This is a genomic window from Streptomyces flavochromogenes (assembly GCF_000717595.1).
GTDB classification, from domain to species: Bacteria; Actinomycetota; Actinomycetes; order Streptomycetales; family Streptomycetaceae; genus Streptomyces; species Streptomyces flavochromogenes.
Genome location: NZ_JNZO01000045.1, coordinates 1 through 55,884 on the forward strand (window position 1 = coordinate 1; position 55,884 = coordinate 55,884).

At 72.5% G+C, this 55,884-nt stretch carries 56 protein-coding genes and 1 pseudogene (1 of these 57 only partly in view); 35 read left to right on the plus strand and 22 right to left on the minus strand.

Features of this window, described 5'->3' with window-relative positions; translation table 11 throughout:
• Window positions 1-42 precede the first annotated feature (42 nt).
• The 7 genes from cseB (at window position 43) to IF00_RS0137215 (ending at window position 9,910) form a co-directional block, all read left to right on the plus strand.
• Window positions 43-783, plus strand: a complete 741-nt coding sequence (gene cseB / locus IF00_RS0137185) for a two-component system response regulator CseB (protein WP_030325976.1) — start codon at window positions 43-45, stop codon at window positions 781-783.
• Window positions 784-788: 5 nt separating this feature from the next.
• Window positions 789-2,099: a sensor histidine kinase gene (locus IF00_RS0137190; RefSeq protein WP_051820816.1), complete on the plus strand. Its 1,311-nt coding sequence runs from the start codon at window positions 789-791 to the stop codon at window positions 2,097-2,099.
• Window positions 2,100-2,244: 145 nt separating this feature from the next.
• Window positions 2,245-3,033 carry an ABC transporter ATP-binding protein gene (locus IF00_RS0137195; protein WP_030325980.1) on the plus strand — a complete coding sequence of 263 codons (789 nt, stop codon included), beginning with the start codon at window positions 2,245-2,247 and terminating at the stop codon, window positions 3,031-3,033.
• A gap of 121 nt (window positions 3,034-3,154) precedes the next feature.
• On the plus strand, window positions 3,155-5,719 hold the full coding sequence (locus tag IF00_RS0137200; RefSeq protein ID WP_030325982.1) for an ABC transporter permease: 2,565 nt from the start codon (window positions 3,155-3,157) through the stop codon (window positions 5,717-5,719).
• 158 nt (window positions 5,720-5,877) lie between these two features.
• Window positions 5,878-6,945, plus strand: a complete 1,068-nt coding sequence (locus tag IF00_RS42975) for a hypothetical protein (protein ID WP_158710563.1) — start codon at window positions 5,878-5,880, stop codon at window positions 6,943-6,945.
• 187 nt (window positions 6,946-7,132) lie between these two features.
• Window positions 7,133-8,635 (plus strand): FUSC family protein, encoded by a 1,503-nt coding sequence (locus tag IF00_RS0137210; protein WP_030325986.1) that lies wholly within the window; start codon window positions 7,133-7,135, stop codon window positions 8,633-8,635.
• Window positions 8,636-8,854: 219 nt separating this feature from the next.
• On the plus strand, window positions 8,855-9,910 hold the full coding sequence (locus IF00_RS0137215; RefSeq protein WP_030325987.1) for a lactonase family protein: 1,056 nt from the start codon (window positions 8,855-8,857) through the stop codon (window positions 9,908-9,910).
• A gap of 110 nt (window positions 9,911-10,020) precedes the next feature.
• Here IF00_RS0137215 and IF00_RS0137220 read toward each other — a convergent pair whose 3' ends face one another.
• Both IF00_RS0137220 and IF00_RS0137225 read right to left on the minus strand, forming a co-directional pair.
• Entirely contained in the window at window positions 10,021-10,944 is a 924-nt protein-coding gene (locus tag IF00_RS0137220; RefSeq protein ID WP_037640037.1) for a sirohydrochlorin chelatase, read from the minus strand.
• A 122-nt stretch (window positions 10,945-11,066) separates the two neighbouring features.
• Window positions 11,067-12,098 carry an N-acetylglucosamine kinase gene (locus tag IF00_RS0137225; protein WP_030325991.1) on the minus strand — a complete coding sequence of 344 codons (1,032 nt, stop codon included), beginning with the start codon at window positions 12,096-12,098 and terminating at the stop codon, window positions 11,067-11,069.
• A 128-nt stretch (window positions 12,099-12,226) separates the two neighbouring features.
• On the opposite strand from IF00_RS0137225, the gene IF00_RS0137230 reads away from it, so the two are divergent.
• Window positions 12,227-12,904 carry a uracil-DNA glycosylase gene (locus tag IF00_RS0137230; RefSeq protein WP_030325994.1) on the plus strand — a complete coding sequence of 226 codons (678 nt, stop codon included), beginning with the start codon at window positions 12,227-12,229 and terminating at the stop codon, window positions 12,902-12,904.
• Between the two features lie 76 nt (window positions 12,905-12,980).
• Here IF00_RS0137230 and IF00_RS0137235 read toward each other — a convergent pair whose 3' ends face one another.
• Complete coding sequence (locus IF00_RS0137235; RefSeq protein ID WP_030325996.1) at window positions 12,981-14,063, minus strand: WD40/YVTN/BNR-like repeat-containing protein; 1,083 nt, start codon at window positions 14,061-14,063, stop codon at window positions 12,981-12,983.
• A gap of 143 nt (window positions 14,064-14,206) precedes the next feature.
• Complete coding sequence (locus IF00_RS0137240) at window positions 14,207-15,292, minus strand: NADH:flavin oxidoreductase/NADH oxidase (RefSeq protein WP_030325998.1); 1,086 nt, start codon at window positions 15,290-15,292, stop codon at window positions 14,207-14,209.
• Between the two features lie 124 nt (window positions 15,293-15,416).
• Between IF00_RS0137240 and IF00_RS0137245 the strand changes: the two genes are divergently transcribed.
• Window positions 15,417-15,770: an ArsR/SmtB family transcription factor gene (locus IF00_RS0137245; protein WP_030325999.1), complete on the plus strand. Its 354-nt coding sequence runs from the start codon at window positions 15,417-15,419 to the stop codon at window positions 15,768-15,770.
• Between the two features lie 106 nt (window positions 15,771-15,876).
• Here IF00_RS0137245 and IF00_RS0137250 read toward each other — a convergent pair whose 3' ends face one another.
• Window positions 15,877-16,524, minus strand: a complete 648-nt coding sequence (locus IF00_RS0137250) for a DUF305 domain-containing protein (RefSeq protein ID WP_051820819.1) — start codon at window positions 16,522-16,524, stop codon at window positions 15,877-15,879.
• A gap of 281 nt (window positions 16,525-16,805) precedes the next feature.
• Here IF00_RS0137250 and IF00_RS0137255 point away from each other — a divergent pair, with 281 nt between their 5' ends.
• Window positions 16,806-18,236, plus strand: coding sequence for an LVIVD repeat-containing protein (locus IF00_RS0137255; protein ID WP_078945012.1), 1,431 nt, complete (start codon window positions 16,806-16,808; stop codon window positions 18,234-18,236).
• Here the strand turns inward: IF00_RS0137255 and IF00_RS0137260 are convergent.
• The 4 genes from IF00_RS0137260 to IF00_RS0137275 all read right to left on the minus strand — a co-directional run bounded on the left by IF00_RS0137260 (window position 18,230) and on the right by IF00_RS0137275 (window position 21,449).
• Window positions 18,230-18,907 (minus strand): TetR/AcrR family transcriptional regulator, encoded by a 678-nt coding sequence (locus IF00_RS0137260; RefSeq protein ID WP_030326008.1) that lies wholly within the window; start codon window positions 18,905-18,907, stop codon window positions 18,230-18,232. The two genes, IF00_RS0137255 and IF00_RS0137260, sit on opposite strands and share 7 nt — an antisense overlap.
• A 129-nt stretch (window positions 18,908-19,036) precedes the next feature.
• Complete coding sequence (locus IF00_RS41845; protein WP_245234735.1) at window positions 19,037-19,720, minus strand: phosphatase PAP2 family protein; 684 nt, start codon at window positions 19,718-19,720, stop codon at window positions 19,037-19,039.
• 86 nt (window positions 19,721-19,806) lie between these two features.
• Window positions 19,807-20,748, minus strand: a complete 942-nt coding sequence (locus tag IF00_RS0137270; protein ID WP_030326012.1) for a M56 family metallopeptidase — start codon at window positions 20,746-20,748, stop codon at window positions 19,807-19,809.
• A 119-nt stretch (window positions 20,749-20,867) separates the two neighbouring features.
• Window positions 20,868-21,449 carry a DUF5134 domain-containing protein gene (locus IF00_RS0137275; protein ID WP_030326013.1) on the minus strand — a complete coding sequence of 194 codons (582 nt, stop codon included), beginning with the start codon at window positions 21,447-21,449 and terminating at the stop codon, window positions 20,868-20,870.
• A 171-nt stretch (window positions 21,450-21,620) separates the two neighbouring features.
• On the opposite strand from IF00_RS0137275, the gene IF00_RS0137280 reads away from it, so the two are divergent.
• The 6 genes from IF00_RS0137280 (at window position 21,621) to IF00_RS0137305 (ending at window position 27,021) form a co-directional block, all read left to right on the plus strand.
• The gene (locus tag IF00_RS0137280) at window positions 21,621-22,172 is read left to right on the plus strand and encodes a GNAT family N-acetyltransferase (protein ID WP_030326016.1); all 552 of its coding nucleotides are present in this window, start codon (window positions 21,621-21,623) and stop codon (window positions 22,170-22,172) included.
• A gap of 157 nt (window positions 22,173-22,329) precedes the next feature.
• The gene (locus IF00_RS0137285) at window positions 22,330-23,745 is read left to right on the plus strand and encodes a DUF6421 family protein (protein WP_030326018.1); all 1,416 of its coding nucleotides are present in this window, start codon (window positions 22,330-22,332) and stop codon (window positions 23,743-23,745) included.
• Window positions 23,746-23,780: 35 nt separating this feature from the next.
• Entirely contained in the window at window positions 23,781-24,542 is a 762-nt protein-coding gene (locus IF00_RS0137290; protein ID WP_030326020.1) for an SDR family oxidoreductase, read from the plus strand.
• Entirely contained in the window at window positions 24,539-25,618 is a 1,080-nt protein-coding gene (locus tag IF00_RS0137295; protein ID WP_030326022.1) for a threonine aldolase family protein, read from the plus strand. The genes IF00_RS0137290 and IF00_RS0137295 overlap by 4 nt, the downstream gene beginning before the upstream one ends.
• A 75-nt stretch (window positions 25,619-25,693) precedes the next feature.
• Entirely contained in the window at window positions 25,694-26,302 is a 609-nt protein-coding gene (locus tag IF00_RS0137300; RefSeq protein WP_030326024.1) for a transglutaminase-like domain-containing protein, read from the plus strand.
• Between the two features lie 26 nt (window positions 26,303-26,328).
• Entirely contained in the window at window positions 26,329-27,021 is a 693-nt protein-coding gene (locus tag IF00_RS0137305) for a B3/B4 domain-containing protein (protein ID WP_030326026.1), read from the plus strand.
• Between the two features lie 36 nt (window positions 27,022-27,057).
• Here the strand turns inward: IF00_RS0137305 and IF00_RS0137310 are convergent, their stop codons facing one another.
• Entirely contained in the window at window positions 27,058-27,780 is a 723-nt protein-coding gene (locus IF00_RS0137310) for a lysophospholipid acyltransferase family protein (RefSeq protein ID WP_030326028.1), read from the minus strand.
• Between the two features lie 224 nt (window positions 27,781-28,004).
• Here IF00_RS0137310 and IF00_RS0137315 point away from each other — a divergent pair, with 224 nt between their 5' ends.
• The 5 genes from IF00_RS0137315 (at window position 28,005) to IF00_RS0137335 (ending at window position 32,554) form a co-directional block, all read left to right on the plus strand.
• Complete coding sequence (locus tag IF00_RS0137315) at window positions 28,005-28,331, plus strand: TlpA family protein disulfide reductase (protein WP_051820822.1); 327 nt, start codon at window positions 28,005-28,007, stop codon at window positions 28,329-28,331.
• Between the two features lie 197 nt (window positions 28,332-28,528).
• Entirely contained in the window at window positions 28,529-29,059 is a 531-nt protein-coding gene (locus IF00_RS0137320; RefSeq protein WP_030326031.1) for a flavin reductase family protein, read from the plus strand.
• Window positions 29,060-29,258: 199 nt separating this feature from the next.
• On the plus strand, window positions 29,259-30,044 hold the full coding sequence (locus tag IF00_RS0137325; protein ID WP_030326033.1) for an electron transfer flavoprotein subunit beta/FixA family protein: 786 nt from the start codon (window positions 29,259-29,261) through the stop codon (window positions 30,042-30,044).
• 86 nt (window positions 30,045-30,130) lie between these two features.
• Entirely contained in the window at window positions 30,131-31,093 is a 963-nt protein-coding gene (locus tag IF00_RS0137330) for an electron transfer flavoprotein subunit alpha/FixB family protein (protein ID WP_030326035.1), read from the plus strand.
• Between the two features lie 171 nt (window positions 31,094-31,264).
• Window positions 31,265-32,554, plus strand: coding sequence for a DUF6986 family protein (locus IF00_RS0137335; protein ID WP_030326037.1), 1,290 nt, complete (start codon window positions 31,265-31,267; stop codon window positions 32,552-32,554).
• Between the two features lie 175 nt (window positions 32,555-32,729).
• Here the strand turns inward: IF00_RS0137335 and IF00_RS0137340 are convergent, their stop codons facing one another.
• Entirely contained in the window at window positions 32,730-33,764 is a 1,035-nt protein-coding gene (locus IF00_RS0137340; RefSeq protein WP_030326039.1) for a LacI family DNA-binding transcriptional regulator, read from the minus strand.
• 195 nt (window positions 33,765-33,959) lie between these two features.
• On the opposite strand from IF00_RS0137340, the gene IF00_RS0137345 reads away from it, so the two are divergent.
• Complete coding sequence (locus IF00_RS0137345) at window positions 33,960-34,907, plus strand: ROK family protein (RefSeq protein WP_051820823.1); 948 nt, start codon at window positions 33,960-33,962, stop codon at window positions 34,905-34,907.
• A gap of 29 nt (window positions 34,908-34,936) precedes the next feature.
• Here the strand turns inward: IF00_RS0137345 and IF00_RS0137350 are convergent, their stop codons facing one another.
• Window positions 34,937-35,119, minus strand: a complete 183-nt coding sequence (locus tag IF00_RS0137350) for a hypothetical protein (protein ID WP_030326043.1) — start codon at window positions 35,117-35,119, stop codon at window positions 34,937-34,939.
• Between the two features lie 156 nt (window positions 35,120-35,275).
• On the opposite strand from IF00_RS0137350, the gene IF00_RS0137355 reads away from it, so the two are divergent.
• Entirely contained in the window at window positions 35,276-36,310 is a 1,035-nt protein-coding gene (locus tag IF00_RS0137355; protein ID WP_030326044.1) for an NUDIX hydrolase, read from the plus strand.
• Window positions 36,311-36,462: 152 nt separating this feature from the next.
• On the opposite strand, the gene IF00_RS0137360 is transcribed toward IF00_RS0137355, so the two are convergent.
• Both IF00_RS0137360 and IF00_RS0137365 read right to left on the minus strand, forming a co-directional pair.
• Complete coding sequence (locus IF00_RS0137360) at window positions 36,463-37,164, minus strand: MBL fold metallo-hydrolase (protein WP_030326046.1); 702 nt, start codon at window positions 37,162-37,164, stop codon at window positions 36,463-36,465.
• Window positions 37,165-37,249: 85 nt separating this feature from the next.
• The gene (locus tag IF00_RS0137365; RefSeq protein WP_030326048.1) at window positions 37,250-38,614 is read right to left on the minus strand and encodes a dipeptidase; all 1,365 of its coding nucleotides are present in this window, start codon (window positions 38,612-38,614) and stop codon (window positions 37,250-37,252) included.
• Window positions 38,615-38,779: 165 nt separating this feature from the next.
• Between IF00_RS0137365 and IF00_RS41850 the strand changes: the two genes are divergently transcribed.
• A complete protein-coding gene (locus IF00_RS41850) occupies window positions 38,780-40,387 on the plus strand; it encodes a geranylgeranyl reductase family protein (RefSeq protein WP_425338356.1) in 1,608 nt (535 codons plus the stop codon).
• Between the two features lie 70 nt (window positions 40,388-40,457).
• On the opposite strand, the gene IF00_RS0137375 is transcribed toward IF00_RS41850, so the two are convergent.
• Complete coding sequence (locus IF00_RS0137375) at window positions 40,458-40,952, minus strand: nitroreductase family deazaflavin-dependent oxidoreductase (protein WP_030326052.1); 495 nt, start codon at window positions 40,950-40,952, stop codon at window positions 40,458-40,460.
• A 176-nt stretch (window positions 40,953-41,128) separates the two neighbouring features.
• On the opposite strand from IF00_RS0137375, the gene IF00_RS0137380 reads away from it, so the two are divergent.
• The 3 genes from IF00_RS0137380 to IF00_RS0137390 all read left to right on the plus strand — a co-directional run bounded on the left by IF00_RS0137380 (window position 41,129) and on the right by IF00_RS0137390 (window position 44,063).
• Window positions 41,129-41,824, plus strand: a complete 696-nt coding sequence (locus tag IF00_RS0137380; protein WP_030326054.1) for a TetR/AcrR family transcriptional regulator — start codon at window positions 41,129-41,131, stop codon at window positions 41,822-41,824.
• A 182-nt stretch (window positions 41,825-42,006) separates the two neighbouring features.
• A complete protein-coding gene (locus tag IF00_RS0137385) occupies window positions 42,007-43,401 on the plus strand; it encodes a sensor histidine kinase (protein ID WP_425338357.1) in 1,395 nt (464 codons plus the stop codon).
• Entirely contained in the window at window positions 43,398-44,063 is a 666-nt protein-coding gene (locus IF00_RS0137390) for a response regulator transcription factor (protein ID WP_030326057.1), read from the plus strand. Before IF00_RS0137385 ends, IF00_RS0137390 begins: the two co-directional genes overlap by 4 nt.
• 182 nt (window positions 44,064-44,245) lie before the next feature.
• Here the strand turns inward: IF00_RS0137390 and IF00_RS0137395 are convergent, their stop codons facing one another.
• Both IF00_RS0137395 and IF00_RS0137400 read right to left on the minus strand, forming a co-directional pair.
• Window positions 44,246-44,998 carry a maleylpyruvate isomerase family mycothiol-dependent enzyme gene (locus tag IF00_RS0137395; protein ID WP_030326059.1) on the minus strand — a complete coding sequence of 251 codons (753 nt, stop codon included), beginning with the start codon at window positions 44,996-44,998 and terminating at the stop codon, window positions 44,246-44,248.
• A gap of 59 nt (window positions 44,999-45,057) precedes the next feature.
• The gene (locus IF00_RS0137400) at window positions 45,058-46,287 is read right to left on the minus strand and encodes an MFS transporter (RefSeq protein WP_030326061.1); all 1,230 of its coding nucleotides are present in this window, start codon (window positions 46,285-46,287) and stop codon (window positions 45,058-45,060) included.
• Window positions 46,288-46,572: 285 nt separating this feature from the next.
• Between IF00_RS0137400 and IF00_RS0137405 the strand changes: the two genes are divergently transcribed.
• Window positions 46,573-46,806 carry a hypothetical protein gene (locus tag IF00_RS0137405; RefSeq protein ID WP_051820824.1) on the plus strand — a complete coding sequence of 78 codons (234 nt, stop codon included), beginning with the start codon at window positions 46,573-46,575 and terminating at the stop codon, window positions 46,804-46,806.
• A gap of 347 nt (window positions 46,807-47,153) precedes the next feature.
• Window positions 47,154-48,380 (plus strand): ROK family protein, encoded by a 1,227-nt coding sequence (locus IF00_RS0137410; protein ID WP_030326068.1) that lies wholly within the window; start codon window positions 47,154-47,156, stop codon window positions 48,378-48,380.
• 22 nt (window positions 48,381-48,402) lie between these two features.
• On the opposite strand, the gene IF00_RS0137415 is transcribed toward IF00_RS0137410, so the two are convergent.
• Both IF00_RS0137415 and IF00_RS0137420 read right to left on the minus strand, forming a co-directional pair.
• A complete protein-coding gene (locus tag IF00_RS0137415; protein ID WP_030326069.1) occupies window positions 48,403-48,876 on the minus strand; it encodes an SRPBCC family protein in 474 nt (157 codons plus the stop codon).
• A 9-nt stretch (window positions 48,877-48,885) separates the two neighbouring features.
• On the minus strand, window positions 48,886-49,551 hold the full coding sequence (locus tag IF00_RS0137420) for a DUF4232 domain-containing protein (RefSeq protein WP_030326070.1): 666 nt from the start codon (window positions 49,549-49,551) through the stop codon (window positions 48,886-48,888).
• A gap of 327 nt (window positions 49,552-49,878) precedes the next feature.
• Here IF00_RS0137420 and IF00_RS0137425 point away from each other — a divergent pair, with 327 nt between their 5' ends.
• Window positions 49,879-50,649, plus strand: a complete 771-nt coding sequence (locus IF00_RS0137425) for an SAM-dependent methyltransferase (RefSeq protein WP_030326072.1) — start codon at window positions 49,879-49,881, stop codon at window positions 50,647-50,649.
• A gap of 114 nt (window positions 50,650-50,763) precedes the next feature.
• Here the strand turns inward: IF00_RS0137425 and IF00_RS48145 are convergent.
• Window positions 50,764-51,273 (minus strand): annotated as a pseudogene (locus tag IF00_RS48145) (DUF4865 family protein); the annotation flags it as partial.
• 296 nt (window positions 51,274-51,569) lie between these two features.
• Here IF00_RS48145 and IF00_RS42980 point away from each other — a divergent pair.
• Window positions 51,570-51,995, plus strand: coding sequence for a hypothetical protein (locus IF00_RS42980; protein WP_030326074.1), 426 nt, complete (start codon window positions 51,570-51,572; stop codon window positions 51,993-51,995).
• 52 nt (window positions 51,996-52,047) lie between these two features.
• Here the strand turns inward: IF00_RS42980 and IF00_RS0137445 are convergent, their stop codons facing one another.
• Window positions 52,048-52,257, minus strand: a complete 210-nt coding sequence (locus tag IF00_RS0137445) for a hypothetical protein (protein WP_030224074.1) — start codon at window positions 52,255-52,257, stop codon at window positions 52,048-52,050.
• Window positions 52,258-53,710: 1,453 nt separating this feature from the next.
• Here IF00_RS0137445 and IF00_RS0137455 point away from each other — a divergent pair.
• Both IF00_RS0137455 and IF00_RS0137460 read left to right on the plus strand, forming a co-directional pair.
• Entirely contained in the window at window positions 53,711-53,932 is a 222-nt protein-coding gene (locus IF00_RS0137455; protein ID WP_030326076.1) for a hypothetical protein, read from the plus strand.
• Complete coding sequence (locus IF00_RS0137460; protein ID WP_030326078.1) at window positions 53,932-54,216, plus strand: hypothetical protein; 285 nt, start codon at window positions 53,932-53,934, stop codon at window positions 54,214-54,216. Before IF00_RS0137455 ends, IF00_RS0137460 begins: the two co-directional genes overlap by 1 nt.
• 286 nt (window positions 54,217-54,502) lie before the next feature.
• On the opposite strand, the gene IF00_RS45880 is transcribed toward IF00_RS0137460, so the two are convergent.
• Window positions 54,503-54,886 (minus strand): hypothetical protein, encoded by a 384-nt coding sequence (locus IF00_RS45880; RefSeq protein WP_158710564.1) that lies wholly within the window; start codon window positions 54,884-54,886, stop codon window positions 54,503-54,505.
• 52 nt (window positions 54,887-54,938) lie between these two features.
• Here IF00_RS45880 and IF00_RS0137475 point away from each other — a divergent pair, with 52 nt between their 5' ends.
• Window positions 54,939-55,238, plus strand: coding sequence for an SHOCT domain-containing protein (locus tag IF00_RS0137475; protein ID WP_030326083.1), 300 nt, complete (start codon window positions 54,939-54,941; stop codon window positions 55,236-55,238).
• A protein-coding gene (locus IF00_RS0137480; RefSeq protein ID WP_245234736.1) for an ABC transporter ATP-binding protein crosses the window boundary here: on the plus strand, window positions 55,235-55,884 show its 5' portion. 214 nt of this gene lie beyond the right edge of the window; 650 of the gene's 864 nt are visible here — the first part of the coding sequence; the start codon lies at window positions 55,235-55,237; the stop codon falls past the right edge of the window. Before IF00_RS0137475 ends, IF00_RS0137480 begins: the two co-directional genes overlap by 4 nt.

Consider the following 55,884-nt stretch of genomic DNA (forward strand, 5'->3'; position numbering starts at 1 on the left):
TCCCACCCCCCGCCGCGTCACGCCTCGAACAGGAGCCGCCCCGTGTCCACACCCCCTGCGGCCCCCGTCTCTCCGCGTCCCGTGCGCGTGCTCCTGGTGGAGGACGACGAGCTGATGCGCAGGGCCTTCTCCGTGGCCCTGGAGCGTTACGGATACGAGGTGAAGGCCGCGGCCGACGGGCTCACCGGGCTCGAATGCTTCCGGGACGACAGCTTCGACCTGCTGATTCTGGACGTGATGCTGCCCGGCCTCGACGGGATCGGGCTGTGCCGCCGGGTGCGGGAGACCAGCCTGGTGCCCGTCCTGATGATGTCCGCGCGCGGCGACGGGCTCGATGTCGTCGCCGGTCTGGAGGCGGGCGCCGACGACTACGTGGTCAAGCCCGTGGACACGTACGTCCTCGTGGCCCGCATCCGCTCCCTCCTGCGGCGCGCGACCTACGCCCCCGCCGCCCCGCCGGCCGAGCACCCGGCCGGCGAGGGGCCGCGGGCCCACGACGGGGCGCTCGTCTTCGGCGACCTCACCATCGACACGGACGGCCTGGAGGTCTTCGTCGCGGGAAGCCCCGTCGCGCTCACCCCCACCGAACTCAAACTGCTCCTCGAATTCGCCGCCCGTCCGGGCACCGTGCTCGAACGCCACACCCTCCTGCGCGACGTCTGGGAGTACGGCTGGGACGGCGACAGCCGGGTCGTGGACCTGTGCGTGCAGCGGCTGCGCAGGAAGCTGGGCCGGGACCGCATCGAGACGGTCCGCGGCTTCGGCTACAAGTTCCGGCGCTGATCCCGGTGCGCCCCTTCCACCCGCTCCGGCCGGTCCGCAGGTCCCCGACCCCGCGTGCCCGCAGGTCCCTGCGGCGGAAGATCGCCGCGCTCGCCGCGGCCACGGCCGCCCTCGTCGCCGTGGCCGTGGGGGTGCTCGTCCACGTCTGGACCTCGTACGACATCCGCCAGCGAGCCGAACGCGACGCCTTCAACACCGTCTACTCCGCCATGGACACCTACCGCCGCACCGGCACCCTCACCGAGGGCGCCGCGCTCGACCCCGCCGAACTGCCGTCGGCACTGCGCCACCCCGCCGACGACGCCCGGCACACCGCCTACGACGGGCGGGTCCAGGGCAATCAGGGGCCGAGCGTCTGGGCCGCCCAGCGGCTCGCCGGCCCGGGCAGCCCGGTCCTCGCCGTCCAGGTCAACATGAGCTCCGAGCTGCACGAGCTCCGCCGCCTCGACGTGAGCGTGGCCGTGGCCTCCCTCGCCGCCCTCGCCGCGGCCGTACCCCTCGCGTTCTACGGCGCCGGGCTGCTCGGCCGACGGCTGCGGCGGGTCTCCGAGACCGCGGTCCGGATCTCCGGCGGGGACCTCGACGCCCGCACCGGACCCGTCAAGGGCGGCGACGAGGTGGCCGACATCGCCACCACCGTCGACCTCATGGCCGACAGCCTCGGCCGACGGCTGCGCGCCGAGCGGCAGTTCACCGCGGACGTGGCCCACGAGCTGCGCACCCCCGTCGGAGGCCTGCTGGCAGCCGCCGATCTCCTGCCGCCGGGGGAGACGGAGGATCTGCTCCGGGGCCGCGTACGCGATCTGCGCGGCCTGGTGGAGGACCTGCTGGAGATCTCCCGGCTCGACGCGGGCGCCGAGCGGCCGGTCCACGCCCATGTGCCGCTCGCCGCGGTCGTCCGCGAGGCCGTGGCACGTACCGGATGCGACACGGCCGTCACGGTGGAGGACACCACCGACGGAACGCCGGAAGGGGACCGGACCGCGGATCCCGCGGCGACCGTGGAGACGGACCCCCGCCGCCTCGAACGGATCGTCGGCAACCTCGTCGTCAACGCCCACCGGCACGGGGCCGCCCCGGTCGTCGTCACCGTCGAGGGCCGGACGGTCGTCGTACGGGACCACGGCCCCGGCTTTCCGCCGGATCTGCTGCTCCACGGCCCGCGCCGCTTCCACACGGGCGCCGCCGAACGCGGACAGGGGCACGGTCTCGGTCTGACCATCGCCCTGGGACAGGCCCGGGTGCTGGGCGCCGAACTGCGGTTCGCCAACGCGGCGGACGGCGGCGCGGTCGCCACCCTGACGCTGCCCGCCTGACCCTGTCGCCGTCGCTCCCCGCAGGACTGCTGCACGGCGGCGCGGACCTCGATACACGGACGACGAGGTCCTGATACACGCGGCGGACACCCTTCGAAGTGCGCCCGTCACCCGCCGGCGCGCATCGCACCGAAGAGGAGTCCCCGTGACCGCCGCACCCCTCGACGCGCTCGCGTCGCCGTACCCGACGACCGTCGGCGTCGCGGCCTCCACCACCGACCTGTCGAAGGTCTACGGCAGCGGCGACACCCGCGTCGTCGCCCTGGACCGGGTCAGCATCGCCTTCCGGGAGGGGGAGTTCACCGCGATCATGGGCCCCTCCGGCTGCGGCAAATCCACCCTGATGCACTGCGCCGCCGGCCTCGACACGGTCAGCTCCGGATCCGTCCGCATCGGCACCACCGAGCTCGGCACCCTCGACGACCGGCAGCTCACCCGGCTGCGCCGGGACCGGGTCGGCTTCGTCTTCCAGGCCTTCAATCTCCTGCCGACGCTGAGCGCCCTGGAGAACATCACCCTGCCGCTGAGCATTGCCGGGCGCCGCCCGGACAAGCAGTGGCTCGACCGTGTGGTCTCCATGGTCGGTCTCTCCCAGCGGCTCGCCCACCGGCCGGCCGAGCTGTCCGGCGGACAGCAGCAGCGCGTCGCGGTGGCCCGCGCGCTGGTCTCCCGTCCCGCGATCGTCTTCGGCGACGAGCCCACCGGCAACCTCGACTCCCGTGCCGGGGCCGAGGTCCTCGGCTTCCTCCGCGATTCCGTGCGCGAGCTCGGCCAGAGCGTCGTCATGGTCACCCACGACCCGGTCGCCGCCGGCTATGCCGACCGCGTGGTCTTCCTCTCCGACGGCGCCCTGGTCGACGAGATGACGCGGCCCACCCCGGACCGGGTCCTGGACCGGATGAAGTCGCTGGACACCCGCGGCCGTACGAGCTGACGCAGCGTCACCCCGGCGCGGGGCCGGAAGCCACTCCGGCTCGCCCGCCTCGGCCCGACGCCCTCCCGGCCCGGCCCCTTCCTCCCTCCCGCACCCTCTCCTCCTCCCCCGAAAGCTCCCCATGCTGAGAACAGCCCTGCGCAACGTCCTGGCGGCCAAGGCCCGTCTGGCCATGACCGTGCTCGCGGTCTGCCTGGGTGTCGCGTTCGTCGTCGGCACCCTCGTCTTCGCCGAGTCCTCCGCCGCCGCCCACCGTGCGGCCGCGTCGAAGAACTTCGCGGACATCGCGGTCACCGTGACCCCGAGACACGTACCGCCGGGGCCCGAGGCCGACCGGAACGCCAGGACGCTCGACGACACGCTCGTACGGAAGCTGGCCGCGCTGCCCGGTGTCTCCGCCGTACGGCCGTCGGCCGAGGGCTCGGCCACCCTGAACGCCGCGGACGGCTCGCCGCTGCGCGCCCGCAAGGCCTGGGCGAACCTCGCCGACGCCTACGTACCGGGGGAGGACGGCAAGGACACCCGCCATCCGCTGGTCGAGGGCCGCGCCCCCGCCGCCGGCGGTGAACTCGCCGTGGACAGCGGCACTGCCGCCGCCGGCGGGCTCCGCGTCGGCGACACGGTCACGCTGGCCACCGACGGGCCGGTCATGAGGAAGCGGCTCGTCGGCATCGTCACGACCGAGGACAGCCGGGTGACCGCCGGCGGCACACTCGTCCTGTTCGACAGGGCGACCGCCCAGCGGCTGTTCGCGACGCCCGGCCACTACACGTCGATCGATCTGCTCGCCGCGCCCGGAACCGACCGGGTCGCGCTCTCCGAGCGGGTCACCGCCATGCTTCCGGCCGACCGGGCCGAGGCCACCAGCGGCGCCGCCCAGGCCGTCCGGCAGGCCGCCACCATCGACATGCAGACCCGGGGCCACCGCAAGATGCCGATGATCTTCGCCGGGGTCGCGCTCTTCATCGGCTCGTTCCTCATCGTCAACACCTTCACCATGGTGGTCTCCCGGCGGACCCGTGAGATCGCGCTGCTGCGGGCGATCGGCGCCTCGCGACGGCAGGTCGTCCGTTCCGTTCTCTGGGAGGCCGCCCTGCTGGGCCTCGCCGCCTCGGCGGCCGGCTTCGTGCTCGGCCTCGGGATCGCGACCGTCCTGCCCGACCTCCTCGGCACCGCCGAGGACCCGCTGCCCAGCGGTCCGCTGGTGATCGGCCCGCTCCCGGTGGTGGCGGCGCTCGGTGTGGGCGTGGGCGTCACGGTGCTCGCCGCCTGGCTGCCGTCCCGGAAGGCGGCGAAGGTCGCGCCCGTCGAGGCGCTGCGCTCGTCCGCGCAGTCGCCGTCCGCCGCAGCGTTCCGGATCCGCGGCATCGCGGGAGCGGGCCTCCTCGCGCTCGGCGGGGGGCTGCTCGTCTCCCTCACGGGGGCGAAGGACGCGTCGGTGGAGAACCTGCAGCACGCGATGCTCGGCTGCGCGCTTCTGGTCGCCGCCATGATCGTGCTCGCGCCGCTGCTCGCGCCCCCCGTGATCCGGCTGAGCGGGCGGCTGACCCGCCGCCTCGGGGTCACCGGTCGGCTCGCCCGCGAGAATGCCCTGCGCGATCCGCGACGCACCGCGGCCACCGCCTCCGCGTTGATGATCAGTACCGCGCTGGTCGCCGGACTCGCCGTCATCGGCGACTCCACCGGGCAGGCCCTCGACCGGCAGGCGGCGACCGGCCTCGGCGCCGACTACGTGATCGGCACGCGGGGGAACATGGCAGCCCTCGACCCGGCCGCCGCGCGCCGGGTGGCCGGTACCCCCGGGGTGACGACGGCGTCCGCCGTCTCGGACTCCGTGGTCTTCACCGGGGGCCGTGTACGGCAGATCGCCGGTGTGGACCCCGGCACCGTGGACGACGTCATGCGGCTCGACTTCCTCAGCGGCTCCCTGAAGGACCTCGGCCCCGGCAGGATCGCCGTGTCGAACAGCGTCGCCCGGGAACAGGCCGTGAGCGCCGGCAGCCGGATCAAGGCCGCACTCGGACGTGCCCAGGAGCTCGCGCCGTACACGGTCGTCGGCGTCTACCAGGACAACCCCACCGCGGGGGACGTGCTCGGAGCGCGCGCCGAAGTGCAGCGGAACAGCCTCCTGCCGGACACCGTCCAGCGGATCCTCGTCCGTACCGACGGCGGCACGGTCTCCGAGGCCGTCGAGGACCGGTTGCGTACGGCCACGGGCAACAGCCCACTGGTCCAGGTCAAGGACCGGCGGGCCGTCGTCGACGAGGCGGCCGGCGCGATGGGTGAACTCCTGACCCTGATGTACGGGCTCCTCGCCATCGGCGCCGTGATCTCCCTGCTCGGCATCGTCAACACCCTGGCCATGTCGGTCTCGGAACGCACCCGTGAGATCGGTGTCCTGCGTGCGATCGGCATGGACCGCGCCGGTGTCCGGCGGATGATCCGCCTGGAATCGGTGACGGTCGCAGCCTTCGGCACACTCCTCGGCCTGGCGGGTGGGCTCTTCGGAGCCTGGGCGGTCGGGGCCCTGGCCAACGGTGCCCTGGAGGGCTACGCCCTGGCCCTGCCGTGGGGAACGCTGCTTCTCCTGTGCCTCGGCTCCCTGGCGATCGGCACGGCCGCGGCGGCCGTCCCGGCCCGCCGGGCGGCCGCCCTGAGCCCGCTGGAGGCCGTCGGGGAGGCGTGATGGCGGCGGGGTGAGGTGGACGGCGGGGCGGATGGGGACGGCCGGGCGAAGGGCCCGGCCGTCCTCGAGGGGCCCGAGTGGGTGATCGAGGCGGGCATCCGGCGGAGGCGCCGAGCGGGATCCCGGCCCCCGCGCGTGGTCGGCGCAGAGTGGGCGGCGTGGATGTCGAGGAAGTCGCCGAGGAGTTGTACGGGCTGAGGCCGGCGGAGTTCGTGGCCGCGCGGGACACGTACGTCGCCCGGGCGCGCGCAGCGAAGGACGCGAGGGCCGCGAAGGCCGTCGCCGCCCTGCGGCGCCCGTCGCTCGCCGCGTGGGCGGCGAACCGGCTGGCCCGGCAGCGGAAGCGGGAGGCTCAGCAGTTCCTGGCCCTGGGGGAGACCTTGAGGGAGGCCCACCGGACACTCGACGCGGAGCAGCTGCGGGCCGCGAGCGGGCAGCGGCAGCAGCTGATCACCGCGCTGGCCCGTACCGCCGCCGGGCTCGCGGGGGAAGCGGGGCTGTCCGTGAGTGACACGGTGCTGCACGAGATCGAGCAGACCCTGCACGGCGTTCTGGCCGACCAGGACGTGGCCGAGCAGTGGTCGAGGGGCCGGCTCGTCAAGGCACCCGGAGCGGCGGTCGGATTCCCCGAGGTCGCCCAGGAGGCGGTGCCCGCCCGCCGGGCCCCGGCCGCCGAAGCGCCCGAAGCCGACGAGACCCCCGGAAGCGAGGAGGCGGCCGGCGCGGCCGGACGACCGGCGCCGAAGAAGAAGACGGCCCGCGGTGCGGACGCGCGGCGGCTGCGCGAGCGTGAACGCGCCCGCCTCCGCGAGCTCGAACGCGCCCGTACGGCGGCGGAGGAGGAGGCGGCGGAGCTGGTCAGCCGTCTGGAGCGCGAACTGCACGACGGCCGGCAGGCCAAGCAGGAGGCGAGGACGGCGTCCCCTGCGGGACGCCCGCCGCGCCGCCGCGCAGGCCGCCCGCGACCTCCAGGACCTGGAGAGCCGGAGCCGCGACTGACCCGGACCGGGCGGCGACAGCGGTGCGCCCGGGGGGTGGCCGGGCCGGGAGGTGACAGTGGCGCGCCCGGGGGGTGGCCGGGCCGGGGGGGTGGCCGGGCCGGGGGGGGGGGTGACCGGGCCGAGCCGCGACGCGTGCCGGAGCCGGGGTGGTCCGTTGGCCGTCGGGCGGCCGACGCGGACCGGCCTCCACTGGGCCAATGGCCCACCCGATCGGCCATGAGTTGAGCCAGAGGCCCCACGGATGGTTTCCTTGGCGTATCCAGGTACTTTCGGCGCCGCGCAGCGCCGGGGCGGCGACGAGGCCGGTCCGGACCGCGGCGCCTTCGTCATGTCCGCGAGCTCCCACCACCCCGGGACGCCGCGAGACAGGGCGGAAGGCAAGACGAGGGGGCGGTTCACAGCCGTGAAGAGGATGTTCGTGGCACCGGATCCGGGGCACGTCAGGATGAAGAACTCGCTGCGCGCCGTCATGGGCATCGCGCTCGCCGTCGCACTCGCGGAACTCGCCGGCCTCTCGCTGACCGCGTCGATCACCGGCGGTCTCGCCGCGCTGCTCGCGCTCTTCACCGTCATGGACTCCACCGTCCGCGCGCAGGCCGTCACCACTCTGCTCCTCCCGGCCGCGGGCCTCCCCGTCCTCGCTCTCGCCACGGCGCTGCACGACATCACGCTGCTGCGGGACGTCGCCTTCCTCGCCGTGGTGTTCTGCGGGGTCTACGCCCGGCGCTGGGGTCCGCGAGGGCATGCGCTGGGGATCTTCGCGTTCATGAACTTCTTCACCACCCAGTTCCTGCACGCGGTCCCCGGGCAGCTCCCCGAGCTGTACGCGGCCGTCGGCATCGCCCTGGCCGCCGCCGGCGCGGTGCGCTTCCTCCTGTGGCCGCTGGAACGCCGTACGCCGCCGCCCGCCGCTCCGGCCCCGCTGCCCGGCTCCGGGCTCTCCCGCGTGACCACCCGGCAGGCGATCCAGGCCGCGGCCGCGTGCGCCGTGGCGCTCGCGATCGGCCAGGTGCTCTCCGAGGACCGCTGGTACTGGGCCGTCGGCACGACGTGGTGGATCTTCGTCAACACCGTGTCGCGGGGCGAGACGCTGGTACGCGGCTTCCGTCGGGTCCTGGGCACGGTGATCGGGATCGCCGTCGGCATGGTCGTCGCCATCCCGCTCGACGGGGCCGTGCTCCCCACGGCCGCGCTGGTGGCTCTCTGCGTCTTCGGGATCTTCTACACGGCGCCCGTCTCGTACAGCTGGATGATGCTGGCCGTGACCGTGATGGCGGGTCTGCTCTACGGCCTCCTCGGCGTGCTCGACCCGGCGCTGCTGGTGCTCCGTCTCGAGGAGACCGCGGTGGGCGCGGTGTGCGCGGCGCTCGCCGTGCTGCTCATCCTCCCGGTCACCACGCACGCGATCAACGACGCCTGGATCCAGCGGGCGCTCCAGGGCGTGCGGTCGGCGACCTCGGCCTCCCTGCGGCGTCTGTCCGGCGACGAGGGCGCCGATCCGACCCCTCACGCGGCCGAGCTGGAGCTGCTGCTCGGACGCGTACGGCTCTCCCTCGCCCCGCTGGTCCACCCGCTGAGCCCGTTCCGCGGCCGGAAGGCCCGCGCACGGCGGGTCCTGGCGCTGCTCGACGAGTGCGCCGACGAGGTGCGGGGGCTCGCCGCCGTGGCGGCCGACCCGGCCGCGAGCCATGACGCCCGCCTCGCCGCGGCCTGCTGGCGCGTCGAGGCCGCGGTGGAGCGGCTGACCTCGCCCCAGGGGGCCGGCGAGGCCGGCGAGCGAGTGGCGGCGGACGGTGCGGCCGCCCCGGCCGCCGGTCAGGCGGCGCTCGGTCACGTCAGCGGTCTGGAGAAGCTCCTGGCCGCGCTCGACGAGCCGCTGCGGACGCCGCCGGGCTCGTTGCTCGTTCGCTCCTGAACATTCCGGCACGTCCCCGGCACGTCCTCGGCACGTCCTCGGCACGTCCCCGGCACGTCCCCGGCACGTCCTCGGCACGTCTCCGGTCTCCCCGGCACGTCTCCGGCCACCCGCCCCGCCGGGTCGACCCACCCACCCTCTTTGGTCTAGACCGCCTGCTACCGTCGGCCGGACGCAGGCCGGTCGACCGCGACCGGCCGCGGGGACAGGGGAGGCGTCGTGGGCGGCACAGGGACGGTTCGGGACCGGAGCGCGGTACGGGCGTACATCGGCTCCTTCACCTCGGCGGGCGGGCGGGGGGTTCTCGCCGCCGACGTGGACACGGAGACGGGTGCGCTGACCGTCACCGGCGGCAGCGACGCCCTCGCCGACCCCTCGTTCCTCGCCCTCGCGGGCCCCGTGCTGCACGCCGTGTCCGAGACCGGGGCGGGGGCCGTCGCCGCCTTCGACGTGAGCGGCCCCGCGCCCCGGATCCTCGGCGCGCCCGTCCCCGTCGAGGGTGCGGCACCCACCCACCTCGCCCTCGCCGCCGGGCACCTCCTCACGGCCAACTACACCTCCGGCAGCGTCACCGCGCTGCCGCTGGTCGAGGACGGCACCGTCGGCCCCGCCACGACCGTCCTCCGGCACGAGGGCAGCGGCCCCGTCGCCTCCCGGCAGGCCGGCCCGCACGCCCACCAGGTGCTGCCCGACCCCAGCGGCCGCTGGATCGTCAGTGTGGACCTCGGCACCGACTCCGTACGGGTCTGCGCCCTGGACCCCGGCACCGGGGCGCTCACGCTCCACGGCGAGACCGCGCTGCGCCCCGGCACCGGACCGCGCCATCTCGTCTTCCACCCGTCCGGCACACACGCCTACGTCCTGAACGAGCTGGAGCCCACCCTCACCGTCTGCCGCTGGGACGCCGACGCAGGCGTCCTCGAACCCCTCGGCGAGACACCCGTCGTCCCCGAGGGCACCGCCGGCCCCAGCTACCCCTCCGAGGTCGTCGTCGCCCCCGACGGGCGCTTCCTCTGGGCCGCCGTGCGCGGGGACGACACCCTCGCCGTGCTCGCCCTCGACCCCGACGGGGCCGAGGTCGCCCTGGTCGCCACCGTGCCCTGCGGAGGCACCTGGCCCCGTGACCTGACCCTCGCCCCGTCCGGCCGTCATCTGTACGCCGCCAACGAGCGCTCCGGCGACGTCACCTGGTTCGGCCTCGACCCCGAGACCGGGATCCCCGCGCGCGAGGGATCCATCGAGGCCCCCGCCGCCTCCTGCGTCGTCTTCGGCTGAGGGCGGGGCCATAGCGTTCCCCCCTCACGGGACCATGTGTCGAAACGCCGTAGGGCCCGCACCGGACATCCGGTGCGGGCCCTACGGCGTACGGGCGGGGTGGCGTGTCCTCAGAGCGAGGGCGCGCCCTGCGGCTGCTGCGGCGGGATGCCGAGAGCGGCGGTGTACTGCGAGAGCACGAGCTTGCCGATCGCCGGGTAGGCCCCCAGCGGCTCGGCGGCGGCGCAGCCGGCCTCCTTCGAGGCCTCGTCGAGCAGACCGTCGGCCAGCTCCGGGCCGATCAGGTACGGGGCGAGCGCGAGCTGCTCCGAACCGGAACCGCGCAGCTGCTCGGCGACGGAGGCGATCGAACCCTCCTGGTCGAGAGCGGCGGCGATCACGGGCACGGCGAGGCGTGCGGCCAGCAGCATGCCGGTGATCCCCGCGGCCTGCACGGCCTCCTCTCCGCCGACCGTGGCGAGGATGATGCCGTCGGCGGCCGTCGCGACCGTGAACAGCCGGGCGCGGTCGGCGCGGGCCAGACCGGCCTCGGAGAGACGCACGTGCAGCGCCTCGGCGAGCAACGGGTGCGGGCCGAGGACGTCGGTGAGCTCGGCGGTGTTGCCGGCGTCCATGACGGCCTGGCGGACCTGGCGCGTCTGGGCGCTGTCCGGACCGGCGAGCAGCGGCACGACGACCGAGGCGGGGCCGGTGGGGGCACTGACCTCGCGGCCGGCGGCCACGGCCAGCTCGTACCGCTCGGTGCGCAGCGTGGCGGCGGCCGTCAGCACGGTCGCGAGCGAGGGGTACTCGCTGTCGTCGCCCTCGACGAAGCCGATCAGGGCGTCGAGGCCGGGCAGCTCGGAACGGGCGATGCTCACGACCTCTTCGGCCAGTGAGCGTATGGCGGCGGACGGCACGCCGGGCACAGCGAGAACCAGTGCGGGAGCGCCCTCGGGCGCCGCCGCGGGTTCGGGGCGACGGTGCCGCCCGGACTGACGGGGTCGAGGCATTCGTACAGGCAGGCCGGAAGCAGGCCCAGTGGGGGAGCTCATGGCGCCGCATGCTACTGGTTTCGCCCGGGGCGGCGTCGGCTGAGGTACGATCATGCGCCTTCTGCCCCTCTATGTCCCCCCTGTGACGCGTCCGGAATGCGGTCTCCGCCCTCGTCGCGGGTCTATGCACCGCCTCCCACCTGGGCCGATGAGGCCGCCCGTGGAGCGTTCTCGACGAACAGGCGCAGCAGTGCGGGGTCCTCGGGCAGCCGCAGCGTGCCGGTGGCGAGCGCCGCCGCGAGCGCGACGGCCCCGGACAGCGGATCCCCCGCGGGTTCCACCGTCCCGGCTCGCGGTACGAGCTCCCCGAGCGCCGCGCGCAGCGGTACGAGCAGGGGGTCGCCCAGCTTGAACAGGCCGCCCGTCAGCGCCACCGACGCCCCCGGCCCGTCCGGGCACGCCGCCTCGGCGGCCTCGGCGATGTGCCCGGCCGCCCGCGCCAGGATGTCCGCCGCCACCGGGTCCTCGGCGGCGCAGCGTCCCACCTCGGGGGCGAAGGAGGCGAGCACCGCGGGCCGGTCGGTACGGGGGTAGAGCGCGCCCGGCAGTCCCGCCACCGGACCGAACAGCCGCTCCGCCCGGGCCAGGAGCGCCGCAGAACCGCCGCGCCGCCCGTCGTAGGCGCGCATGGCCGCTTCCAGGCCGGCCCGGCCGATCCAGGCACCGCTGCCGCAGTCGCCGAGGAGGTGGCCCCAGCCGTCGGCCCGCCGCCAGGACCTCAGATCCGTGCCGAGCGCGATCATCCCCGTACCGCCGGCGACGACGGCCCCCGGCCGCTGCCCGAGCGCACCGGCGTACGCGGTGACGGCGTCGGCCGCCAGCGCGAGCCGCCGTACGCCCCAGGCCTCGGCGAGAGCGCCCGGCAGCTCGGCCCGCAGCTCGTCCCCGAGGGTCGCCATCCCGGCGGCGCCCACGGCCACGGCGACGACCGGCCGGGAGCCATGAGGCTCCGTCAGGGACCGGACGGCCGGCAGGACCTGGTCGAGGAAGTGCCCGGCGGAGATTCCGCCGGGGCCGGTCGGCACCGGTTCGCGCGAGGAGCGGGTGTCGAGCACGGCGCCGCCCGCCGCCTCGGCCAGCGCGATCCGGAGACCCGAACCCCCGGAGTCGACACCGACGACCAGCGCGCCGGAAGGGTCGTTCACGGAAGACACGGAGACGACAGAGGTCACGGTGCACCGTCCTCGCAACGAGTGGGGCGGGGGAGTGGGCGGAGTCTAGGGGGTGGCCCGTGACGGCGCCCGAACCGGGGTGTCGGAGTAGGCCGGTAGAGTGACGGACCGTGACAGCGCGACCTTTGAAGGAACTGGTGGAGCCCGGCTGGGCGGAGGCTCTGAGCCCCGTGGCAGGCCGCGTGGCGGAGATGGGCGACTTCCTGCGGGCGGAGATCGCCGCGGGCCGGACCTATCTGCCGGCGGGACAGCACGTCCTGCGGGCGTTCCAGCAGCCCTTCGACGACGTGCGGGTCCTGATCGTGGGTCAGGATCCCTACCCGACACCGGGAATGGCGATCGGGCTCAGCTTCGCGGTCGCGCCCGAGGTCCGACAGCTGCCGGGCAGCCTGGAGAACATCTTCCGGGAGTTGCACACCGACCTGGGGATGCCCCGGCCGTCGAACGGCGACCTGACCCCCTGGACGCGGCAGGGCGTCCTCCTCCTCAACAGGGCGCTGACCACCGCCCCGCGCAAGCCGGCCGCCCACCGCGGCAAGGGCTGGGAGGAGGTGACCGAGCAGGCGATCCGCGCGCTCGCTGCCCGGGGCAAGCCCCTGGTGTCGATCCTGTGGGGCCGCGACGCGCGCAACGCCCGGCCGCTCCTCGGCAGTCTGCCGGCGATCGAGTCCGCGCACCCGTCCCCGATGTCGGCGGACCGCGGCTTCTTCGGCTCCCGTCCCTTCAGCCGCGCGAACGAACTCCTCCTGGAGCAGGGCGCCCAGCCGGTGGACTGGCGCCTGCCCTGATCCACCGTGGCCTCCCTCGTCCGGAGGAGGCCACGGCAGCATCCGGCTCACCTGCCCGGCTCGTGACCGCCTCGGCTCAGATCGCGGCGGCCCGCACGCACAGCACGTCCGGCAGGTGGTCGGCGAGGAGTGCCCAGCTGTCGCCGTCGTCGGCGCTCCCGTACACCTCGCCGTTGCGGTTGCCGAAGTACACGCCCGCGGGGTCCGCGTCGTCCGTGCACAGCGCGTCCCGGAGCACCGTGCCGTAGTGGTCGCCCTCGGGCAGGCCCCGGCTCAGCGGCTCCCAGGTGGCTCCGGCGTCGGTCGTACGGTAGACCCGGCACCGGCGGCCGGCCGGGACCCGGTCGGAGTCCGCGGTGATGGGGAAGACATAGGCGGTGTCCGGGCGGTGCGGGTGCGCGGCGACCGCGAAGCCGAAGTCGGACGGCAGGCCGGAGCCGATGTCCGTCCAGCTGGCGCCCGCGTCGTCGCTGCGGAAGACGCCCCAGTGGTTCTGGAGGTAGAGCCGGTCGAGATCGCCCGCGTCCTGGGCGATCTTGTGGACGCACTGTCCGAAGACCGGGTGCGGATCCGGCAGGAACACCGCCGACACGCCCTTGTTGGAGGGCTCCCAGGCGGCCCCGCCGTCCTGCGAGCGGAACACGCCGGCCGTGGACACGGCGACGGTGACGGCCGCCGGGTCGCGCCGGTCGGTCACCACGGTGTGCACGGCCTCGCCGCCCCCGCCCGGCACCCACTGGGAGCGGGTCGGGTGCTCCCACAGCGGGCGGACGAGCTCGAAGGACTCCCCGCCGTCCCCGGACCGGAAGAGCGCGGCCGGCTCCGTCCCCGCGTACACGACGCCGGGGGAGTGTTCGGGTGCCGGGTGCAGCTGCCAGACGCGCTCCAGGGAGGCGCCGGTGTCCTCGGGGAACTTGACGGCCGGCCGCGCCGGTTCGGTCCAGGTCCTGCCGAGGTCGTCGGAGTGGAAGACGGACGGGCCCCAGTGGGCGCTGTCCCCGCCCACGAGCAGCCGCGGGTTCGGCCCGCGGGTGTCGATGGCGACCGAGTAGACCGCCTGTGCGGGGAAGGCCGGATCGTCGAACTCCCATCGGCCGTCGTGCCTGCGGCCGATGAAGAGCCCCTTGCGGGTGCCTACGGTGAGGAGTACGTCGGGCATGGCTGCCAACCTCCAGGACGCCGTTGTCGCGGATACGGGCCAGTCTGCACCCGGCCACTGACAACGGCTCCCGGACACTCCCGGAGACGCCCGCGCCACGCCGTACGCCGGCGATTCAGGGGCCAGCGGTCGCCTCGCGGTCCTCAGATCGCCCAGGCGTACTGCGGCGGCGCCTTGTGCGTCGACGCGCCCAGGTCGCGGGCGGCGCGGCGGGCCCAGGAGGCGTCCCGCAGCAGCTCGCGGCCGAGGAGGACCGCGTCGGCCTCGCCGTTGGCGAGGATCTTCTCGGCCTGGTCGCTCTCGGTGATCAGACCGACGGCGGCCACCGGCAGCCCGGTCTCGGCCTTGACGCGGGCCGCGAAGGGCACCTGGTAGCCGGGGCCGACCGGGATCTCGGCCGGTCCGCCGTTGCCGCCGCTGGAGACGTCGAGGAGGTCGACGCCGTGTTCGCGCAGGAGCGCGGCGAACCGTACGGTCTCGTCGACCGTCCAGCCCTGTTCCTCCAGCCAGTCGGTGGCGGAGATGCGGAAGAAGACGGGCAGCTCCTCGGGCCACACGGACCGCACGGCGTCGACGACCTCCAGGGCGAGCCGGGTCCGGTTCTCGAAGGAACCGCCGTACGCGTCGGTGCGGTGGTTGCTGTGCGGGGAGAGGAACTCGCCGATCAGATAGCCGTGGGCGCCGTGCACCTCGACGACCTGGAAGCCGGCGTCGAGCGCGCGGCGGGCCGCGTCCGCGAACTGCCCTGTGATCTCCCGGATCCGGTCGACGGTCAGCTCGGTCGGCACCGGGTAGCCCTCGGCGAACTCGACGGGGCTGGGCGCGACGGGCTGCCAGCCGGGACCGTCCTCGGGGACGGGCCCGCGGCCCTCCCAGGGGCGCTTGGTCGAGGCCTTGCGTCCGGCGTGGCCGATCTGGATGCCGGGGACGGTGCCGTGGTCCTTGAGGAAGCCGGCGATGCGGCGGAGGGCCTCGGTCTGGGTGTCGTTCCAGAGGCCGAGGTCCGCCGGGCTGATCCGGCCCTCCGGGGCGACGGCGGTCGCCTCGACCAGGATCAGTCCGGTGCCGCCGGTGGCCCGGGAGGCGTAGTGGGCGAAGTGCCAGTCCGTGGCGACACCCGCGTTCGGTCCCGTCATCTCCGCCGAGTACTGGCACATGGGCGCCATCCAGACCCGGTTGGGGACGGTCAGCGACCGCAGGGTGTAGGGCTCGAACAGGGCGACGCTCATGACGGACTCCGTTTCGGGGTGCCTCGAAGGACGCTAGTACGGTAACCATCGTAGTACGGCATCTGTCAAACTACGAGAGTCCTCGTACAATGGCCCGTATCCCGGATGAAGTGGAGCCGCCGCCATGACGACCGCCACCAGCTCTCGCGCCCTCGAACACCCCACGCGCGACCAGATCCGACTGGAGGCGGTGCTGCACGCGCTCGCGGACCCGGTGCGGCTGCGGATCGTGCGGGACATGGCGCGCGAGCGGGCCGAGCTGAGCTGCTCGTACTTCGACCTTCCGGTGACCAAGTCCACGACGACGCACCACTTCAGGGTGCTGCGCGAGGGCGGAGTCATCCGGCAGACGTACCGCGGTACGGCCAAACTCAACGCCCTGCGCGAGGACGACCTCGAAGCCCTCTTCCCGGGCCTGCTGGCCACGGTCCTGGCGGCGGCCGACGCCCAGGTCACGCGCGAGGACGCGACGGCCTAGCCGCCGGTGAGGGCGGGAGGGCGCGACTCTGCGCCCGGGCCGACCGCGAGGACGCGACGGCACGGACGCCGGTGAGGGCGGGAGGGCCCGGGTCCGCCGTACCCCCTCACAGACCCCGCATCCTCCCGATCTCCGCCGACTGCTGGGCGATCACGTCGTTCGCCATCTCCTCCACGAGGACGTTGTTGCCCTCGCTCAGCACCTCGGCGGCCATCGTCACCGCCCCCTCGTGGTGCGTGATCATCAGCTTCAGGAACAGCTCGTCGAAAGCCTTGCCCTTCGCGTTCCGGAGCTCCTTCAGCTGTGCCTCGCTCGCCATGCCCGGCATCGAGTGATGGTCGTGGCCCGCCTGTTCGCGCGGGCCACCGTTGTTTTTCAGCCAACCTTCCATCGCGCCGATCTCCGGCTGCTGCGCCGCCGCGATCCGTTCGGCGACGCCCTTCACCTGGGCGGAGGCGGCCCGCTGCGGGGCCAGCGCGGTCATGGTGAGGGCCTGCCGGTGGTGCACGACCATCATCTGCACGTAGGTGAAGTCGGCGCTGTTCGGGCTCTGGTCCGGAAGCAGCTTCGCGGCTTCCTCGGGGGATATCCGCCTGGCCGGTTCGCCGGGCTTGCCCGGCGCGACCACGGTCCCGGCCGAACTCCCGGCCTCCGGTGCGCCCTTGTCGGACCCCGATTCGCAGGCGGTCAGGGCGAGTACGGCGACGGCGGACAGGGCCACGGCGACGACGGCACGCTGACGGCGGATCAACAACGCGACCTCCAGATGTTCTTGCGGGGACAGTGACCGTTCCTAGCACTTTTCTCGGGGCTACCGATCAAAAACCTTCATTACGTCTGTGTTGCCATCTGTTGAGATGTGCACGGCAAGGAAGATACTGCCGGGGTCCAACACCCGTTCAACGCTGAACGGATACCAGGGAGGACGGAGTGACTTCGTTGCGTACCCCGCGTACCACGTCCAGCACGCGCGACCCGCGTGCCAGGCTCAGACGCCTTGGCGTGGCATCCGCCGCGGCCGGACTGCTGGCCACCATGCTCATGGCGGGCCCCGCCACCGCGACCCCCGACCCCGGAGACGTGCCCGCCCAGGGCAAGGTCTCCGCGGAGCAGGCGGCCGAGGCGCGTGCCGCGATACAGAGCGGTGAGATACCCGGCGTGGACGAGATCGTCCACAGCTCGAACATCGAGCACCTTGCCAACATCCCCAAGGACGCCCTCCCGGGCACCAACTCGGACCTCGCCTTCCAGGGCAAGTACGCCTTCGCCGGCAACTACGACGGCTTCCGGATCTTCGACATCAGCAACCCGAAGTCCCCGAAGACCGTCGCCCAGGTCCTCTGCCCGGGCTCCCAGAACGACATCTCCGTCTCCGGGAACCTGCTGTTCCTCTCGACGGACTCCTCCCGGAGCGACAACTCCTGCGCCAGCACGACGCAGCCCGCCTCGGTCAAGGAATCCTGGGAGGGCATGAAGATCTTCGACATCAGCGACGTCCGGAACCCGAGGTACGTCGCCGCCGTCGAGACCGCGTGCGGCTCGCACACCAACACGCTGGTTCCCAAGAAGCGGGACGTCTACATCTACGTCTCGTCGTACTCGCCCAACGCCGCGTTCCCGGACTGCCAGCCTCCGCACGACGGCATCTCGGTCATCAAGGTGCCCCGCAAGGCGCCCGAGAAGGCCGCGCTCGTCGGCTTCCCCGTCCTCTTCCCGGGCGAGGGCCCGGACGGCGGCGGCAACCCGGGCGGCCCGACCAACCCGGGTGTCTCCAAGACCACGGGCTGCCACGACATCACCGTCCTCCCGGAGAAGGACCTCGCGGCGGGCGCCTGCATGGGTGACGGCATCCTCTTCGACATCGAGGACCCCGAGCACCCGCGGGTGATCGACCGTGTCCAGGACAACGTCAACTTCGCGTTCTGGCACTCCGCGACCTTCAACCAGAAGGCCGACAAGGTCGTCTTCACCGACGAGCTCGGCGGCGGCGGCGCGGCCACCTGCAACGCCGCGGTCGGCCCGAACCGTGGCGCCGACGGCATCTACGACATCGTCGGCAAGGGCAAGAAGAGCAAGCTCGTCTTCCGCAGCTACTTCAAGATCCCGCGCCACCAGGCCGACACCGAGAACTGCGTCGCCCACAACGGCTCGCTGATCCCGGTCAAGGGCAAGGACATCATGGTCCAGGCCTGGTACCAGGGCGGCATCTCCGTCTGGGACTTCACCGACTCCCGCAAGCCCAAGGAGATCGCCTACTTCGAGCGCGGCCCGCTGTCCGCCACCACCATCGCCACCGGCGGCTCGTGGTCCGCGTACTACTACAACGGCTACATCTACTCGAACGACATCGCCAAGGGCTTCGACGTCCTGAAGCTCTCCGACCGCCGTACCGACCCCGCGAAGCGGATCCGGATGGACGAGCTCAACGTCCAGACCCAGCCGGACTACTTCGACTTCGATCACTGACCGGAGTCGTGACCGCCGGCCGTCCGCTCGCGACGGCCGGCTGACGGCCTGACCACCGGCGCGCCGTCGGGCGGACCCCCGTCCGGCGGCGCGCCCGCCTCCCAGTCCAGGCCGTAGCGGTGGAACAGCTCCGACCGCAGCCGCGCCAGCGGCATCTTGGCGCCCGGCAGCAGCACCGCCACCACAGCGCCCATCAGCAGGGCACGCAGCATCGGATAGTCCGTGTCCACGTCCTCGGAGCCGTACCGCGCCACCGTGTCCCGCAGCAGGAACGCGAGGCGCTGCTGCTCCTCGCACTGGACGAACCCCTCGGCCTGCAGAATGCCCGCCATATGGGTCCTCATCAGGGTGGGGCGTTCCGCGGCGAGCCCCAGGATCGCGTCGATCGCGCGCGCCATGCGCTCACGGCCGTCCTCCGTGCGCGGCTCGCGCTCCAGGGCCGCTTCCAGGGTGAGATGCATCAGCCGGTGCACCGCGGCCTGCAGAAGCTGCCGCTTGCCGGGGAAGTAGTACGAGATCAGCCCCCGCGCCGAACCGGCCCGCTCCGCGATGTCGCCGAGCGTCGTCGCCTCGTAGCCATGTGTGTCGACCAGCTCCACCGTGGCCTGCAGAATGCGCTCCCTCGACCTGCGCCGAAGCTCTTCATTGACCGATGGGCTACGCGGGGACATGCTGGACTCCTGCGTTGACTGGCTGCCAGCCAATATACTCGGCGCATCCCGTCGGGCTGCCCTCGTGGCAGACCGCCGGGTACGCCGTCTGTTCTGGGCGACACGGGGGATCGTCCAGAACAGGCGGCCTCATTCTGTTCCTCCCATTCTGCGCCCCTCGCCGTCGCTCGTTCCGGGCCCGGCCCGGGGAACGCGACGCTCGCTCCAGCGGTACGTCAGGACCGCGGTGGCCACGCAGCACCAGCCGAGCAGCCAGCCCCCGAGCACGTCCGAGGGCCAGTGCACGCCCAGATAGACCCGCGTCCACCCCACCCCGAGCACCGAGACGACCGCCACGCTCGTGACGGCGCCCCAGCCGCGCCACTCACCGCGCCAACGCAGCGCGAGGACCCAGAGCAACAGCCCGCAGGTGACCATGGCCGTCATCGCGTGCCCGGACGGGAACGCGGCGAAGCGCGCCGAGTCGACCGGGTCGGTCCACTGGGGCCGGTCCCGCCCCACCAGCGTCTTGAGGCCCTGCTGGAGCCCCACGGCCAGCAGACTCGTCGCGGCCACCCACACGGCCAGCCGCCGCTCCCGCCCGCACCACAGCAGCACCACCGTCGCGGCGGCCAGCGCACGCATCGTCCACGGGTCCCACACCCAGTCGCTGAGGACCCGGTTCACCTGGGTCAGCCCGGGCTCGGCCACCGCGTCACGGTGGAGCGTCTCGGTCACCGACCGGTCGAAGGAGAGCAGCGGCGTCCACCCCACGACGACGAGGACGAGCAGGACGGCGGTCAGGACCCCGGAGATCACGGCGGAGGAGCGCATGCGTCGATCCTGCCCGACGATCGGCCCCCGACCCATCCTCCCCGCTCGTGTGCGCGTGGCCCACGACTTGACCGGCGTACCTGTCGTCACCCCTGTCCCAGCGCGCTGAGCGCCGGGACGAAGGCCACGAGCACCGGGACCACCGGCACCAGGGAAGCGGCCGCGGTGAGCCGGAGCCGGCGGCCCGCGGTGAGCCGGGGCGCCGCGGTCAGCAGCCGGTTCACCCGTCGCGGCAGATCACCGTACGGGGCCTGTCCGGGCCCGAACACACCCCGGTCCTCGTTCAGTTCGACCAGCGCGAGCGCGATCGTCAGCCGCCCGAACCGGCGCGAGGCCACGTCGTCGGCGGCCAGCTCCACCAGCCGGTGCATCTCCTCGCGGAACGCCGTGAAGACCGGGATCCCCGGGAACCCGGCCGCCAGCGCCGCCGAGGAGTGCCGCAGCCAGTCGTGCCGGGCGCGCGCGTGCCCCTGCTCGTGCGCGAGGACGGCGTCCAGCTGACGCCCCTTCAAGCGTCGCAGCGCCGCCGTGGTGATGACCAGCTGGGGTGTGCTCCCCGCCAGCCACCAGGCGTTCGCCCGCTCACCCTCCAGGACCACGAGGCGCTCGCCGCCCGGCTGCTCGCCGGGGAGCAGGGGCGCGCGGACGAGCAGATCGCAGCGGCGCTGTCGGCGCCGCGACCGGGCCTGACTGAACTCCCGGCCCAGCATCGCCCCGGTCCACACCCCGCCGGCCGCCAGGGCGACCGCGAGTACCGCGGACCAGGGCCCGGTCGTCCCCAGTTCGTACGCGTCGATCACCGCGCGCGGCGCGGGCGCGAAGATCTGCCCCCGTACGGCCTGCCAGGCGGTCGACGCGCTGAACGTCATGGAGAGCGCGAAGCTCAGCAGCACGGCGGCGATCACGCACTGCCACACCCAGAGGGCCACCACGGGTTCTCGCTCGACCCAGTCCGCCCGGGACAGCAGCCGGGGGGCCGCGAGGGCGGTCAGAACTCCGAGCAGGAACAGCGCGAGGGAGACCCACATGGCGTCAGCCTATGAGCGCGGTACTGGTCGGGGGTATGCCCCGGGACGGCAAGTGACGTACGCCACGGTTTGGTTGCGCCGGGCCGCCCCTCAAGGACCGGTCAGGCGCCGGGCGGAACTCACAGCGTCACCAGCATGGCCAGCATCGCGAGCGCCATCGACAGCCGGCAGGCGAGCGTCAGCTCCGGGCGGGCCGCCCGGTCCGGCCCCGGTCCGCGGCCGGGACCCGGGCCGCCCGCCGTCGCAGGTATCGCGACGGGCACGAGTCTCGTGCCCGCGTGCAGCACGTACGCCATGTAATAGAGGAGCAGTCCGCCCGTGAGGACGGGTACGCCGCCCGTCGTGCCCGCCGTGTGCCCCGCGTGCGCCCCCGCGCCGGGAGCCGCCATCGACACCGCCATGTACACCATGGCGAGCGAGCCGACGAAGTGGTGCAGATGGTGTCCGCCGTGGCGGATCGCCGCGAGACCGTGCAGTGCCGCGCCGCCGAACACCGCCGCGTACACCGCCCAGCTCCACTCAGGCGGCGTGAGCGCCGCCGCGGGCAGCGCCATCGACGCCATCCCGAAGCCCATCAGCGCCTCGCCGCCCGCGGCTCGCCGCTCCTCCCCGGCGCACGCGCGCATCCGCAGCAGGCAGTACACGCCTGTCACCGCGCAGAGCACGACCGCCAACCACCCGGACAGGGCCGGTCCGTGCACGGCACACCTCCCCCTCGAAGCCGTCCCTCTCCGGAGGATGCCCGGGTCCGGCCGGGCACACGCGGGCGCACGGGCGCGCACAGGTGTACGAGGGGGAGTGAAAGGCGCGGGCGTTAGGCTCGGGACGATCGCGTACGACGATCGTCAGCGCCCGAGGGGAGCCCCGTTCACATGGACACCGCCACGTCGCAGGAGACCGGCCGGATCAGCTACCGCGAGGCGGTCCTGGACGATGTCCCGGCCCTCGTCCCGCTCGTCGAGTCGGCCTACCGGGGCGACGCAAGCCGGGGTGGCTGGACCACCGAGGCGGACATCCTCCAGGGGCAGCGCACCGACCCCGAGGGCGTCGCCGCCGTGATCACCACTCCGAACAGCCGGCTCCTGGTCGTCGAGCGCGACGGCGAGATCGTCGCGTGCTGCCAGCTGGAGCACCGCGCGGAGGCCGCCTATTTCGGGATGTTCGCGGTCCGCCCCGAACTCCAGGGAGCGGGTCTGGGCAAGCGGATCATCGCGGAGGCCGAGCGCCGGGTCCGCGAGCTGTGGGACGTCCGCGAGATGCACATGACGGTGATCTCCGTACGCGAGGAGCTCATCGCCTGGTACGAGCGCCGCGGTTACCGGCGCACCGGGCGGATGACCCCCTTCCCGTACGGTGACGAGCGCTTCGGCCTGCCCCAGCGTGATGACCTGGAGTTCGAGCTCCTGGTGAAGCCGCTGAGCTGACGAACGCGGCGGAAGGGTGGCTTCCCCCCTGACTGACAGGAAAAACTTCTGTGATCAGGGGGGTCGCGCAGGATAATTTCTCTTGCTCCCTCTTGTGGCTGAGAACCGTCCACGGTTACGGTGTCTTAACGCGAGGTTCTCCTGTGGAGGAAGAGGCATGACGGAAATTCTTGTGCAGGACGTGACTGGTGGGGGGATATCCACCGCCGCCCGGGTGATCGACCACCCCGCCTGGCCCGAGCTCAAGAATGCCGTGGAGGAGATCCGCAGCTGGCAGAGCGCGGACGGTTCCATCGACTTCGAGCGCGAGGACGCGCCCGCCAGGGCCCTGGCCGAGCTGACCCTCGACCGGGTCACCGCCGCGGTCGAGCAGCTCTCCCCGCTCGTCCCGCACGACGGTGCCTACCACCGCGCCCTCGTCTCCGACCTGCGCAAGTGGGCCGAGAGCGGCTTCACCGTCCCGGACTTCCTGGACTCCCTGCTCGCCTTCCAGCCGGCAGCCGACCGCGTGGACGGGCTCCAGCACCTGGTGCTGTTCCCGATGTACACGCAGAACGGCAACCCCGACCGCAACCTCGAAGCCGTCGTGCTCCGTATGGTGTGGCCGGAGTGGCTCGCCGAGCTCGAGCGCACCCGCTACGACAACCCGCTGTTCTGCGGCATCACGTTCGAGGACTTCACCGCCGGTTACGACACCAACTCGGCCGTCCTCTTCCCGGAGACCATCGCCGTCCGCGAGGCCCCCGAGCGCTTCACCTGGGGCGGGATCTTCTGCGACCGCGAGGCCGCCCGCTTCCGCAAGGTCACCGAGGCCGCCGTCGACACCCTCGGCATCCAGCTGCCCGCCGACATCGCCGCGATGATCGACGACCAGGAGCGCTGCGAGAAGGCCTTCGTGCTCTGGGACATGGTCCACGACCGCACCCACAGCCACGGTGACCTGCCCTTCGACCCCTTCATGATCAAGCAGCGTCAGCCCTTCTGGATGTACGGCCTGGAGGAGCTCCGCTGCGACCTCACCGCCTTCAAGGAGGCCGTGAAGCTGGAGGCCGAGGGCAACACCCACGGCCGTGACGTGCAGTACGCGGTCCTCTTCGACCGGATGTTCCGCTTCCCGCTCTCCGGCGACCGCAACCGCAACTACGACGGTCTCGGCGGCCAGCTCCTCTTCGCGTACCTCCACAAGAACGACGTGGTGCGCTGGACGGACAACACCCTCAAGATCGACTGGCAGCGGGCCCCCGAGGTCACCAACCAGCTCTGCGCCGACATCGAGAAGCTCTACCGCGACGGCATCGACCGCCCCAAGCTCGTCCACTGGTTCAAGGCGTACGAGCTCGTCTCCACCTACCTCGCCCCGCACCCGGGCTCGAAGTGGGCGAAGGGTCCTGACGCCCTCGACCTCTCCCTCCCGCCCCGCAAGCTCGTCGACGACGTGCTTCCGGACGAGTTTCCGCTCAGCATGTTCTTTGAGGCCCTCGCCAAGAAGCTGAAGGGCGTGATCGCCGGCACCAAGGGGATCACCGCCGCCGACGTCTCTCGGACCGAGCAGGCCGAGCGGGCTGCCGCGTGAGCGCTCGTACCGACGACACGGAGGAGGCGTCGCCCATGACCGCCAACGGAAACGGCGGGCCGCTCGACGGCGCCGTCATCGCGGTCGCCGGTGCGGCCGGCCCGGCAGGGCGCGCGACGCTGATGCGCCTCGCCGAAGCGGGCGCGACCGTCGTCGGCTCCGACGCGGACCCGGCGCGCCTCGCGGAGGCCGTCGACGCCGCCCGCTACGCCCACGGCGGCGCCAAGGTCGTCGGTGACACCGTCGACCTGCTCGACCTGGCCGCCACGCGCGACTGGGCCGCGAAGACGGAGAAGGAGTTCGGCCGGATCGACGGCCTGGTCCACCTCGTCGGCGGCTGGCGCGGCAGCTCCTCCTTCACGGAGACCGACCTCGCGGACTGGGACTTCCTGGAGAAGCTCCTCATCCGCACGGTCCAGCACACCTCGCTCGCCTTCCACGACGGGCTGCTGCGGGCCGGCGGCCGCGGCCGCTACGCCCTGATCAGCCAGGTCGGCGCGCACAAGCCGCTCGCCAACAACGCCGCGTACAACGCCGGCAAGGCGGCCGCCGAGGCCTGGACCCTCGCGATGGCCGACTCGTTCCGCAAGCTGGGGGGCGACGACGGCCCGCAGGCGGCGGCTGCGATCCTGGTGATCAAGGCATTGGTGCACGACGCCATGCGCGCCGAACGCCCCAACGCGAAGTTCGCGGGCTTCACCGACGTCAAGGACCTGGCCGACGAGATCGCCGGGCTCTGGGACAAGCCCGCCCAGGAAGTGAATGGACAGCGTCTGTGGCTGACCCCCAAGCCGTGACCGCGGCCCTCGGCCCCAGGACCGACGCACGTCGTCACCACGACCCGTCGGTCCGGGGCTTCGCCAGCGACAACTACGCCGGCGCCCACCCCGAGGTCCTCGCGGCCCTCGCCCTCGCCAACGACGGCCACCAGGTCGCCTACGGTGAGGACCAGTACACCGAGCACCTCCAGCGGATCATGCACAGCCACTTCGGCCCCGCCGCAGAGGCCTTCCCGGTCTTCAACGGGACCGGGGCGAACGTGACCGCCCTCCAGGCGCTCACCGACCGCTGGGGCGCCGTCATCTGCGCCGAGTCCGCGCACATCAACGTGGACGAGGGCGGGGCGCCGGAGCGCATGGGCGGCCTCAAGCTGCTCACCGTGCCGACCCCGGACGGCAAGCTCACCCCCGAGCTGATCGACCGGCAGGCGTGGGGCTGGGAGGACGAGCACCGGGCGATGCCGCAGGTCGTCTCGATCACCCAGAACACCGAGCTGGGCACCGTCTACACGGTGGAAGAGATCCGTGCGATCGTCGAGCACTCGCACGCCAAGGGCATGAAGGTGCACCTCGACGGGGCCCGGATAGCCAACGCCGCCGCCTCGCTCGACGTACCGATGCGGGCGTTCACCAACGCCGTGGGCGTCGACGTCATCTCGTACGGCGGCACGAAGAACGGCATGCTCTTCGGCGAGGCGATCGTCGTCCTCAACCCCGACGCGGTCAGCCACATGAAGCACCTGCGCAAGCTGTCCATGCAGCTCGCGTCGAAGATGCGCTTCGTGTCGGTGCAGCTGGAGGCCCTCCTCGCGAAGGACCTGTGGCTCCGCAACGCCCGGCACGCCAACGCGATGGCCCAGCGCCTCGCGGCCGGTGTGCGCGAGCTCGACGGGGTGGAGATCCTCTACCCGGTGCAGGCCAACGCGGTCTTCGCCCGTCTGCCGCACGACGTCACCCGGCGGCTCCAGGAGCGGTTCCGCTTCTACTTCTGGGACGAGTCGGCCGGCGACGTGCGCTGGATGTGCGCCTTCGACACCACGGAGGACGACGTGGACGCCTTCCTCCAGGCCCTGAAGGAAGAGCTCGCGCGCTGAGTCTTCCTGAATGGATATGCGGCCGGACGGAAAGTCATTGACTTCCGTCCGGCCGTTTCCGTACGCTCCACGCGCATGGAACGCAGGGAACTCGTCCAGCAGAATCCCGACATCGCCGCCTACCTGGCCGCGAGCGAGGCCGTCGACCACGACCATCCGGTGGTCCGGGCCGTCGTGCGCCGCCTCGCCAGTGAGTGCCCCGGTGCATACGCATACGCCGAGGCGGCCTACCGGTACGTACGTGACACCGTCCCGCACTCCGCCGACGCCGGCGACCCCCGGGTCACCTGGCGCGCCTCCGACGTCCTGGAGCGGCGCACCGGCATCTGTTATGCCAAGTCGATCGCGTACGCCGCGCTCCTGCGGGCCCGTGGCGTCCCCGCCGCCCTCTGCTACCAGCGGCTCGCCGACGACGACGGCTCGAACCCCGTGATCCACGGTCTCGTCGCCGTGCTGCTGCCGGGGGAGCGGGGCTGGGCCCGCCAGGACGTGCGCGGGAACAAGCCCGGAGTCGACGCCCACTTCTCCCTGGGGGAGGAGCGGCTGGCCTGGACCGTACGGCCGGAGTTCAATGAAGTGGATTATCCAGTGCTCTACACTGAACCGCATCCGGCTGTTCTGGACGCGCTGCGCGCCGCGCCCGACCGGCCGTACCTCTGGCGGACGCTCCCCACGGAGCTCTGACCCCGGACATCAGCGAACGGCGGACCATGACCCTCACGCTCACCGTCTCCGACGAGGTGCGCACCCTCGTGCCCGGCTTCACCGCTCTGGTGATCGAGGCCCACGGCCTGGTCAACGGGCCCAGCGACGAGGCCAGTTCGGCTCTCCTCGACGACGCCGCGCGCCGGCTCGCCGAGCGGCTCGACGGCAGGACCCCGGACCAGGACCCGCACATCGCCGCCTGGCGCGCCGCGTACACGGCGTTCGGCGCCAAGCCCTCCCGCACCCGCAACTCCGCGGAGGCGCTCGCCAGGCGGGCGCTCGCGGACGGCGGGCTGCCCCGCATCAACCGGCTCGTCGACGCCTACAACGCGGTGAGCGTCGCCCACCTCATCCCGGTCGGGGGCGAGGACCTGGGCAGGATCCGGGGCGCCATGCGCCTGGTCCGCGCCACCGGCGGCGAGCCCTTCGTCACCATGGCGGCCGGCGTCGAGACGGTGGAGCACCCGGAGGCCGGGGAGATCGTCTGGTGCGACGAGGAGGGTGTGACCTGCCGCCGCTGGAACTGGCGCCAGGGCCCCCGCACCCGCATCGACGACGACACCGTCGACGCGTTCTTCCTGCTCGAAGCGCTCGCCCCGATGACGCGGGACGAGCTCCTCGCGGCGGGCACCGAACTGGCGGAGTCGCTGGAGAAGCTCAGCCCGGGAGCCCGGATCGCGGTCCGCGACCCGGAGTGACGATTCAGCGGGGGGTCGTTCGGCGGGGTCCCGCCGTCAGCCGGCGTCCTTGACCTCGGCCGGCGTCGGAGCCGTACCCCCGAGGTGCGCGGGCACCCACCAGGTGTCGTTCGCGTCCTTCGGGCGCACCGGGTAGGCGCGCTGCGCGGCCTCCAGGAGCTCCTGGACGCGCTCGCGCAGCCGCCGCGTGATGGCGCCCGCGTACTGGTCGGCGGGAGCCTCCATGGGCTCGCCGACGCGGATCGTCACCGGGATGTGGCTGCGCTTGAAGTTGCGGGGACGGCCCTTGGTCCAGACGCGCTGCGTACCCCAGAGGGCCATCGGGATCAGCGGGACCCCGGCCTCCTGGGCGAGCCGCGCCGCACCCGTCTTGAAGCCCTTGAGCGTGAACGACTGGGAGATGGTCGCCTCGGGGAAGACGCCGATGATCTCGCCGGCCCGCAGCGACTCCAGCGCGTGCTTGTATGCGTGCTCGCCCGCCGAGCGGTCCACCGGGATGTGCTTCATGCCGCGCATCAGCGGCCCCGAGACCTTGTGCCGGAAGACCGAGTCCTTCGCCATGAAGCGCACGAGACGCTTCTGCGGGAGCGCGGCCAGGCCCGTGAAGATGAAGTCCAGATAGCTGATGTGATTGGAGACGAGAACCGCGCCACCCGTGCGGGGGATGTGCTCCGAACCCTGCGTGTCGATCTTCAGGTCGAGCGCCTTGAACATGGTCAGAGCGGCGCCGATGACCGGCCGATACACGAGTTCTGCCATCTGAGAGGAATCCTTCTTCTGTGCCTGGGGAGGGTTCTCCCGGCGAAGTTACGCAGCCGTAGGTTTTCGGCTTTGGGCAGATCGTGCCCCATGCGGGCCGCCGAGACCAGTCCAGGCGGCTTCGTACAGGGAGATTCTCGTCACTCGCGGTGGTCGTGGCGGGAATCGAACCCTCCCGTGCGACGCTGCACCAGGTGAGACGGCCGACAGAGCAGGGAGCAGGGGTGACCGAGATACCCGGAACCGACACGCTGGGACCCGAGGCGCTCGGCGTCGCACTGGGGGAGCGGGCCACCCTCGTCCAGTTCTCCACCGCTTTCTGTCAGCCCTGCCGGGCCACCCGGCGCACCCTCGCCGAGGTCGCCGCGATGATCCCGGGCGTCGGGCACGTGGAGATCGACGCCGAGGAACGGCTCGATCTCGTACGCGCCCTCGGCATCTCCAGGACCCCCACCGTCCTCGTCCTCGACCGGACCGGGCGTGTCGTCCGCCGGGCCGCGGGACAGCCCCGCAAGGCGGACGTCATCGCCGCCCTGGGGCGGGCGGTCTGACGCGGTGACACTTCTCCCACATCCCGGTACGCACTTGACTGCACGCGGCAACGATCGCCACTCTGACGGGGTGCCCCAAGAACTCCTTCTCTACGGCCGGACCCACGTGGACCTGGCCCGCAACGCGAGCGCGCGCTGTCCGGGTGTCTGACCACCCCCGGACCTCTCTCATGCCGCCCTCGCAGAAGGACAACTCCATGACGGTCACGCCCGACCTCCGACCCGGCACCGTTCCCACCATCGGCGCACCCCGCCAGGCCTCCCCGGATCTGCTCCGCTCCGTCTTCCGGCGGCACGCGGCCGGCGTCGCGGTCGTCACCGCGCACGGGGACCGCCCCGTCGGCTTCACCGCGACCTCGCTCAACTCCGTCGCCGCCGAACCCCCGCTCATCTCGTTCGGGGTGGGTACGAGTTCCTCCAGCTGGCCCGTGCTCGCCGAGGCCGAGCACATCGGCGTCCACATACTCGGCGAACACCAGCAGGAACTCGCCGCCACCTTCGCCCGCAGCGGGGCCGACCGCTTCGGCGAGGGGACCCGCTGGAGCGTGGGACCCGAGGGCGTGCCCGTCCTCGACGGCGTACTCGCCTGGCTGGTCTGCCGCGTGGTCGCCCGGGTGCCCGCGGGGGACCACCGGATCGTGATCGCGCAGGCCGTCGCCGGGGACCCGGACGGGGCGGGCCGGCCGCTCCTCTACCACCACGGCCGCTTCAACGCGCTGCGCGACTGAGAGTTCCCGTGCGCGTCGCTCTCCGCGCGTTGGGCAGATCACATCGCTGAGCGCTTGCTTACTGGTAACGGACTGGGTGTACTGGCGAGTAATATTTTGGTCGGGGCGTCCGGCGCCCCGACCGGAAACCCGCCCTTCAGGCGCCTATGCTGCGAGCAACAAGGCAGCCCAGTTATGACGATGCAGTAGGAGAGCCGGCGTGAGCTTGAGGATCGTTGTCTGTGTGAAGTACGTGCCCGACGCGACCGGAGACCGGAAGTTCGCGGACGACCTGACGGTCGACCGCGACGACGTCGACGGCCTGCTGTCGGAGCTCGACGAGTACGCCGTCGAGCAGGCACTGCAGATCGCCGAAGAGGCGGACGACGCCGAGGTCACCGTGCTGACGGTCGGCCCCGAGGACGCCAAGGACGCGCTCCGCAAGGCGCTCTCCATGGGCGCCGACAAGGCCGTCCACGTCGAGGACGACGACCTGCACGGCACCGACGTCATGGGCACCTCGCTGGTGCTCGCCAAGGCGATCGAGAAGACCGGCTACGACGTCGTCATCGCCGGTATGGCCTCCACCGACGGCACCATGGGTGTCCTCCCGGCGATCCTCGCCGAGCGCCTGGGCGTCCCGCAGGTCACGCTGCTCTCCGAGGTCTCCATCGAGGACGGCGTCGTCAAGGGCCGCCGTGACGGCGACTCCGCCTCCGAGCAGCTCGAGGCCTCCCTGCCGGCGGTCGTCTCCGTGACCGACCAGTCCGGCGAGGCGCGCTACCCGTCCTTCAAGGGCATCATGGCCGCCAAGAAGAAGCCGGTGGAGTCCCTGGAGCTGGACGACCTGGACATCGACGCGGACGAGGTCGGCCTCGCCGGCGCCTGGACCGCGGTCGACTCCGCCGCCGAGCGTCCGGCGCGCACCGCCGGCACGATCGTCAAGGACGAGGGCGAGGGCGGCAAGCAGCTCGCCGCCTTCCTTGCGGAGCAGAAGTTCATCTAAGAGGCAGTCTCGCGGGCCAGAAGTTCGTCCAAGGCTCGCGCGAGCCCCTCAGACCGCCCCTTTCGTTCGCAGGAGATTGAAGTCCCATGGCTGAGATTCTCGTCTACGTCGACCACGTCGACGGAGCCGTCCGCAAGCCCACCCTGGAGCTGCTGACCCTCGCCCGCCGCATCGGCGACCCGGTCGCCGTCGCGCTGGGCACCGGCGCCGCCGACACCGCGGCCGTCCTCGCCGAGCACGGCGCGGTGAAGGTCCTGACCGCCGACGCGCCGGAGTTCACCGAGTACCTGGTCGTCCCCAAGGTCGACGCGCTCCAGGCCGCCTACGAGGCTGTTTCCCCGGCCGCCGTGCTCGTCCCGTCCTCCGCCGAGGGCAAGGAGATCGCGGCCCGTCTCGCGGTCCGCATCGGCTCCGGCATCATCACGGACGCCGTGGACCTGGAGGCCGGTGACGAGGGCCCGGTCGCGACGCAGTCCGCGTTCGCCGCCTCCTTCACCACGAAGTCCCGTGTCTCCAAGGGCACCCCGGTCATCACGGTCAAGCCGAACTCGGCCCCGGTCGAGGCCGCCCCGGCCGCCGGCGCGGTCGAGGCCCTCGCGGTCTCCTTCGGCGCGCTGGCCACCGGTACCAAGGTGACCGCCCGCACCCCGCGCGAGTCGACCGGCCGCCCGGAGCTCACCGAGGCCGCGATCGTGGTCTCCGGTGGCCGTGGCGTCAACGGTGCCGAGAACTTCGGCATCATCGAGGCGCTCGCCGACTCGCTCGGTGCCGCCGTCGGCGCCTCGCGTGCCGCCGTCGACGCCGGCTGGTACCCGCACTCCAACCAGGTCGGCCAGACCGGCAAGTCGGTCTCGCCGCAGCTGTACATCGCCTCCGGCATCTCCGGCGCGATCCAGCACCGCGCGGGCATGCAGACCTCGAAGACGATCGTCGCGATCAACAAGGACGCCGAGGCGCCGATCTTCGACCTCGTCGACTACGGCGTCGTGGGCGACCTCTTCGATGTCGTCCCGCAGCTGACCGAAGAGGTCGAGTCCCGCAAGGGCTGATCTCGTCGCGCAGGCGTGACCTGCGCTTCTGTACGGCCCGGGGGCCGCGTGGTGATGATCACCGCGCGGCCCCCGGTCGTTTCGGACAACCATTGACTCAGGTCCCGACGGACTACTAACTTCGCCATACGGATTGTTGATTCCGTGAAGCGGAAAATAGGAGGATGTGGGATGGGTCAGCAGGAGAAGGTGTCGACGAGCCTCGCGGGCGCGGTCAGTGAGGGCATCAGCGCCTCCCTCGCAGCGGTGGACGCCGAGCTGGACCGCCGCTACCCGGGAGACCCCGGCACCCGTCAGCCCGTCCACACCGTCTACGTCCCCGGCAACGTCTTCGAGGCCGGCACCATCCGCTCCTGGGGCGACCAGGCCCTCGCCGCCCTCGACGAGCACGCCCCCGACGCCGCCTCCTTCGCCGCCGTACTCGGCCTCTCCGACGACCTCGCCGAGGATGTCCACGGCCGCGTGGTGGCCAAGCTGCGGCGCGAGCCCGTCGAGGACCTCCGGGTCGACTTCGAGGACGGCTACGCCGGCGACGACGAGGACCAGGACGCCGCCCGCGCCGCCCGGCTGATCTCGGAGGCGTACCGGAACGGTACGGCCGCCCCGTACATGGGCATCCGGATGAAGTGCATGGAGTCCGCGGTACGCGACCGGGGCATCCGCACCACCGACGTCTTCCTCACCGGCCTCCTGGAGAACGGCGGCCTGCCCGACGGGCTCGTCCTCACCCTCCCCAAGGTCACCTACCCCGAGCAGGTCTCCGCCTTCGTCCGCCTCCTGGAGGCCTTCGAGAGGGCCCACGGCCTCGACGCCGGCCGCCTCGGCTTCGAGATCCAGATCGAGACCAGCCAGTCCATCCTCGCCGCCGACGGCACCGCCGCCGTCGCCCGCATGATCGGCGCCGCCGAGGGTCGCGCCACCGGACTTCACTACGGCACCTTCGACTACAGCGCCTGCCTCGGCGTCTCCGCCGCCTACCAGGCCAGCGACCACCCGGCCGCCGACCATGCCAAGGCGATCATGCAGGTAGCCGCGGCGGGCACGGGAGTACGGGTCTCCGACGGCTCCACCAACGTCCTCCCGGTCGGCTCCACCGAGCACGTCCACGAGGCCTGGCGCCTCCACTACGGCCTCACCCGCCGCGCGCTCGCCCGCGCGTACTACCAGGGCTGGGACATGCACCCGGGCCACATCCCCACCCGGTACGCCGCCGTCTTCGCCTTCTACCGCGAGGGCTTCGAGGCCGCCGCCAAGCGCCTCTCCGCGTACGCCAACCACGCGGGCGGCGACGTGATGGACGAGCCGGCGACCGCCAAGGCCCTCAGCTCCTACCTGCTGCGCGGCATCGACTGCGGCGCCCTCGACACCACCGAGGTCGACGCGCTCACGGGCATGAACCGCGCGGCCCTCGACCGCTTCGCGGCCCCGCGCCGAGGTGACCTCACGGCTTCGGCCGAGTAGCGACGGCACCGGCGGGGCCGCCGCGTCGGCGGCCCGCCCGACGTCCGCCGCGCACGCGGAGCCTGCTCATGCGAAGGGCGCGCGGTCCTGCGGCGGTCGCGGCGACGGCCGCCGGACCGTTTCGCGTGCGGGCCTTCAGCGGTCGGGGCGGCCGCCCCGAGGCGACGGACGTCGCTCAGACGGCCGACGGCGGGATCTCGCCCGAACCGCGCGCCAGGAGGGTGGTGCCCAGCACCACCCGCTCCGGCACGTCGTCGACCCCGTCGAGACGCCGGAACAGACGCTCCGCCGCCGTCCGGCCGAGCGCGGCCGCGTCCTGGGCGATGACCGTGATGCCGAGCAGATCGGCCAGTTCCATGTCGTCGAAGCCGACCAGAGCCACCGGCCGAGGGTGCCCCGCGAGGGCGCGGACCACCGTGACCATCACCCGGTTGTTCCCCGCGAACAGCGCCGTCACGGGCTCCGCCGCGTCCAGCATCTCCCGTACGGCCGTCCTCACCCGCTCCGGCTCCGTGGAGCCCAGCGAGACCCAGGCGTCGTCGACCGGCAGGCCCGCGTCCTCCATCGCCGTGCGATAGCCGCGCAGCCGCTCGGACGCGGTGTGGATACGGGGCCGGTCGCCGATGAAGCCGATCCGGCGGTGTCCGTGGGCGATCAGATGGGCCACGCCGTCACGCGCGCCGCCGAAGCTGTCGGACAGCACGGCGTCGGCGTCGATCAGCCCCGCGGGACGGTCGACGAAGACGGTGGCGACGCCCGCCCTGATCTCCGGCTCCAGATACCGGTGATCGTCACCGGCGGGGATCACGATCAGGCCGTCGACCCGGCGCGCGCAGAGGGCGAGCGCGAGCTCCTGCTCCCGGGCCGGGTCCTCGGCACTGGAACCGTTGATGAGCAGCGCGCCGTGCGCCCGCGCGACCTCCTCGATCGCCCGGCTGAGCGGCCCGTAGAACGGGTCGGCGAGATCCTCTAGGACGAGGCCGACGGTCGCCGTCCTGCCCTTGCGCAGGACCCGCGCGCTGTCGTTGCGGCGGAAGCCGAGGACCTCGATGGCCTCCTGGACCCGTCGCTCGGTGTCCGGGGTGACCCCGGGCTCGCCGTTCACGACCCGGGACACCGTTTTCAGGCCGACGCCCGCGCGCGCGGCGACGTCCTTCATCGTGGGCCGGTTGCCGTAGCGGTGCTCGGTGTGGCGGGCGATGTCGGCCACGATGCGCGGTTCCTCCGTCGAAGGTCGGGTTGTCCGGCCGAAGGGTGGTTCGTCCGGTCGTGCGGCAGTGTCTGATCGACTCCCTGGCCGAATCATAGGGCCTGGACAACGTTGTCACCGGAGGGGAGACTGTACGGAACGGGACACGATAGACAGCGTTCCGTCCGCCCGTCGCCGACTGGAGACCCCGCGCCCATGCAGACCGATCCCGCCACGGGACCCCTCGACGGACTCGTCGCCGCCCTCGACATCGGGGGCACCAAGATCGCCGGCGCCCTGGTCGACGGTGAGGGTCGCATCCGCGTCCGCTCCCAGCGGCCCACGCCCGCGCGTGACGACGGCGAGACGGTGATGGGCGCGGTCGGGGACGTGCTCGCCGAGCTCGCGGACTCGCCCCTGTGGGAGGCCGCCGGGGCCGTCGGCATCGGCAGCGCGGGCCCGGTCGACGCGTACCGGGGGACCGTCAGCCCGGTGAACGTGCCCGGTTGGCGCGACTTTCCGCTCGTCGAACGGGTCCACAAGGCGACGGGCGGACGGCCCGTCACCCTGGTCGGCGACGGCGTCGCCATGACGGCCGCCGAACACTGGCTCGGTGCCGCCCGAGGCCACGACAACGCCCTCTGCCTCGTGGTCTCCACGGGCGTCGGCGGCGGCCTCGTCCTCGGGGGAAGGGTCCACCCCGGCCCCACCGGCAACGCCGGTCACATCGGCCACATGGTGGTGGACATGGACGGCGAGCCCTGCGCCTGCGGCGGGCGCGGTTGCGTCGAACGCATCGCCAGCGGCCCGCACATCGCCCGTCGCGCCCTGGAGAACGGCTGGCGCCCGGGACCCGACGGCGACGCCTCCGCGGCCGCCGTGGCCGCCGCTGCGCGCGCGGGGGACCCGGTCGCCGTCGCCTCGTTCGAGCGGGCGGCCCAGGCCCTCGCGGCGGGCATCGCCGCGACGGCGACCCTCGTCGAGATCGACATCGCGGTCGTCGGCGGCGGGGTGGCCGGTGCCGGAGAGGTCCTCTTCGCCCCGCTGCGCCGCGCCCTCACCACGTACGCCACGCTCGACTTTGTCCGGAACCTGACGGTCGTCCCTGCGCTCACGGGCACCGACGCGGGCCTCCTGGGCGCCGCTGCGGCAGCGGTGGCCTGACGGGCCCGCCCGGCGGGCCCGACCCCGGCTCAGTCCTCCCGTACCCGCTCCGCCGTCCGTTGTTCGACGATCACCAGGAAGGTGTCGGACTCCAGGTCCATGACGACCCGGGCCGGCACCCCCTCGTCCCTTCGCGCCCCGGCGAACTCCTCCGCCGGCCAGCTGCCCCGCGGGCCGCCGGCCGGAAAACGTTCGAGAACCCTACGACTCATTTCTCCGCACCCCCTCGTGCTTGCCGTTCTCAACGACCCCCGCGCGGAAGTGTCACGCTCATGCCCAAGCGGACGCATATGCCAGGACATGCGTTCGTGGTTTTCGTGGCAGGGTGTTGGGGGCAATCCACAGGGGGCTGTCGAAGAGGGGGAATCGTGATCGTCTGGGTCAACGGTGCGTTCGGCGCGGGGAAGTCCAGCACCGCGCGCGAGCTGGTCGATCTGATCCCGAACAGCACGCTGTACGACCCCGAGGTCACCGGCGGGGGACTGCGCGGCCTTCTGCCGGCCAAGCGGCTCGCCGAGGTCGAGGACTACCAGGACCTGCCGATCTGGCGGCGCCTGGTGGTCGACACCGCCGCCGCCCTGCTCGCCGAGCTCGGCGGCGTCCTGATCGTCCCCATGACCCTGCTGCGCCAGGAGTACCGGGACGAGATCTTCGGCGGGCTCGCCGCCCGTCGCATCGACGTCCGCCATGTGCTGCTCGCCCCGGAGGAAACGATCCTGCGGGACCGGATCGACGGCAGGTCCGAGTACGACGACCCCGACGTCGACGCCCGCGTCCGGGAGTGGTGTCACGGCCACCTCGCGCCGTACCGGGCCGCGCTCGACTGGCTCGCCGCCGACGCGTACGTGGTCGACACCTCGGCGCTCACCGCGGCCGAGGCCGCCCGGTCCGTCGCCGACGCGGTCCGGGCCGGCCGTGCCGCCCCCTGCGGCATCGTCCAGACCCCCGAACCGACCGGCGAGACCGTCGCGGCCGGAGTCCTGCTCTTCGACGAGCGGGACCGCTTCCTCCTGGTCGACCCCACCTACAAGCCGGGATGGGAGTTCCCCGGCGGGGTCGTCGAGCCCGGAGAAGCCCCGGCCCGTGCCGGAATGCGCGAGGTGGCCGAGGAGATAGGCCTCGCACTCGACGCCGTACCCCGCCTCCTGCTCGTCGACTGGGAACGCCCCCAGCCGCCCGGCTACGGCGGACTCCGCCTCCTCTTCGACGGCGGCACGCTCGGCACCGCCGACACGGAGCGCCTCCACCTGCCCGGCGCCGAACTCCGCGACTGGCGCTTCGTCACCGAGGAGGAGGCAGCCGACCTTCTGCCCCCCGTCCGCTACCGCCGCCTCCGCTGGGCCCTGCGCGCCCGCGAGCGCGGCACGGTGCTCAACCTGGAGGCCGGGGACCCGGTGGGCTGACGGCGACGACCCGGAGACCCGGTGGGGCGACGGTCATGGTGGCGGGCCGACGGGCACGGCCCGGAGCCCGGCTCCGACGGTCGCGGTCCGGCCCTGCGGTGGTGTGTCGAAGGCCGTCGGCGCGCGTCCCCGTCGTGGGCCGACGGTCGCGGTCAGGCCGAAGCCGTCGCGGCCGCCGCGGTCAGTCGCGCCGCCGCTTCCGAGGTCACCGGCGCGCCGTGGCCGCAGCACAACACCGACGGACCCAGCTTCGCCAGCAGACGCATCGAGTCCAGCGCGAGAGCGCGGTCGACATGGAGCACGCCGAACATCACGTCCGGCACCGACGCCACCGTGTCCCCGGTGAACAGCACACCGTGGCGGGGGAGGTGGACGGCGATCGAACCGGGCGTGTGGCCCGGGGCGTGGACCACCACCGCGCCGCCGCCGAAGTCGAGCACCTCGCCGTCCACGACCTCCCGGTCGACCCGGGTCGGCGGCGCCTCCGGCGAGGTCACCCCGTGCTCGAAGATCGGGAGTTCCCAGTCCAGGAGGTGCGGCTCCGGCACCGGTGCCTCGCCCCGGATCACCGGCGCGTCGAGCCCGTGCGCGAGGATCTCGGCCCCGTGCCGGTCCGCCAGCTCCTGCGCCGAGCCCACGTGGTCCCGATGGCAGTGGGTCAGCACGATCCGGCGGAGCCGGTCCGGGTCGAGACCGGCGGACCGTATCGCCGCGGCCGTCTCGTCCGCCATGCCGGCCCAGCCGGCGTCGATCAGCGTCAGCCCCTCCTCGTCCTGCCAGAGGTAGGCCTGGCCGATGGAGTAGTCGAGGAGGTGCAGACGCGGGATGATCCTGGTGAGCTCGATGGATGCCATGCGGCGAACCTACGCATCTCCGCAGGTCCGCCGCATGGTTCTACGCTGTCGGCGAGCTTCGCCGAACGCTGAATGTGTCTGACCGTCAGCTCTGCTTCTGGCGCGCGTAGTTGAGCAGGAAGTGCGCCTCGGCCACGGACAGCCGCTCCAGCTCGTCGGGGGAGACGGACTCGTTGGGCGCGTGGATCTGCGCCTCGGGCTCGCTCAGGCCGATCAGCAGGATCTCCGACTCCGGGTACAGCGAGGCCAGCGTGTTGCACAGCGGGATCGAGCCGCCCATGCCCGCCGTCTGCATCTCCTGACCGGGGTACGCGATCCGCATCGCCTCGGCCATCGACGCGTACGCCGGGCTCGACGTGTCCGCCTGGAACGGCTGGCCCTGACCGACCTGTTCGAGGGAGACCCGGGCGTTCCACGGCGTGTGCTTCTCGATGTGCGCGAAGAGCAGCTTGGTCACCTCGGCCGAGTCCAGGCCGGGCGGCACCCGCAGGCTGAGCTGGGCACGGGCCGAGGACGGGATCGACGGGGTCGCTCCGGCCACGGGGTGGCAGTCGATGCCGATGACGGTGACGGCAGGGCGCGCCCAGATCCGGTCCGCGACGGTACCGGCACCCGGCAGGGCCACTCCGCTGAGGACCTTGGCGTCCTGGCGGAAGTCCTCCTCCGGGTACTGCAGCCCCTCCCACATCTGGTCGCCCGGCAGCCCGTCGATGACGGTCGAACCGTCCGGGCCGCGCAGCGAGTCCAGTACGCGGATCAGCGCGGCCAGCGCGTCCGGCGCGGCGCCGCCGAACTGACCGGAGTGCAGATTGCCCTCCAGGGTGTCGATCCCCACCCGGATCATCGTCATGCCGCGCAGGGTCGCGGTCACGGTCGGCAGGCCCACCCGGAAGTTGCCCGCGTCGCCGATCACGATCGCGTCGGAGACGAGCAGCTCGGGGTGCTGCTCCGCGTACCGCTCGAGACCGCCGGTGCCCTGCTCCTCCGAACCCTCGACGATCACCTTGACCGTCACGGGAACGCCGCCGTTCGCCTTGAGGGCGCGCAGCGCGAGCAGATGCAGGATGAAGCCGCCCTTGCAGTCCGCCGTGCCACGCCCGTACCAGCGCCCGTTCCGCTCCGTCAGCTTGAACGGCGGGGTGAGCCAGGCGGACTCGTCCAGCTTCGGCTGCACGTCGTAGTGCGCGTACAGAAGGACGGTCGGCGCGCCGGCCGGGCCGGGCAGGATGCCGTACACGGCCTGCGAGCCGTCCGGGGTGTCGAGCAGTGCCACGTCCTGGAAGTCCTCGGCGCGCAGCGCGTCCGCGACCCAGTTCGCGGCACCCTCGCACTCGCTGCGGGGCGCCACTGCCTCGTCCGCCACCGACTCGAAGGCCACCAGCTCCGTGAGCTCGGCCTTGGCACGGGGCATCAGGGACCGGACGGTCTCGGCGATCGGATTCGAGGTCATGGGCACGCTCCTGATGGGTGCGACGTTTACGACGTAAGGACGGCGTTCGGCGTATGTCGTGGTACGGCGAACGCACCGCCGATCCTACGGCGCGGGCCTTTGGCTACCGCGCCGTAGGATGCGTCAGGAGCAGACCACCGGTCGGATCAGGAGCAGAAGCACATCGTGAGCAGCGAGCAAGCGGAGAACGCCGGTCCGGAGAACACCGCGCCCGAAGGCGCGGCTCCTGAGGGCATCACGGGCGGGGTGTCGGACGCGGTGTCGGACGATGTCGCGGACGCGGTGTCGGACCAGGTCACGGACGCCGAGGCGTCCCACGAATCGCACGACGGAGCGCCCGCGGAGGAGGCCTCGGACGTCGTGGACGCCGACGCCGTTGCCGCCCGGGACGTCGTGGACCGTGAGAACACCGAGGTCTGGGACGTCGTGGTCGTCGGCGCGGGGCCCGGCGGCGCGTCCGCGGCCTACGCGGCCGCGGTGGCCGGACGGCGGGTGCTCCTCCTGGAGAAGTCCGAGCTGCCCCGGTACAAGACCTGCGGTGGCGGCATCATCGGCCCCTCCCGCGACTGTCTGCCGCCCGGCTTCGAACTGCCCCTCCAGGACCGGGTGCACGCCGTCACCTTCTCCCTGGACGGCCGTTTCGCCCGTACCCGCCGCTCGCGGAAGATGCTCTTCGGGCTCATCAACCGCCCGGAGTTCGACGCCCAGCTCGTCGAGCACGCCCAGAAGGCCGGCGCCGAGCTGCGGACCGGGGTCACGGTGACCCGCGTGGAGCAGCACGGCCCGGCGGTCCCGGACCGGCGGACCGTCGCCGTGGTCCTCGCCGACGGCGAGACCGTGCTCGCACGCGCGGTCGTCGGTGCCGACGGCAGTGCCAGCCGGATAGGTGCGCATGTCGGGGTGAAGCTCGGTCAGGTCGACCTGGGCCTGGAGGCGGAGATCCCCGTACCGCCGTCCGTGGCGGAGGACTGGAAGGGCCGCGTCCTCATCGACTGGGGCCCCATGCCCGGCAGTTACGGGTGGGTGTTCCCCAAGGGCGACACCCTGACGGTCGGCGTCATCTCGGCGCGCGGCGAGGGCGCGGCCACCAAGCGGTACATGGAGGACTTCGTCGCCAGGCTCGGCCTGTCCGGTTTCGAGCCCACGATCTCCTCCGGCCATCTGACGCGCTGCCGCACCGACGACTCGCCGCTCTCCCGTGGCCGGGTCCTCGTCTGCGGCGACGCGGCGGGGCTCCTGGAGCCGTGGACGCGTGAGGGCATCTCGTACGCGCTCCGCTCGGGCCGGCTGGCCGGCGAGTGGGCGGTGCGGGTCGCCGAGGCCGACGACGCGGTCGACGCACGGCGTCAGGCCCTGAACTACGCCTTCGCCATCAAGGCCGGGCTGGGTGTCGAGATGGCCGTCGGGCGGCGGATGCTCGCCGTCTTCGAGCGGCGGCCGGGGCTGCTGCACGCGACGCTGACGGGCCTGCGTCCCGCCTGGAACGCGTTCGCCGACATCACCCGGGGTTCGGCGACGCTCGGCGGCATGGTCCGGTCGAACGGCATGGCCCGGCGGGCCCTGGAGATCCTCGACAAGCGCATGGACACCTCGTCGGGTGTCGGCCCGGCGGGCCGGGGCGTCGGCAAGGGCGAGCGGTCGGCACCCGAGGCCGACGCGAACGCGGAGGCGCAGACCGACGCGCAGACCCAGGTGCGGACCGAGGGGCAGTCCGGCCCGAAGGCCGGCGCTTCCGCGAAGCCGGAGACTCCCGAGGCTCCGGAAGCGGTCTGACGCCTCCGAAGGGCGCACCTGGCGTACAGGAAGTGAGTGAAGCGGACGGGCTCCGCCGCTCCGGCCGGTTTCACGCGGCGGGAGTGGTGGGGCCCGTCGGCGTGATGCGGAAGACGGGGTGCTTCGGGGCGATGGCGCGCAGCTCCTCGTCGGTGGAGTCGGGGCCGACGCCGCCGAAGAAGACGCCGACCTCGGCCTTCCAGCGCTTGAGGTAGGCGCGCAGCAGCGCGGGCTTGTCGTCGTCCGTGACCTCGACGGCGGTGAAGTCCTGCACGTGCTTGCCGAGGATCAGCCGACCGCCGCCGGCGGCCCGCATGTTGTGGGTCCACTGGACGTGGCCGCGGGGAGCCACGAGGTAGCGGACGCCGTCCACCGTCAGGAGGTTGACAGGGGTGCGGCGCCACTCGCCGCTCTTGCGGCCGCGGACGGCGAGCACGCGGGAGCCCCAGACGCTGAAGCCGCGGCGGGTCGCCCAGGCGACGGCGCGGTTGAGGACGTTCACGGTGAGCCAACCGGGCTTCATGACGTGGGCGGCGGGCTCGGAGCCGGTGGGCCGTGCGGACATGGGTTCCTCCTGCGGGATCAAGCGGTGCCGAGTGGTGGCGGTGCCGGGCGGTGAGGGCCGGGAGCAAAGCGTGAGCACTGCTCTCGCTTGGTTCGAGTGTGCAGGAATCGCCGCTCACAATCAAGAGCAGCGCTCTTATTTCGTATCGGCGCTCTGAAAGTGGCACACTGCTCTCCATGACGACCGTTCGAGGAGCCCGCGCCCGCGCCCGTATCGAGATCACCGCCGCCATCAAGGACGAGGCCCGCACCCAGCTCGCCGCCGAGGGCGCCGCCAAGCTGTCCCTGCGGGCCGTCGCCCGTGAGCTGGGCATGGTCTCCTCCGCGCTCTACCGCTACTTCCCGAGCCGCGACGACCTCCTCACCGCGCTGATCGTCGAGGCGTACGACGCGATCGGCGCCGCAGCGGAGAAGGCCGCATCCGAGACGGCGGGACAGCGCCCCCTGGACCGATGGACCGCCGTCTGCCGGGCCGTCCGCGCCTGGGCCGTCGCCCACCCGCACGAGTACGCCCTGATCTACGGTTCCCCCGTCCCCGGCTACAGCGCGCCCCAGGACACGATCGTCCCCGCCTCCCGCGTCGGCCTCGTCCTCATCGAGACCGCCCGCAGCGCGCACACCGGCGAGGGCGTCGCCCTGCCCCCGCTCCCGGAAGGACTCCGTCCCGAGGCCGCCCGCCTGGCCGCCGACATCGCCCCGGACCTCCCTCCGGCCCTCGCGGTCACGCTCGTGGGCGCCTGGTCGCAGCTCTTCGGACTGATCTCCTTCGAGGTGTTCGGTCACTTCCACAACATCGTCGAGGACCGCGAGGCGTTCTTCGCGGCGGCGGCCCGCCGCCTCGGCCAGGACGTGGGCCTGCTCCCGCGCGGCTGAGACGGCTCGGTGCGCCCCGGGAGGCCCGCCTCCCTGCGGAGGGTGAGGCTCGTGGTGTTCCCCGGGAAGACGCCATGCCGACGCGCGGCCGCACCCGTACGGACGGGGCGCCGTCTACTCCGCCGGGAGTACGGGTGACCACCCCGTCGGGCTGACGTTTCCGCGGGTCCCGCACGGCTAGCGTGGCGGACATGGATCAGGAGCGGAGGCGCGGGCACGGGCGCGGACAGGGGCGTGGGAGCGGTGACACGGGTCCGGCGCGCGGGCCGGGGGAGTGGCGGACACACGAGCGCCGGCCGCACGAGCGCCGGCCGCAAGAGCGCTGGCCGCACGAACGCCGGCCGCACGAACGCCGGCCGCACGAGCGCCCGGGCTGGGCGGCCGGCCGCGAGTGGGGCCGGTGGCAGCGCGGGGACGGCCGCAACGGTCTGCCCTGGCGGTCCACGCTCCTGATCGCCGTGGTCGTCATGGCGGGGACCGGGTTCGCCGCGAGGAACCAGCCCGACCGGGAGGCGCTCGACGCGCTCGGGCGCGCCCTGCTGCTCCTCGGAGCGGCGCCTCTGCTGTTCCGTCACCGGTGGCCGGTGCCGGTGGTGTTCGGCGTCGCGGCCGTCACCCTCGGCTATCTCCTGGCCGGCTACCCGTACGGCCCGGTGTTCGTCATGGTCGCCGTCGCCTGTTTCGCGGCCGTCGTGCACGGGCACCGGACCGCCGCCGCCTGGGCCCTCGGCCTGCTCTGGGCGGGCCATCTGCTGCTCTCCCACTGGCTCTACCGCTGGCTGCCCCCGGCGGGCGACGGGCCCGCTCCCTGGGGGCAGGAGCTGCCCGCGGCCGCGTTCGCCGTCGCCGTACTGGCCGCCTCCGAGACGGTTCGCGTACGGCGCGAGCAGCGGGCGCAACTGCGGGCCGACCGGGCCGCCGCCGAGGAGCGGCGCGCCGACGAGGAACGGCTCCGTATCGCCCGGGAACTCCACGACGTGCTCGCCCACTCGATCTCCGTGATCAATGTGCAGGCCGGGGTCGGCCTCGCCCTCCTGGACTCCGACCCCGAGCAGGCCCGCACCGCGCTGACCACGATCAAGGCGGCCAGCAAGGAGGCACTCGGCGAGGTGCGCCAGGTCCTCGACACCCTCCGTACCCGCGGCGACGCGCCCCGCGCGCCCGCCCCCGGACTCGGCCGGCTCCCCGAGCTCGTCGAACAGGCCGGCGCCGCCGGCCTCACCGTCACCGTCGCGACGACGGGACCGCGCGCCGACCTGCCGCCCGGCGCCGATCTCGCCGCCTTCAGGATCGTGCAGGAGGCGCTCACCAACGTGGTGCGCCACTCCGGTTCGCGTACGGCCCGGGTACGGATCGGGTACGGCTCCGGGCACCTGGACCTGACGGTCGACGACGACGGCCCGGCCACCGGCACCGAGGCGGGTGGCAGCGGCAACGGTCTCGCCGGCATGCGGGAGCGGGCCGCGGCCCTCGGTGGCACCATCGAGGCGGGCGCACGCCCGGACGGCGGCTTCCGCGTCCACGCCGTACTCCCGTTCCACCAGGAAGAGCCCCCGTCACCGCAGGAGACCCCGTGATCCGAGTGCTGCTCGCCGACGACCAGTCCCTGGTCCGGGCGGGGTTCCGCGCGCTGCTCGACGCCCAGCCGGACATCGAGGTCGCGGGCGAGGCCGCCGACGGCGACGAGGCCGTGGAGGGGGTGCGCGCCCTGCGCCCCGACGTCGTCCTCATGGACATCCGGATGCCGCGGCTCGACGGCCTGGAGGCGACCCGCCGCATCACGGACGACCCGGACCTCGCCGGGATCCGGGTCGTCATGCTGACCACCTTCGAGCTCGACGAGTACGTCTTCGAGGCGATCCGCGCGGGTGCCTCCGGCTTCCTGGTCAAGGACACCGAGCCGGAGGAGCTGCTGCGGGCCGTGCGCGCCGTCGTCCACGGGGACGCCCTGCTCTCCCCCGGGGTGACCCGCCGCCTGATCGAGGAGTTCGCGGCCCGCTCCAAGGCCCCGGGGGCGGCGGAGTCCCTCGGGGCCCTGACCGAGCGGGAACGGGAGGTGATGGCCCTGGTGGGCATCGGCCTGTCGAACGAGGAGATCGCCCGCCGACTGGTCGTCAGCCCTCTTACCGCCAAGACCCATGTGAGCCGCGCCATGGTGAAACTCGGCGCCCGGGACCGTGCCCAACTCGTCGTCCTGGCGTACGAGTCGGGACTCGTACGGCCCGGCTGGCTCGGCTGAGGGGGAGGCGAAGGCCGCGTACGAGCCGGAGAACGCCGTTCCGGACGCGTGCTCGGGGACGAGTGGCGTGACGTCCCCGCCCGGCACGCCCGTACGACCTGTGAGCTCGACCGGGCGCTTCATCCGTACGGCCCCGGCGCCGACGCCGGATGCTGGACGGGACGGTCCGGGCGGTCCCGGGTTCAGGACCAGGTGACCCCGGAGGTCTCGCGCCACACCCGTGCCGGCTCCTCGTCCCCGGTGAGCGTCACGGCGTCGAAGGGCAGCCGGTTCCACAGGACGAGGTACAGCCGGTCGGCGGCCCCGACGAGCTCGGTGTCCACCGGCCCCGACGCCCGACCGTCCCGCTCGGTCCGGGGCGGCTCGGTCGCCGAAAGCCGCACGGTCCACACATCACCCGTGTCGGTGGCCCGCATCCGCAGGGTCCGGGGCCCGGTCGTCCGCACCCGGCTGCGGTTCCGGCCGTGGAACTGGAACAGCAGCTCGTCGATGCCGTCGACCGCGACCGACGGCTCCACCGGCCGCGGCCCCGCCGCGAGCGCCGACTCGGCGTCCGCGCGGTGGACGGTGGTCTCGTGCGCCTGCCGTCGCGCCCAGAAGGCGAGCGGCGAGGGTGCGGGCAGGAAGGTCCAGCACTCCAGCGACTCCGGCGCCGCCCGCAGGGCGGCGACCAGGCCCGCGTGGCCCTCCCTGAAGTAGGTCAGGAGCTCGTCGCCGTCGAGCGAGGTCTCGCCGGTGCCCGGCTGATACGCGGTGCGCGCGTGGACCACGAGATCCGTGGCCCAGCGGTGCACCATCGAGGTGTGCCGGAGGAGGTCCCGAACCCGCCACCCCGGACAGGTCGGCACCTCCGCGTCGGGCCCGGCCTCGGCCGCCGCCGCGGCGAGGGCCCGGCCGGCGGTCTCCAGGGCGTCGACGTGGTCGACGACCTTCAGCGTTCCCCCATGCGACGTGTCCATGGGGGGATTCTCGCAGCCGCAGGCACGCCGGGGACTCAACTCACCCGAGATGATCCGGCGTTCCGTGCCCAGTACCCCATGGCGGCGGCACCGGCCGCGAGTACGGCGACGGTCGTGAGCGCCACCGGCAGGGAGAACCAGTCGGCGAGGAACCCGATGGACGGCGGACCGAGCAGCATGCCCCCGTAACCGAGCGTGGACGCCGTCGCCACCCCGCCGGGGCCGGCGACGGCGCCGGCGCGGGCCACGGCGACGGGGAAGATGTTGGCGAGCCCGAGACCGGTGATCGCGAAGCCGAGCAGGGTGGCCCAGATGCTCGGCGCGAGCGCGCCGAGCAGCATGCCGGCGGCGGCAGTGGCGCCACCGAGGACCAGGGTCCGGGTCTGGCCGAGACGTTCGAGCAGGGCGGTGCCGGAGAGGCGCCCCGCGGTCATGGTCAGCGCGAACACGGAGTACCCGGCGGCGGCCACCCCCGGGTGCGCGCCGAGGTCCTGCTCCAGGTGGAGGGCGCCCCAGTCGGCGAGCGCGCCTTCGCCGTACGCCGTACAGAGGGCGATCACGCCGAAGACCAGGACGATGCGCCGCGACCCGCCGGACGGTCCGCCCTTCGCGCCGGCTGCCGGCGCCAGGGATTCGGGCGCCGGGGCGGGGGAGGGGTGACGCAGGAGTACGGGCCCGGCGACGGCGGTGAGCACGAGGCCGACCCCGGTGAGACCCAGCAGATGGGCGGTCGGGGACAGGCCCCCGGCGAGCAGTCCACCGAGTCCCGCGCCGATCATGCCGCCGAGGCTGAACGCGGCGTGGAAGCTGGGCATCACCGGGCGCCGGAGCGCGGTCACGAGGTCCACGGCGGCGCTGTTCATGGCGACGTTGATCCCGCCGTACGCGGCCCCGAACACGAGCAGGACGAGGCCGAGGGCGAGCGGTGACCGGGTGAGCGCCGGCAGAGCGACCGACAGCGACAGGAGTACGGCGGTGGCGACGGTGACGACGTGGGAGCCGTGGCGACGGCAGAGTCGCCCGGTCAGCGTCATGGTGACGACGGCGCCGGCGGACACCCCGAGGAGGGCGAGGCCGAGGTCACCGGCCGAGGCACCGGTCTGCTGCTTGACGGCGGGGATCCGGACGACCCAGCCGGCGAACAGGAAACCGTCGAGAGCGAAGAAGAGGGTCAGGGCGACGCGGAGGCGGGACAGGGAGTGCGTGGCGGTGTCTCCGCCGGGGCCCCCCGGAACGACCGTCCGTACTTTGTTTAGTAGCGGCACAAACTCAGGATAGGGGGATCCCCTGGCCGCAATCAAGCGAGCGGCGGGGGGTCCCGCAGTGTGATGCCCGCTGCCGTGCAGGCTGTACGGGTGACAAAGACCAGGTCATCGCGGTGAGGGTGATCCCCAACGGGTGGCTGGAGAGCATCGTTTCTGCGCACGCGTGACCCCGGGATCGGGCTGCCCGGCATTGGAGTGAGACGCCGTGTCTCGGCTTTTCCCGGGGCGTTTGACCGGCAGACGGGCACCTTCCGGCACGTCATTCCGAGATCTTGAGGAGTAGTCATGCGTTCTCTCGCCGCGTCTGTCCTGGCCGTGGGCATCCTGCTGGGCGGCGCCGGTTCCGCGCTCGCCAACGACGGATTCGGTGCGGGGTACTTCTCCGCCGGTGGCGCGGGCTTCAGCTCGCACTGCGCGGTGGCCGGCGTCCCGGCCGTGTACGGAACGATCTTCACCGGCTCGTGTTCGGAGAAGGGCTGGGAGAAGGGCCCGGAGGGCGCGTTCCTCGGCGCTCACTGATCCGACGTCACTCCCTGCCTCGGGCGAGGACGCGGCCTCGCCCGAGGCCAGGGCGGCACGGCGGGCCGGCCGACGCCGTACGGGAGCACGTCCGGACCGACGGAGGGACCCTTCCGGCCACCCGACAGAGAGACCCGTCCGGCCACCCGGCGGAGGGGTGTCCCGCAGACGGTCCCGGAACGTCCCCACGTCTGCGTCGACCCGGGCCCCCGACGCGAGGCGGAGACACTCCCGACGGCCCGGCGGAGAGACACTCCCCATCACCGGCGGCGAGACACCCCCGCCCCCGTCCCCAAGGGAGACGCCCCGGGGACACCCCACCCCCCGATCATGGGAGACTCGCCCCCATGAACGGCAAGGCGACGACGATCCGGACACGGCTGGACAGGGGGCGCAACGCGCTCGGCCCCGCACTGGAGCTGGTGCACACCGGCAGGGCGCCCACCAGGGCCGTCCTCACCGCCGAGCTCGGCGTCACCCGCGCCACCGCCGGCGCGGTCGCCGCGGAACTGGAGGCCCTCGGCCTCATCCGCGTGGACTCCAACCCCGGCGCCGCCGCGGGCTCCCAGGGCCGCCCCTCCCACCGTCTCGCCGTCGACGAGAAGGGCCCCGTCGCCCTCGCCGCCCAGGTCCACGCCGACGGCTTCCGCGCCGCACTCGTCGGCCTCGGCGGCACCATCGTGGCCACCGTCCCCGGCTGCGTCACCGTCTCCGCCGACCCGGCCCAGGTCCTCGGCGAGGTCGTCGAGGCCGGAGTCGCCCTGCTCAGGGAGAGCGGCCGCCGCTGTGTCGGCGCGGGCCTCGCCGCCCCTTCGGCCGTGGCGGAGCCCGAGGGCACCGCGCTGAACCCGCTGCACCTCGCCTGGCCCGCCGGTGCGCAGGTCCGGGAGATCTTCGCCGAGCGGGTACGGGCCGCCGGCATCGACGGCCCCGCCTTCACCGGCAACGACGTGAACCTCGCAGCCCTGGCCGAGCACCGCCACGGCGCCGGCCGCGGCGCCCGCGACCTGCTCTGCGTGGCCACCGGCCACCGCGGCGTCGGCGGCGCGCTCGTCCTGGACGGGCGCCTCCACACCGGCAGCGCGGGCCTGGCTCTGGAGGTCGGCCACCTCACGGTGAACCCGGAGGGCCGCGCCTGCCACTGCGGCAGCCGTGGCTGCCTGGACGTGGAGACCGACCCGCTCGCCTTCCTCACGGCCGCCGGCCGCGCCCCCGGCCCCGAGCTGTCCCTGCTCCAGCAGGCCCGGGACCTGCTGCGCACGAGCCCCGACGACCCGGGCGTACGGGTCGCGGTGGGGGAGCTGATCGACCGTCTGGGCCTCGGCCTCGCGGGCCTGGTGAACATCCTCAACCCGGACCGGATCATCCTCGGCGGCCTCCACCGCGAGCTCCTCGACGCGGACCCGGAGCGTCTGCGCGCGGTGGTCGCCGACCGCAGCCTCTGGGGCCGCAGCGGCGGAGTGCCGATCCTCCCCTGCACCCTGGACCACAACAGCCTCGTCGGCGCCGCTGAGCTGGCGTGGCAGCCGGTCCTGGACGACCCGCTGGCGGCGCTGAGCCGCGAGCCGGTCTGACCGCTCGCCCCGACCGGCGGCGTCACGCCTGCGGGTCGGGTCGCCCCTCGGCCAGCGCGGCCAACCGATCCAGGGCCGTCCGCGTCCCGGCCTCGTTGTCGGCGGCGGGGACGCCGTCGGGCACCCCTTCGTGGACGAGGACCACCTCCGTGCCGCCCTCCAGGGCGATCAGGGTCGTGGTGAGGGTCATGGGGCCCTGGAGCCCCGGGTCCGGGGTCTCGAACTCGGTGATCTCGACGACGCGTTCGTCGGGAAGCAGCTCCACGAAGCGTCCGTGGTACGTGTCCGTACGGGCCCCCGACTTGCCGGTGCCGTCCGCGCTGTCGTAGGTGAGGGAGACCCGGAAGGTTCCCCCCTCGCGGGCGTCGAACTCGTGGACCTCGCAGGTCATTCCGTACGGCACGCGCCAGCGCGCGACCGCCTCCGGGTCCAGGAGGGCCCGGTAGACGGCCGAGGGCGGGGCGTCGACATGGCGGGACACGCGCGTGGTGTACACGTCTCCAGGCTAGAGGCTGAGGGCGTCCTCCGCGTTCGTCATCCAGGCGGTCACCGAGTTCTTGTCCGGCGACACGTACAGGCCGGGGGTCGAGGCCTTGAGCGGCTTCTGCTCCAGGTCGGAGTCGGTGGTCATCGTCATCGCGATCGAGTGGACGGTCGTACCCTTGCCGTCCTTGAGGCCGCCCATGAGTCCCGCGTACGCCGACTGCCCCGGTGCGAGCCGGATCGCGTCCTCGATCCCGGGGGCCGGACCCCGCTCGACGGCCTGTCCGTCGAGGTCGCCGAAGGTGACGACCGGGTGTCCCAGGGCCCGGCAGGGCTTGCCGCCCCTGTTGGTGATCTTCAGCAGGTAGCTGCTGGTCGTGGGCTCCGCCAGTGTCGCGGTGAAGGTCACGTCGAAGGTGCTGCACGGGAACACGTCGTAGTCGGGGTCCACCGACGGCGTCGCGGGCTTCGAGGGGGCCGGGGGCTTCGTGGGGGTGACCTTCGGGGCGTCGGTCGGCGCGGCCGTGGGGGCCTTCGTCGGTGCGTCCGTCGGCGTCACGGACTTCGACGGAGTCGCCGACGGCGCTTCGGGGCCACCTGCCGCCCCGTCCTCGGCGGGACCGCAGGCGGTCAGCGCGACCGCGGCGAGGGCGACGAGGACGACGGCGGATCTGCGGACGGTGCTCATGATGGTGTCCCCCGATGAGAAGCGCGCACGGCGCGGTACTGAACGAACTGATCAGATCCGATCTGACCCGGTCCGGGCTCGGCCGGTCCGAAGTCCAGGGTCCCGAAGAAACTTCACGGCTTGGTGACGGCGGCTTGCCGAAATCACCACGACGTCGGCGCGGCGAACCCTCGGCGTCGACGACGAATCCCCGACGTCGGCACGACGCATCCCCGACGCGGGCGGGGCGCACCCCCGACCGGCGTCGGCGGGACGCATCCCGACGCGCGCCCCCACCGGCCGGAAAGCCCTGGCCGGAGCCGGGCGGACGACGTACCGTTCCGCCTCATGACCATTTCTGATCATGATCTTCCTCCGCGTCTTGGCAGCCTCACCTTCCACAGTCCGCTCTCCGAGGCCCGCGCGACCCGCATGGTCGAGCGGCTCGCCGCCATCGGGCCCGCCGATGTGCTCGACATCGGCTGCGGCTGGGGCGAGTTGCTGCTCCGCGTCGTCGAGGCCGTGCCGGCGGCCAAGGGTGCGGGAATCGACATCAACGGCGAGGACCTGGCCCGCGGCCGGGCCCTGGCCGAGGCCCGTGGCCTCGGCGACCGCGTCGAGTTCGTCGAGGAGTCGGCGTTCGGTACCGGCCGGGGACCCGTCGACGTGGTCCTCTGCCACGGATCGAGCCAGGCCCTCTGCGACCCCGAGCAGCCGCACGACCTCTCCGCGGCCCTGAGCGAACTCCGCCGTCTCGTCAGGCCCGGAGGGCATGTCGTGCTCGGGGAGTGCTTCTGGGACCGCACTCCCACGGACGAGGAACTGGCCGGGATGTGGCCGGGCGCCGACGAGGGGGACCACACGTCCCTCGGCGCCCTCGTCGACCTCGCGATCGAGGCGGGATTCCGGCCCGCGTGGATCGAGACGGCGACCGCCGAGGAGTGGGAGGAGTTCGAGTCGGGCTACCGGTACGACACCGAGCTCTGGCTCGCCGCCCACCCCGGCCACCCGCTCGCCGCCGAGACCCGGGAGCGCGTCGACCGGCAGCGCTCGACGTGGGTGAACGGCTACCGGCGCGTCCTCGGCATGGCGTACCTGACGCTCGTCGCCGTGGCCTGAACCGTCAGGCAGCGGGCCACCGGGCCCCGGCCGGCCGAGCCGGGGCCGACGGGCCCCGGCTCACCAGTGCCGCCCCGCCCCCAACCGCCCCGGCCCCGGCGCGGACAGATGCAGGACCCGGAAGCGCTCGCCCTCGTCGGCGGGTGCTTCCGCGTCGGCCCACAAGGTGACGTGAGCAGTTCCCAGTGGCGCGGATCGACCGCCAGAGCGGAGGCCACCACCCGTCCCGACGTGCCTCGCGCGCGTGCCGGGCCACGGCGTCCGCCACCGCGTCGCCGGGGGCGCCCCCTCCCCGAGCGGGGTCCTGCGACGCGTCGCGGTGCCCGGCGCCGAACCGGATGCGGGCCCCTCCTCGTACGACAGGCCGGTCCAGTGCTGCACCACGGGTCGGCCGAAGTCGTTCACGATGCCCTGGAAACCCGGGCCCCAGAGGAAGGAGATCATGCCCTCGGGAGTGGCCCACAGACAGAACGGCGCGCACTGGTTGACCGGCGACGCGTCCCCACGCTCCCGCACCAGGTACGCCGTCAGGCCGAGCCCGGGGAAGCCGTCTCGACATGCTGGAGACCATCGGCACTCTGCTGCTCCTTGGCGGCTTGCTGCTGGGTCTCGTGGTGACGGAATCCTGGTTCTTGCTCACCCTCGTGGGCCTCGCGCTCATGGCCGCCGTCTATGCCATGAAGGCGCCCGGTCCGCGGAGGAGGCTATCCAGCGTGGCGGTAAGGCTCCTGCGGCGTGGAAGACGCTCACGGACATGCTGGGAGCGCTGCGCAACATCCGTCAGGCTCAGTTCGACATCCTGAGGCCCCCTGGCGACGGTCACCGTCTCCAGGAGCTCCGCGAGAAGGGCGACTTCGAAGCGGCGGGCATCACGTCCGACGGCGTCCCTGACGACATCCTGCGCGCCATGACGTCAGGGCGTGCCCGACGACTCCGTCGTCGACTACAGCCCGCGCGAGCGGATATTCCTGCGCATCAGTAGGAGAGGCAACAACCATGAACGAACCCACACCCCCGAACAGCTCGCGGCCGGCGAGGCGCATGGGCTGACTCCGCCCATGCGCGCGTTCCTGCGCGGCGAGACTGACGAGGAACTCCAGACGGACGCTGCGGCGTTCCTCGAAGCCTTCGGCACCCCTGAGCCGCCCGCCCCGGTCTACCGTTCCGGCGGTCCCCGCGGAGTCGATGTGGCGAGCTCGGGTGGACGAGGGGGCTTCAGTGCTGGCGCCGCCCTCTACCGCGAGCGTCACGGGCTCGACGAGGACGGCAAGGGGCCCGAGAAGAAACCGATGCCGACCGGAAACCGCAACCCGTTCGCCGAGAGTGGCTACAGCATGGAGCGCTGAGGGACTCCGCACCTCGGAGGGGCAACCCTTGGGGCCGCCCCTTCCGAAGACGTCAACGCTTGAGGTACTGGAGCACGATAAGGCCCGCACCCGTAACCGCGAGGCACGCAGTCCCCGCCTTGGTGAGGCCGTCAAGAACGGTGCCACCAAGTTCGGTGACGACGATAAAGGAAAGAAGGCCGACCACCGCACCGACGAGCATCACGATGATGATGTCGCGAACCGGGTGCGCACAGATAGTGGTGGTGCCGCTGGACGTCACGCTGTTTCCTCCCGAGTGTCACTGATGCGTACTGCATGGAGACATGACTCACCTGTCGGTGTGGTCTCCAGCTAGGAGCCGACAAGGCGGCTCCTGGGCCTACGCCGTCACAGCGAGGCCAAATACGATCAGTTCGTCCTTTTCGGATTCGGGAAGGGTCAGGCGCGTGTGTAGGTTTCCAGCCGGTACACGCGCCGATCAAGCTACAGCACGGCCAACTACCCTGCAAGTAGACATTGTTCGGCGACGCAGGGGCTACAGGTGGCAGGGGGGTGACCCGGGGTGGGGCAGATGGGGAGACCGTACAAGTGCTGGTGCGCTCCCCGTGTACGGGTCTGGGGGATCTGAACGAGCGGGCCCGCGCGGACTTGCCTGGCAGTAGGCCTGGAGGCGCCCGCACAGCCCCTTCTAGGGGGCGCTGAGCGTCGACCCTGCCCTGAAAGCGTGACTCGCCGGCATGGCTGACGTCATGAAACACGCAGGTGGGAGGCTTGAAAGTGTGACGCGCCCCTACTGCGATGAACCCATGAAGAGGACGTGTGCAATGTGCCCCACTGAGCTGCCGCTCCTGGCGCGCTCTCACGCACGCACCTGTTCTCCTCGCTGCCGTAACAGACTCTGCGACGTGGAGCACGTACAAGGACGCCGCCACTTCGACGGCCGGCGCCGGTCTAGGTTTCGTCCTCAGCGACGTCGACGACATCGTCTGCATCGACCTGGACCACCGTTTGAACCCGCTCACGGGCCGTCTGACGCCGTGGGCCGCAGCTATCGTGCGCGATGCGGGCACCGCCTACGTAGAGGTGTCCCCGTCCGGCGATGGACTGCATATCTGGGGCCGCGCGGACGTCCGGCAGGGACACTGCATCCGACGCCCTGACGGTACGGCCGTGGAGATCTACGGGACCGGCCGGTCCATCGCAATGACGGGCCGCCGGCATGGCTCCTGCCCGTCGATCCTCGCGGACATCTCCGCGGTGGTGAACACGCTGACGGCGTAGAGGCTAGCTCCCGCCTGTGAACTCCTTGACAGCTACCGCGACAGCTACAAGCAGACTGAGCAAGCCGAAGATGGCGCCAAGCGCCGTGTTGAGATTGGCATGGAAACGACGTCTGCCACAGCAGGCTTGGACGCACGATGAACTTCGTGTACTTCCTGAGCACTTGGGTGCGCTGCAGATCAGAGACAAGCTGGTGCAGCTTGTCTTCAGCCGTCGTACGGGTCGAGTGGCGCACCTGAAGGCGGGTATCCCAACTGAGATCCCACGAACCGGTGGCCACGAGCATACCGGCTGGAAGCACACAGGAGGTGACATCGCCGGACCAGGCCCCGCCGCAAAGCGCCGCCACTGCAGAACAGCCTGACTGCCCCCAACCCGAAGGCCCCAGCGTGCCGCTGTGGGCCTTTTGCATGCCCACAGCGAGAGGTACCCCCCATGACTGACCCGACCAAGTGCGCACGGCCGAACTGCGCTTCGCGCCGATGCCGACGATGACGACCACGGGTGACATCGTCATCGATCCGTATTGCTCCATCCTCTGCCGGATGTGGGCGGAGTACGCCCTCGCACTCGTGCGGACGCCATGGTCGCCGCGCACTGAGTGGGAGTCCAAGCAGATGTTCACTCTGGATGCCGTCCTGAACGGGCGCGCGCAGCCGACGAAGATCGTCTGATGGCCGTCGACCACGACATTGTGGGCAGTGTCGGCGTCGAGGTCGTGCCCATCGCGCCGACCTTCCACCGTCACATGGAGCGGGTCGTCATTCCCGCTGCGGAACAGGTCGGCCAACAGGCCGGCCGCATCCTCGGTGACCGCATGGCAGACGCGATTGTCCGGCAGGTTGCCGCCTTCAAGGCGATGCCGAAGCTGAACGTGAGCCTGGCTGACGGCGGAGTCACGTTCTCCCGATCTTCGCGCGAGGCGTGGACGGCGCGAAGGCCTCCCTTCCAGGCCTGACACCGCTAGTCATCGGCGCCGCGAGCGCGGTCCAGACGCTCATGGACACGGCGTCCGCGCATGAAGACGCCGTTCTGGAAGGGCCTCAAAGCAGACCTGAAGGAGAACGTAGAGCCGGCGATCGTCGGCTTCGGCGTGGCTTTCGGGAACGTGCTGAAGGGCATGGCGGGAGTGATCGACGCCTTCCTACCGCACATGGACGGCATCGCGAAGCGGTCGGACTCGATCACCGGTTCGCGAAGTGGGGGAGCCTTAAGGGGTCGCCAGCGTTTGAGAGGTTCCTCGACTACGTCAAGGGAAGCGCGCCGAGCGTTGGAGTCCTCATCGGCAGCATCCTGACGACGTTGATCACCACCGCACAGACGTTGAGCTCCGTCTCATCGGCGTTCATGACCGTTGTCACGCCGTTGTTCGACGCCATCTCGTGGCTCGCTACGAACGTCCCGGCGTCATCGCCTGTACGGAGCACACCGGGCGGACCGGTCACGCGATTTTCGCCCGCCGGTACGAGGACCTGTACATACCAGTAGGTACAGAAGGGAAGCAGGGCCGGAGCCGCCCCGTACTCCCGCCGTCGTACGCGCGATGCCGCTGCCCGTACGACGCGCCGGGCCCCCGCCCGGAGGGAGCCTCGAACCACGGAAAAAGACCACCACGGCGCGGCGATCACGGCGCATCCACCACAGCGCGGCGATCACGGCGCACCGAGGAGCTGAACCCTCATGAACACACTCGCCCACGCGGGCCCCGGCCCGTGGGTCCTTCTCTTCCCCCTCGTCTGGGCGGCGGTGATCGTCGGCATCGTCACGATCGCCCGCCGCGCCGGATGGCGCCGCGGCCGCGGGCCGTGGCGCGACGTCGGCCCCGGCCGGGCCGAGGGGCCGGACGGCAGCTCGCCCATCGCCCTCCTCGGCCACCGTTTCGCCGCCGGGGAGATCGACGAGGACGAGTACTGGCGGCGGCTGACCGTCCTCGAAGAGCAGTTCGGCCGCCGTACCGACTCCAAGGGGCACCGGGCATGACCACCACCGAGAAGCGCCTCCGGACCGTGCCCGCCGCCGTCCGAGTCGTCGACGCCGTCAAGGTCTACGGGCGCGGCGACACGGAGGTCAGGGCCCTGGACGGGGTGAGCGTCGACTTCCCCGTCGGTCGCTTCACGGCCGTCATGGGCCCTTCGGGCTCCGGCAAGTCCACCCTGATGCACTGCGCCGCCGGGCTCGACACCCTCACGTCCGGCGCCGCCCTGCTCGGCGACACCGACCTCGCCACGCTCGACGACCGCCGTCTGACGCTGCTGCGCCGCGACCGGATCGGCTTCGTCTTCCAGGCCTTCAACCTGCTGCCGACCCTCACCGTCGCCGAGAACATCACCCTGCCGTCGGCCCTCGCCGGCCACACCGTGGACCGGGAGCGGTTCGACCGGATCGTCGACGCGGTCGGGCTCCGGGACCGTCTCCACCACCGGCCGAGCGAGCTCTCCGGAGGACAACAGCAGCGTGTGGCCGTCGCCCGCGCGTTCGCCGGAGACCCGGACGTCGTCTTCGCCGACGAACCGACCGGCAACCTCGACTCGCGCTCCGGCGAGGAGGTCCTGCGCCTGCTCGGCCGTACGGTGCGGGAGACCGGCCGTACGGTCGTCATGGTCACCCACGACCCGGTCGCCGCCGC

What these genes read in the sequence shown, in the direction of transcription:
- IF00_RS0137200 (WP_030325982.1), top strand. Translation starts at nt 3,155, where the DNA reads ATGCTGAGAACAGCCCTGCGCAACGTCCTGGCGGCCAAGGCCCGTCTG.
- IF00_RS0137210 (WP_030325986.1), top strand. Translation starts at nt 7,133, where the DNA reads ATGTTCGTGGCACCGGATCCGGGGCACGTCAGGATGAAGAACTCGCTG.
- IF00_RS0137220 (WP_037640037.1), bottom strand. Translation starts at nt 10,944, where the DNA reads ATGAGCTCCCCCACTGGGCCTGCTTCCGGCCTGCCTGTACGAATGCCT.
- IF00_RS0137235 (WP_030325996.1), bottom strand. Translation starts at nt 14,063, where the DNA reads ATGCCCGACGTACTCCTCACCGTAGGCACCCGCAAGGGGCTCTTCATC.
- IF00_RS0137240 (WP_030325998.1), bottom strand. Translation starts at nt 15,292, where the DNA reads ATGAGCGTCGCCCTGTTCGAGCCCTACACCCTGCGGTCGCTGACCGTC.
- IF00_RS0137245 (WP_030325999.1), top strand. Translation starts at nt 15,417, where the DNA reads ATGACGACCGCCACCAGCTCTCGCGCCCTCGAACACCCCACGCGCGAC.
- IF00_RS0137255 (WP_078945012.1), top strand. Translation starts at nt 16,806, where the DNA reads ATGCTCATGGCGGGCCCCGCCACCGCGACCCCCGACCCCGGAGACGTG.
- IF00_RS0137260 (WP_030326008.1), bottom strand. Translation starts at nt 18,907, where the DNA reads ATGTCCCCGCGTAGCCCATCGGTCAATGAAGAGCTTCGGCGCAGGTCG.
- IF00_RS41845 (WP_245234735.1), bottom strand. Translation starts at nt 19,720, where the DNA reads ATGCGCTCCTCCGCCGTGATCTCCGGGGTCCTGACCGCCGTCCTGCTC.
- IF00_RS0137270 (WP_030326012.1), bottom strand. Translation starts at nt 20,748, where the DNA reads ATGTGGGTCTCCCTCGCGCTGTTCCTGCTCGGAGTTCTGACCGCCCTC.
- IF00_RS0137280 (WP_030326016.1), top strand. Translation starts at nt 21,621, where the DNA reads ATGGACACCGCCACGTCGCAGGAGACCGGCCGGATCAGCTACCGCGAG.
- IF00_RS0137285 (WP_030326018.1), top strand. Translation starts at nt 22,330, where the DNA reads ATGACGGAAATTCTTGTGCAGGACGTGACTGGTGGGGGGATATCCACC.
- IF00_RS0137290 (WP_030326020.1), top strand. Translation starts at nt 23,781, where the DNA reads ATGACCGCCAACGGAAACGGCGGGCCGCTCGACGGCGCCGTCATCGCG.
- IF00_RS0137300 (WP_030326024.1), top strand. Translation starts at nt 25,694, where the DNA reads ATGGAACGCAGGGAACTCGTCCAGCAGAATCCCGACATCGCCGCCTAC.
- IF00_RS0137305 (WP_030326026.1), top strand. Translation starts at nt 26,329, where the DNA reads ATGACCCTCACGCTCACCGTCTCCGACGAGGTGCGCACCCTCGTGCCC.
- IF00_RS0137310 (WP_030326028.1), bottom strand. Translation starts at nt 27,780, where the DNA reads ATGGCAGAACTCGTGTATCGGCCGGTCATCGGCGCCGCTCTGACCATG.
- IF00_RS0137320 (WP_030326031.1), top strand. Translation starts at nt 28,529, where the DNA reads ATGACGGTCACGCCCGACCTCCGACCCGGCACCGTTCCCACCATCGGC.
- IF00_RS0137330 (WP_030326035.1), top strand. Translation starts at nt 30,131, where the DNA reads ATGGCTGAGATTCTCGTCTACGTCGACCACGTCGACGGAGCCGTCCGC.
- IF00_RS0137335 (WP_030326037.1), top strand. Translation starts at nt 31,265, where the DNA reads ATGGGTCAGCAGGAGAAGGTGTCGACGAGCCTCGCGGGCGCGGTCAGT.
- IF00_RS0137345 (WP_051820823.1), top strand. Translation starts at nt 33,960, where the DNA reads ATGCAGACCGATCCCGCCACGGGACCCCTCGACGGACTCGTCGCCGCC.
- IF00_RS0137350 (WP_030326043.1), bottom strand. Translation starts at nt 35,119, where the DNA reads ATGAGTCGTAGGGTTCTCGAACGTTTTCCGGCCGGCGGCCCGCGGGGC.
- IF00_RS0137360 (WP_030326046.1), bottom strand. Translation starts at nt 37,164, where the DNA reads ATGGCATCCATCGAGCTCACCAGGATCATCCCGCGTCTGCACCTCCTC.
- IF00_RS0137365 (WP_030326048.1), bottom strand. Translation starts at nt 38,614, where the DNA reads ATGACCTCGAATCCGATCGCCGAGACCGTCCGGTCCCTGATGCCCCGT.
- IF00_RS0137375 (WP_030326052.1), bottom strand. Translation starts at nt 40,952, where the DNA reads ATGTCCGCACGGCCCACCGGCTCCGAGCCCGCCGCCCACGTCATGAAG.
- IF00_RS0137380 (WP_030326054.1), top strand. Translation starts at nt 41,129, where the DNA reads ATGACGACCGTTCGAGGAGCCCGCGCCCGCGCCCGTATCGAGATCACC.
- IF00_RS0137405 (WP_051820824.1), top strand. Translation starts at nt 46,573, where the DNA reads ATGCGTTCTCTCGCCGCGTCTGTCCTGGCCGTGGGCATCCTGCTGGGC.
- IF00_RS0137410 (WP_030326068.1), top strand. Translation starts at nt 47,154, where the DNA reads ATGAACGGCAAGGCGACGACGATCCGGACACGGCTGGACAGGGGGCGC.
- IF00_RS0137420 (WP_030326070.1), bottom strand. Translation starts at nt 49,551, where the DNA reads ATGAGCACCGTCCGCAGATCCGCCGTCGTCCTCGTCGCCCTCGCCGCG.
- IF00_RS0137425 (WP_030326072.1), top strand. Translation starts at nt 49,879, where the DNA reads ATGACCATTTCTGATCATGATCTTCCTCCGCGTCTTGGCAGCCTCACC.
- IF00_RS0137460 (WP_030326078.1), top strand. Translation starts at nt 53,932, where the DNA reads ATGGCCGTCGACCACGACATTGTGGGCAGTGTCGGCGTCGAGGTCGTG.
- IF00_RS0137475 (WP_030326083.1), top strand. Translation starts at nt 54,939, where the DNA reads ATGAACACACTCGCCCACGCGGGCCCCGGCCCGTGGGTCCTTCTCTTC.